We start from the raw sequence: 57,671 nt of genomic DNA, 5'->3' as shown, positions 1-57,671 counted from the left end.
AAATTAATAAAAAACAACTGGGTCATTGAAAATGGCTTTATTGTATCCGAAGTGGAGCAAGAGGTTGAAATAGAGAAGGAAATCCCAGAGACAAATTTAATTGTTAACCGAAAATATGGACAGACGAGGATACTTATATGGACAAAAACAATAAACACATAGCAATTTATCCAGGAACCTTTGATCCTTTAACCAATGGACATATTAGTATTGTGAGAAGGGCATTGGATATTTTTGATACAGTAGTTCTGGCAATTGCCATAGATACCCCAAAAACCCCTCTTTTTACCTTAGAGGAAAGGCTTGAGATGGCTCAGACAGTATTTGAAAACAAACCCAGGGTTATTGTAGAAGCGTTTAGTGGATTACTTGTTGACTATGTTGAAAAAAAGGGGGCAAAGGTAATTTTAAGGGGACTTAGGGCTATATCTGATTTTGAATACGAATTTCAGATGGCCCTTATGAATAGGCGTCTTAAAAGGGATGTACATACCCTTTTTATGATGACAGATTACAAATGGTTGTTTACCAGCTCATCCATAATTAAAGAGACAGTGAATGCTGGTGGGGATGTCCAAGGGCTGGTACCAGAGCCAGTATGGCTCAAATTAAAAGAGAGGTTCAACTTATAGCCATATGAAAATTGTATGCATTGTTGGAGCCACAGGAACTGGTAAAAATCAACTTGGTCTTGAGCTGGCTAAAAAATTGGGAGGAGAAATAGTAAACTTTGATTCAAGGCAGATCTACAGAGGTTTTCCAATTATTACTGCACAACCAACTGAGGAAGAAAAAAGATTATGTAACCATCACTTATATGGTTTTTTAGAACCAAAAAAAAATTTAAGTGCAGGTGAATATGCCAAATTGGCAGACGAAAAAATTAAGGAAATAATAGACAGGGCAAAGGTGCCTATACTCATTGGAGGAACAGGACTATATTTAAAAGCAGTACTATTTGGTCTTGCCCCAATACCCAGTGTGCCAAAAAAAATAAGGGAACAAGTAAGCCACCAATATCTTTTAGATGGACCATATGTTTCGTACGAAAAATTAAAAAAAATAGATCCAGAATATTCAAAAAAAATTCACCCAAAGGATAAGCAGAGGGTAACCAGGGCACTGGAGGTATATATGTTTACAAAAAGGAACTTGACGTGGTTCCATAAAAACCATCCTCAAAATACACCAAGATATAACTATATAAAAATAGGTATCTCTCACCCTAAGGAAGAGCTGGTAAAAAGATTGGCGCTTAGGATAGATAAAATGCTTGAAATGGGAGTACTAAAGGAAGTATCAGATGCATGGAGGGAAAACCCTTGTATTAACGCACCAGTTTGGACTTCCATTGGTTGCATGGAACTATTAAACTTCATTCTTGGAAATTGTAGTTTAGAGGAGGCAAAATATAATTGGCTAAAAAATACCAAACAATATGCAAAACGCCAGATGACGTGGTTCAAAAAGGAGGATGACATCAATTGGTATGAATACTCCAAACTAGACAATGCTATTTTAAAGGTAGAGAGATTTTTAAATGGATAAAAAAGTGATATTTTGCGCATTATTTCTATTTTTTTTCAAATTATCAATTGGCCTTTGTGGTTCAGGTGAGTGGATAGAACCATTAGATGACAATTCCACATGGATCAACTGGACTAAATACAGTTTATATACTGAGCTCAATGGAACATCGAGTGAACTCTACCCTGATTATATTAATCTAAAAAGAGAAAAGATCCATTTAATGAACAAGCTCTACAATGCAACTTTAAATTTTGAAATAAAAAAAGGTCTTCAAATACAAAAATTAATAGATAAAAGAGGAAAAGAGCTGTTATGGGAAGAAATAAATACCACCAAAGATAATTATATGATAAAAACCTCAATAAATTCATATAAATTAACTATGGGAATTAATATATTAGGTCCTTTTTTAAAACACATATTACCACTGTCCCTTTTATTAAGGGAACCTGATGTAGATTCAAACACAATAAAAAAGGAAAATTACATTAAAGGCTATACTGGTGTAATTATAGAGGTCTCAACAGACAAGTTCAAACCTTCTCTATTAATATACTTATACTCAAAAAATGGAGAACTATTATTTAGCCCAAAATTAACAGACTATGATACTTTGATAAATAAAGGAATGGCATTATATTTGAGTGAATTAAATGGGCAAGCAAAAGATAGAATTGGAGAACATCCCCTTTTTCTGCATGCAGATTCTATTTATAATAATAATGAACATTCATTGGTTTTAGATGAGAACAGTGATTTTTACTTAAAATTTGAAAATATACTTGAACTCCTAAAAAAAGGTAAACTAGTAATCTCTAAAAAAACATACTCTACAATTAACCAGGACCAGGTCAATGAATTTAATATTGAGAATTAAATTTTTTACTCTTATTTTTTTATTTATTACATATTCAATTTCATTTGCAGAATTTATAAAGATTGAAGAACAAAACTGTACATCCACTGAATTTAATTTAAATGCAACCCTACGAAACAAAATACTCAGTAAAGCATTGGTAAACGAATCCCTAAAAATAATGTCCACTAAACTAGATGAAGAAAAAATTAAGATTTTAAATAAATTATTTGAACAATCTTCTTTAAATTATGTACTTAGTTACAAAGACCATGAAGAGAAAAGCCAAAATTCAACTTCCTTAATAGTGGAGTTAAAATTGGATATTGAATCCATAAAGAAAACACTTATGAATATTGGTGTCTATTTCAATCAAAAGGTAGTGGTTACACAAATGGAGACTGAAAATTTTGAAGGACCTGACCTTCAATCCTTAGATAATTTACTGAAACTTTCTGGAATTACTGTTGATGATAATGTATCGGAACTAAAGTTGTATATTAGAAAGGTAAATGATTCCCTCTATACAGGTACACTGAAGTACAAGGACCATTACTGGTCAGGCACAAAAAACAGTCTCATTGAATTATGGGAAACTTTATGGGGAAATTTTTTTAATCTACCTGAAATAAAAGACAAATTTTTTAAAACAATAGTCTTAATAGCTGGTCCTTGGTATACCTTAACGGGATTAAAAACCTTTGACCATATGCTAGGTGACAAAAAACAAATTTTAGATGAGGTTCATTTGATCTCAGTGACTTTTTCAAAAGGGATTTTTGGAAAGTGGGAGATAATCACCATAAAACCCGATAAAGTTACTACGTTTTTAAATGGGTATCTCGGGGCAAGGGGTATGGAATTTAAAATTCATCTCCTCTCACCCCAATTAGAACTTAATGGTCAAATCAGATAAAATTATTTTTCACTGGCCTCATTATCATTTTGTGATTTATTGTTGGATATTTTCTTGTTGGTTGAGCTTATATCTATTTCATCAGGTTCTGTTGCGGCCTTTTTAAAATTCTTTATGGCCTTACCAAGGCCAGCGCCAATCTCTGGCAACTTATTGGCTCCAAAGATCACCAATGCAATTAATAAAAGTACTAATAATTCAGGAATTCCAATACCAAACATTAAACAACCTCCTAGAGAATTAAATTTACATTTGCTTTTAGTGGGAAATGAAGATAATACTAATTTCTTTGTATTGCAAGTTAAGTTTTTTGACCATAAAACAAAAGAGTATCTAGATATGAATAAAATATTCTTTCCTACACTGCATCATGAACTAGTAGGCGACAAAATTTTAAAAGAAGTCACACTGGTAAATCCTGGGTTATTTGAGGAAGACGAACAAAGATCATGTAATTACTTTAGACCCAGGAAATTTCCCTTAAAAACCAAAGAGGCTCAAAAATACATCAAGGATTTTTTAATGTACGGGGATTTTTTTGAAAATCCCAGGGAGATTAAGCAAAGTTTTCTTTTACAATTAATAGGAAAAGATAGTGAAAAACCCAGTAGTATAAAGAGTTCCATAAAAAAAGGTATGGGCCATACTGAAAAAATTGATTATTTTTTGATTGCCCAGCTTACTCTGCTCCTCCAATGGACATTGGAAGAAAAGGTCCTGGAACTTCAAAAACTGGACAGAGAATTGGCAAGAGACTTACAGCAACTTAAACATTCTCTAGGAGAAGATGTATCTTTGGACTATCTTCAAAGCAAGACTCAAACGACTGATCCTAGGTCCCAAATTAACACTTTACTACCTTATGATAAAATACTACCATGTTTTTTTTTGATAATAGAAAAAAATCACATATTAATTACTGATGTTCAAGACCTATATGAGATGTGGATAGATTTTGGAATTGAATTCTCCATAGTTGATGATGATAGAGAATTGTTTCAGACAACAGATTTTGGATATCGATTTATATTTAAGAAAAAGCCCCATGAGGAGTTCAATTGGTTAAACAAAAAATTCAAAGTTGAATTTATAAGGAGTTAGTTAACTAATGGAATTTGATTACAAAGACTTTTTCGAAAACAAAAAAGGGATTATCTTTGATTGTGATGGTGTAATAATAAATTCAAGAGATGCTAATGTAAGATTTTATAATATTATATTAGAGAAACTTGAACTTCCTCCAATGGACAAATCTCAGGAAGATTATGTGCATTCACACACTGTATATGAATCTATAAAACATATAGTTCCACCAATTCTATTTGAAGAGGCTATAAATATTGGAAAAAAAATATCTTACTTGTCTGTAATAGACTTAATTAAATTAGAGGATGGGCTTATAGACTTTATCTCTATTCTGAAAAAAAAGAATAAAAAATTGGCTATTAATACAAATAGAACAAACACAATGCCCATCATACTAAATAATTTCCAATTAAAATCTTTCTTTGATCCAGTGGTTACAGCAGATAGTGTAAAAAATCCAAAGCCTCATCCTGAAAGTATTTACTACATTTTAAAAAGATGGAATTTAAAACCATATGAAGTTTTATTTATTGGGGATTCTAAAGTAGATGAAAAAACCGCTAAAAGTGTTCCGGTTGATTTTATATCTTATAAAAACCATGACTTGAATTCCATTGCTAATATTGAAAATTTTAACCAAATAGTTAATCTTTTAACATAATTTAAATTCTATCAGGAGGTTACTATGTTTATTATTGCAAATCTCCTTAAGGCAGTTGCATTTGTTTTAGACAGTTTACTGTCCATTTATTTCTGGATAGTGATAATCTCTGCTCTACTTTCATGGGTTAGGCCTGACCCTTATAATCCAATAGTCAGATTTTTATATTCAATAACAGAGCCTGTTTTTTACAAAGTCAGAAAATGGATACCATTTGTATATATAAGTGGTATTGATTTATCGCCAATTGTAGTCCTACTTATAATAGAGTTCTTAAAAATATTTCTTGTTCAAACACTGTATCAACTTGCATTTTACATAGCCTAAATTAACAAAGATGGAACAACAAATGGATTTTATAACTCAAATTGACCAAAAGACCTTTAAATTAGCCCTTTGGGTTCAACCAGGGGCAAAAAAAAATTCCATTGAAGGGGTCTATCAAAATTGTCTAAAGGTAAAAATATGTGCTCCACCAGTTGATAACAAGGCAAATAAAGAGGTAGTTGAATTTATGTCTAAAATTTTTAAGGTAAAAAAGAGTCAAATAAAAATTGTGGGTGGACAAAAAAACAGGAAAAAGCTATTACTAATTAGCCTGGAAAATGACATGGACCCCAAGACAGTTCTAAAAACTTTTTTGAACTAAACAGGAGGCAAGAAACAATGGAACAATATGAGTTGGAACTTATAGCCAAGTATGGAGAAAAAGATGAAGAACTCAACAAACTGTGGCAGCAACATCTAGAATATGAAAAGCAGGTTGAAAAGTTAGAGAGCAAACCATATTTAACTCCCCAGGATGATTTAGAATTAAAGAGAATAAAAAAATTAAAGCTTGCTGGTAAAACAAAAATCCAGGCAATACTGGAAAAATACAAGAAAATGGAAGAGGAGGGAGAGCAGTAATGAAAATAAAAGGGGCGAGGATTCTCCTTGAATGTTTAAAACAGGAAGGTGTTGAGGTAATATTTGGATTTCCAGGAGGGGCTGTAATTGATATATATCACGAACTACCCAACTATCCCATGAAACACATATTGGTAAGACACGAACAGGCCGCTGTACACGCTGCTGATGGATATGCAAGGGCCAGTGGAAAGGTAGGTGTTGTGCTGGTTACATCTGGACCTGGAGCCACTAATACAGTGACTGGAATTGCCACTGCATATATGGACTCTATTCCCATTGTTGTGTTCACAGGACAGGTTCCTAGACCATTAATTGGTAATGATGCATTCCAAGAAGTGGATATAGTTGGAATCACCAGGCCATGTACAAAACACAACTATCTTGTAAAGGATCCAGCAAAACTGCCCCAGATAATAAAAGAGGCATTTTACATAGCAAAATCAGGTAGGCCTGGGCCAGTCTTAGTTGACCTGCCAAAGGACATAATGGCTTCTGAAATTGAAGCAGAATACCCCAAAAGTGTATCCTTGAGGAGCTATCATCCCAATTATGAACCAAACCTAAAGCAGGTAAAAAAGGCGGTTGACTTAATTTTAGATGCAAAAAGACCCCTTATATTTGCAGGTGGAGGGGTTATTGCTTCATCAGGAAACAAAGAACTCACATGGCTCGCCAGGACCCTGAGGATACCTGTTACTGCTAGTCTCATGGGCCTTGGCTCATTCCCAGGAAACGACCCCTTATGGCTTGGAATGTTGGGGATGCACGGGACCTATGTAGCCAACATGGCAATTAACCATGCAGATGTAATTATTGCTGCTGGGGTTAGGTTCGATGATAGGGTCACAGGGAGGGTAGACAGTTTTGCCCCATCGGCAAAAATCATACATATAGATATCGATCCCACATCTATTAGAAAAAACGTTCGTGTGGATATACCAATAGTTGCAGATTGCAAAGAAGCCTTATCAGCCTTAAAAGAAGAAATATCCAAACGCATTAAAGAAGAGGATTTGTCAGAGAAGTATCAGTCATGGAGGGACAAGTTGAATGCCTGGAATGAGGCACATCCACTTACGTATAACAAATCCAATGAGGTCATAAAACCACAATTTGTCATTGAAAAACTCTATGAATTAACTGGAGGAGATGCAATAATTACTACAGAAGTTGGACAAAATCAAATGTGGGCTGCTCAACATTTTAAATACCTAAGACCCAGGACCCTACTTAGTTCTGGTGGTCTAGGCACAATGGGATATGGATTTCCTGCAGCAATTGGCGCACAGATGGCATTTCCTGATAAAACCGTTGTGGACATTGCAGGGGATGGGTCAATCCAGATGAATATTCAAGAGCTTGCCACAGCTGTTTGGTATAACCTCCCAGTCAAGATAATCATATTAAACAACTCATATCTTGGAATGGTTAGACAGTGGCAAGAGCTATTTTACAATAGAAATTACAGTGCCACCCATTTAGAATACAATCCTGATTTTGTAAAATTGGCAGAGGCCTATGGCGCAGAAGGTTTCAGGGCTACCAAACCTTCAGAGGTTGAGGATGTCCTAAAACGGGCATTAAAATCCAAAAAGACATGTGTTATTGATATGGTAGTGGAAAAAGAAGAGAATGTATATCCAATGGTACCTGCTGGTGCATCATTATCTGAAATGTTACTTGTTTAACCAAATAGGCCTTAAGGAGTATTTATTATGAAACATACCCTCTCAGTATTAGTAGAAGACGAACCAGGAGTACTCTCCAGGGTTTCAGGACTTTTCAGTGGAAGGGGGTTTAACATTATATCTCTAAATGTAGCCCCTACTTTGGAAAAAAATACATCCCTTATGACAATAGTCACAGAAGGAGATGAACAAATAGTAGAACAGATCATAAAGCAGCTTAGAAAGTTAATCACTGTAATAAAAGTTGTGGACATGAATACTGTAAAAACAGTGGAAAGGGAGATGGTACTTATAAAAGTTAACGCTCAGAATTCTTATAGAGCTGAGGTCCTTAGGATTGTAGATATATTTAGATGCAAAGTAGTGGATGTAAGTCCAGCTGAAATGACCATTGAAGCAACAGGAAACAGCGAAAAACTAAGTGCCCTTATAAATTTGCTCCAGAAATTTGGTATTAAAGAAATAGCAAGAACAGGCATAGTAGCAATGAAAAGGAGCATGCAACTTTCATAACTTTTTTGAGGAGGTAGTTTAAAATGCAGGTTTATTATGACAAAGATGCAGATTTAAAAATTCTATCTGACAAGTTAATTGCAATAGTTGGTTATGGATCCCAGGGACACGCCCATGCCCTTAATTTAAGGGATTCAGGTTTAAATGTTATAGTTGCCCAGAGACCAGGTGGTCCAAATTATGACCTTGCCAAAAAGCATGGATTTGAGCCAGTGTCTGTTAAAGAAGCTGCAGAAAAAGCGGACCTAATACAGATCCTGATTCCAGATCAACACCAACCAAAGGTTTATATTGAAGACATAAAGCCATATCTTAAAAAGGGAAAAGTGCTGGGCTTTAGTCATGGATTCAATATCCATTTTAATCAAATAGAACCCCCAAAAGACGTAGATGTTATAATGGTTGCACCAAAAGGACCAGGTCATCTGGTTAGAAGGGAATATGAAAAGGGATTTGGAGTCCCTTCCCTGGCGGCGGTATATCAGGATGCATCAGGCAGTGCTTGGGATATTGCCCTCTCCTATGCAAAGGGAATTGGTGCCACAAGAGCAGGTGTCATTAAAACAACCTTTAAAGAAGAGACAGAAACAGACCTCTTTGGTGAACAGGCAGTGCTCTGTGGTGGTGTAAGCCAACTTATTAGGTCAGGATTTGAGACCTTGGTGGAAGCAGGATATCAACCTGAGGTAGCTTATTTTGAGTGTCTTCACGAGATGAAACTCATTGTGGACCTCCTCTATGAAGGAGGATTTAAGCTCATGCACTACTCCATTAGTGATACTGCAGAATATGGGGATTATGTCAGTGGTCCTAGGGTAGTTGATGAGAAGGTTAAGGAAAACATGAAACAGATTTTAGCAGAAATCCAGGACGGTAGTTTTGCCAAAAAATGGATTCTGGAAAATCAGGCTGGTCAGGTATCCTTTAAGGCCCTTAGGAAAAAATATCACTCTCATATTATAGAAGAGGTGGGTGATAGACTAAGAGATATGATGCCATGGCTTAAAGAAAAAAAATAGACTATTACACAAATTTAGATTAAATAAGAGGACCTAAAAAATTAATTTTTTCTGGGTCCTCTTATTTTTTTAAAGGGATTGCAAAAAATGAGTTGGGAAGGATATCTTAAGTGGCTTGAATCTCAGAAAAACAAACTGGATTCCCATTTAAAAAATAACAAAATTTGGGAGGCCAAGGATATTGCAGAAACCACTTTATTATCCTTGATCAGAACCTGGGATTATGGAGAAAAAAGAGGCCACACCAAAGACCTTGCCAGGCTCAAAGAATTTTTCCAAGACGCCCTCTCTAAAATAGATGTTGAAGAAAATCCTGTTATTGCTTCTATTTTTAACAACAAAGACAAAACCTACCAAATCCCCCTGGAGCAAGTTGAATCCTTTGTAAAACAAGGAGACTATAAAAAGGCTATTGATAACTTAAATAGTCTAGTTAACCAGGGAATACTAGACTTTGACATTGTTAAATTAATGATCTTTTGTCTGGAAAAAAGGGACGAAATTGATGAACTTTCGGAATTTTTGACAAAGATATTGCTTGAAAAAGAACGTTTCACAGAAAAACAACTTGCCTATATTTATTATAAATTGGGCTCAACTTTAATTAAGCTTAACAAAATCACACAGGCCAGGGAATGTTTTTGGAAATTGAAAAAGTTAGATCCAAATTTTCCGGGAATTAAAGAAAAATTAGAAGAACTAGAAAGAAAAAGGGTACGTACAAAGAGTAGATACGAACTACTTCTAGATGCTGGATACCTAACAGAAGAACAGTTAAAAGAAGCCAAGGACATTGCCGTAAGGGAAGGGACAGATTTAGATGAAATCCTGATTACTAAATTTAATGTTCCCAAAAAGGAACTGGGTAAATCACTAAGTAGTTTTTATGGGGTACCATTTGTGGAATTTAACCCCAAAACCTTGCCTCCATATGGAATTTTTGAAAAGAGGAAATTAGATCCCAATTTTCTCAAACAATATGAGTGGGTACCTTATAGAGAGGAAGGTAAAACCATCCAGGTCATTATGACCAATCCCTTTGACCTGGGAAGATTAGATGAGATCAAATTTATATTGGGCACCAATCAAATAGAACCTTTAGTTTCCACAAAAAAAGACATTGAAGAGTTTATTGATCACTTTTTTAAACAGCTTACTGCTGAAAATGAACTCCTGGAATTTGATGAGGAGGTAGAAGACGACAGAGCTTCTGAATTTGAAGAACTTGAAGAAGAAATCTCTGAACAAGATAGCGAGGTGGTTAGACTTGTAAATGCTATTTTAGTTGAAGCATGGAGGCGAAATGCATCAGATATCCACATTGAGCCAAACACTATATCCAAGTACTGTTCAATACGGATGAGAATAGATGGGACCTGTCATGAATTTAAAAAACTTAGGCTACATTATGCAAGGCCACTTGTCTCAAGAATAAAAATAATGGCAAGGTTGGACATTGCTGAAAGGCGACTTCCCCAGGATGGGAAATTAAAGATAAAGCTTCCAAACATGAATAAAATAGTGGAATACCGGGTAGCCACCCTACCCACCATAGACAACCAGGAAGATGTGGTCTTAAGGGTACTTGCCTCTGGAAAGCCAATCCCAATTGACGGTCTGGGGCTGCTTCCCCATAATCTGGAAATATTCAAACAAGAAATAACTCAGCCATATGGCATGATACTGGTGGTTGGACCAACAGGGTCTGGTAAAACCACTACCCTCCACTCCGCCCTTGGATACATAAATAAACCAGATAAAAAAATCTGGACCGCAGAAGACCCTGTTGAAATAACCCAGGAGGGTCTCAGACAGGTACAGGTTAACCCCAAAATAGGTTTGACATTTGCTTCTGCCTTAAGGGCCTTTTTAAGGGCAGATCCAGATGTCATAATGATTGGAGAGATGAGGGATAAAGAAACTGCCCACATTGGTATAGAGGCATCCTTAACAGGACACCTGGTCTTTTCCACCCTTCATACAAATTCTGCCCCAGAGACCATTACAAGGCTACTTGACATGGAATTAGACCCATTTAATTTTTCCGACTCCATGCTCTGTATACTCGCCCAGAGACTAATAAAAACCCTTTGTAGCCAATGTAAAGAACCATACAAGCCATCAAATGAAGAGATAGATGAACTTATATCTGAGTTTGGCAGAGATGATTGGGATAGATGGATTAAAAGAAAAGAAATAACCCTATACAGGGCAAAAGGCTGCCCCAATTGTATGAATGGCTACAAAGGAAGAATGGGCGTCCACGAACTCCTAAAAAACTCAGACTCAATTAGATCCCTGATTAAAAAAAGGGCCCCCACAGAAGAAATTAGAGAAGTTGCAATATCACAAGGCATGCTCACCCTAAAACAAGATGGTATCCTCAAAGTCATAAGTGGCTACACTGATATCCATCAGGTAAGGGCAGTAGCTGGAAAAAAATAAAAGCCACATTTAAATTTAGTAAAATAAAAAAGCTTAATATTGGCTATAATTCATCATAAATAAAAAAATACCACAAAAGTATTTATATATTTTAAACTTGATTTTTTATTGGCCTATTGGTAAGTTTGCCAACAATAACTTAACAAAAAAAAGTTCTTATGAAAAATTTTTAAGAGGCAGAGCTAGTGGTATTTTTATAATAATTTATTTGTTTGTAAAAAGGATATATTAACCTAAAAAGGAGATGGGCCATGGTTTTAAAAAAGGCATGGTGTACTTTTTTGATGTTTTTACCTATCTTTTTTATAGTAGAGTTTAAATTAGGAAGATGTGCTGTATATAATAAAAGCAGTAAACTTTATGAAGAAAGAAAAAAAGACGCAATGGGTGTATGCCCCCCATTTTATCTTTTAGATGAAAATGGGAATATTATAAATCCTGTAAAGCATATAAACGATCATGTTCCATACAGTCCTGAAAAGACATGTGGCAGGTGTCATGATTATAAGAAAATAACCAAGGCATATCATTTTATGCAGGGAAAGGGGGAGAAATTATCAAAAGAATTTAAAGAAATGTATCCCTGGTGTACAAGTCCAGGACAATATGGGGGAAGGTGGTGAAGTCCTGGACCGATTTTCCCGCAGTTGGCGGAAAAGAAGAATAACTCCTCTTTAGATATAGATTTTACTTCTTTTACTTTTGCCAAAATGTGCGGAAAATGTCATCCAGGAGGAGGGTCTTTAGAATACGATAGATCTGGTCATAGATATGATAAATTTGCAAAAGATCCTAAAAATACAATCCAGCCTTTGGGAGTTAATAATTATGATGGAGATTATTATAAATCCAATTGGGCTGCTACTGGAGTATTAGAGGCTGATTGTCTTATGTGTCATTTGCCTGAATATAACAATAAAGCAAGGATAGAGCAGATAAAAAGGCTTAATTTTAAGTGGGCTGCTACTGCAGGGTCTGGTTTTGGAAAGGTGATTGGCAGTGTTGCAAAAGGAGAAAAACCTTATGTTGTATACGATCTTTCCAAGTTTGGGCCAGATGGGAAAGTAACATTAAAGGTGGTTAGAAAGCCAAGAAATGAGAATTGTCTTTTTTGCCACCATGAACCTGGCTGGAAAAAAAGAGGCGCTTCTTTTTCTCCTAGAACAGATGTGCATATAAGGGCAGGACTTTTGTGTGTGGATTGTCATGTGACTGGGAGGAGTGCAAAAGATCCAAGAATTTACGGAAGGGAGATGCATGAAATTGGGAAAGGAGATGATCCAGGAGGGTTTGTAAGGGATGATTTAGACAATACCATGAGAACATGTAAAGATTGCCATTTTAATGGACTTTATAATGCACCCATACCTAAACATAAGGGAATCCCACCATGGCATTTTGAATATATTGCTTGTCAGACATGTCATATCCCATGGAGACAGGTAAAAGCCGCCCTTGTTCAGGATGCTTCTGTTTTTAACAAAAGTCCTAGAATAGCTCCACCACCAAAAAGAATATGGTCCTTTTATGGTCCTGATATGAAAGCATGGAATTATTATGGATTTGAATTGGGATACCCAGAAGGGATGCAACCCTACATCCTATTTAGACCTGTTCTTGCTCTATATAAAGGACAGATTTATCCAGTAAATAGGGTCTATACAAGGTGGGTGGGAATAAAACGAAAAGGACATAAAGGAATTGAACAGCCCCATATGAAGGATATTTTTTTGATGTGGAAGGCCCATTACAAAGATCCAAACCATAACTATCCATTGCTTTCTAAAATCAAAGATGACAACAAAGATGGTTTTTTAGAGGTAAATCGTCCAGAAGAGATTGTTGCTCTTATATCTTCAGTTAAATCAATGCTTATTTCTAAAGGATATGATTTGACAAATAAAGAAGTTGTGTTTGTAGATGGTGATAGATACACTACAGATGGGAAAAAGTGGGTTTATATTCCTAAAAAGCCTTATGAATATTCACCCTACGGCTCTGTATTTAAATATTCTCATGATGTTTCCCCAGCAAAGAATGCATTAGGTGCAAAAGGATGTATAGATTGCCACAGTAATAAATCCCATTTCTTCTTTGGAAAGGTGATGAAGATTCCATTTGATAAAAATGCAAATCCAGTGTTTGAGCCTCAATATAAGCTCATTGGATATAATGGTAATCCAAGGCAACATAAAGGAATTGTTGGAATATTTTCTGTATCATTTAAATGGTTTACAATAATTGTCCTATTGGGACTTTTTATACATATAATTCTGGATTTTACTGCAAGAATAAGAGAAAAGAACAAATTAGATAGAGAAATAGAAGGAGAATATCAGAGATTTAATTCAAATTTCCTTGCACAACATCTTTTGCTTGTTATAAGTGTGGTGCTTTTAACTATTTCTGGAATATTTTTATGGTGTACTAGATATCCTGGGTCTTATACTGCTACACACATCAGCGCACTTTGTGGTGGGCTGGATTTTTGGAGAGTTGTTCATAGAATCGGTGGTATAATTTTGATTATTGCAGCTATATATCATATCATATACTCAATCGTATGTGCGGATGGAAGAAAAGACTTTATTGAGATGCTTCCAAAGAAAAAGGATTTTAAGGACTTTGGTAAAAATCTCATGTGGTTTTTGGGGATTTCAAAAGAGCGTCCCAGATTTGGCAGGTTTAGTTATTTTGAGAAATTTGATTACTGGGCAGTATATTGGGGATGTGTAATAATGATTGGAACAGGTGTTTTTATGTGGTTTCCAGATATCCTTAAAAGGATCTTCCCAGATATTACTTATAAAGTGTTTGATGTATTGAAAGAGATACATGCGCACGAAGCCTATCTTGCTATTTTGGCAATATTTATATGGCATATATACAATGTGCATTTTAGACCTGGTAGATTTCCAGGTGTAAAGACATGGATAACTGGTAGATTGTCTTTAAAAGAAAAAGAACTGGAGCATCCATTAGAATAAACAGAGGCAAAATGATGTGATTAAAGGCATATTTTTTCTTTTTCCAGGTATTTTAACCCCTTTTCCCCTAGTTTGACAGTTGAAGGGGTTAAAATTCTTTTAAATTAGTATGTTACAAAATTAAAAAACGAGGGAATTTACCCTCCAGGTATTCGAGATGGGATACTAACCCAAGTTTATCAAAATTTTTGATAATATATTGTAATAACTGAAATTTAATTTTTATTTGCCACTACAAATTTTCTGGTTGACATCTCAAAAAAAATGGAATAGCAATTAAATTCATGAACACAAAACTCGGGCTGAATTCCACCTCATTTAATTTTTATTTTAGCTTTTTTTATTTTTGGTATTTTAGGGGTGGAGTCTGTGGCCCGGGTGGTTTAATTTAGGAAAATACCCAGGAAAAATCCCAAAGGGCCGCAGGCTAAATAAGCCAGCGGCCCTTTTTTTATGGTCGTTGGCTTAAAAATAATAACAGTCATGGGGCCCAGGTAACAAAAACAAACAGGAGGTTAGTAAAATGCATCTGGGCAAATCAATTAGACTTGAGAGGATCTTCAATAGAAATACTGGCAGGACAATAATAGTACCTTTAGACCATGGAGTCACAGTTGGACCAATCTTTGGACTTGTGGATCTAAAAAACACTGTAGACCAAGTGGCTGAAGGTGGAGCCAATGCAGTGGTAATGCACAAGGGCCTTGTTAGATGTGGACATAGAGAAAAGGGAAAGGACATTGGACTTATAATTCACCTCTCAGGAAGCACCCAGCTCTCCCCATATCCCAATGCCAAGACATTGGTTGGCAGGGTTGAAGATGCCATAAAACTTGGAGCCGACGCAGTTTCTGTACATGTTAATCTGGGAGATGAAACAGAAAGATACATGTTAGCTGATTTGGGTAAAATAACAAGCGAAGCAAATGAATGGGGCATGCCAGTTCTGGCAATGGTTTATGGAAGAGGACCAAAGATTAAAAATGGATATGATCCTGAAATTGTTGCTCACTGTGCAAGGGTTGGTGAAGAATTAGGCGCTGATGTTGTAAAAGTACCCTATACTGGAGACGTTGAATCATTTAGTAAAGTTGTGGAGGCGTGTTGTATCCCTGTGGTTATTGCAGGTGGCCCCAAAATGGATAATAAAAAGGACCTCCTTAAAATGGTCTATGAATCTATCCAGGCAGGTGGAGCTGGACTCTCAGTTGGGAGAAATATATTTCAGGACGAGGACCCCAGGACACTTGTTCGCGCACTTCATGGTATCGTACATGACGATTTGAGCATTGAAGAAGCACTTGAAATTGTAAACAACAAATAGGGAGAATTGAACATTTATGAAAGAAATAATAGTTAAGGCAATACCCTTTGATAAAAAGCTGGTTACCCTATCCCTGGAATCTGGTGTAGATGGAATTTTGGCAGAAAAGGATAAGATAAAAGAAGTCAGCGCCCTTGGCAGGATTAAGACCTTTGTTCCAGAAGATTTTGAGGCTATTTCCCTGAATTCCAAGGAAGATGAATTGCTGGCAGAAGAATATCTAAAAAAGGGGAAAAGGGTTTTAATCTCCCATGGATGGGAAATAATCCCCATAGAAAACCTCCTTGCTGTACAGGATGGAAAATTGGGAGTGGAGGTGAAAAATTTAGAAGAAGCAAAATTGGCATCTGGGATCCTGGAAAAAGGAGTAGATTTTCTAGTTATCTTACCAGAAGGCAGACAATTTATAAAACAAATAGTAAAAGATCTAAAGCTGACAGGAGACAAGGTGGATCTTGAGGTTGCAAAGATTACATCCATAAAGCCAATTGGATTGGGACATAGGGTATGCGTGGACACCTGTTCCATTTTAAATACTGGCCAGGGAATGCTTGTTGGCAATTCCTCTGGCTTTACCTTTTTAATACATGCAGAAACAGAAAAAAATCCTTATGTTGCATCTAGACCTTTTAGGGTAAATGCAGGTGCAGTACACTCATATGTATTAAGGCCAAATGATAAAACATCCTATTTAGAAGAATTAAAAGCAGGAGATGAGGTCCTTGTAGTTGATAGTGAAGGGAATACTATGCTCAGCTCTGTTGGCCGGGTCAAAATAGAGATAAGGCCATTACTTTTAATAAGTGCTGAGACCTCAGGGAAGAAAGGAGATGTGATCTTACAAAATGCAGAGACAATAAGGCTTGTTGGAAAAGATGGAGCCCCCATATCTGTTGTGAGCCTGAAACAAGGAGATGAAGTACTGGTAAGAGTAGATGATGCTGGAAGACACTTTGGGATGCGCATAAAAGAGGAGATAAAGGAAAAATAAACCGGGGTAGGAGAAAAGAATGTCTGTAGATACAAATTCAAGACTTAAAGAGATTAGAAGAGAGATAAATAAAATAGACAGCCAGATACTCGCTCTCTTAAATGAGAGGGCTAGATACAGTCTGGAAGTTGGTAAATTAAAAAAAGAAAGTAAAGACAGTATATTTAAACCATTCAGGGAAAAAGATATCCTAGAGGAATTGGAAAAGGCTAATCCAGGGCCCCTTCCCAGGGAACACTTAATTGCCATTTATAGGGAGATATTGTCCTCTTCCAGGAGTCTTCAGCGTCCTCAAAAAATAGTCTATCTTGGCCCAGAAGGGACGTTCTCATATTTTGCTGCCCTTCACTATTTTGGAAATTCAGCAAATTATTTTCCAAAGTTTGTATTAGAAGATGTATTTAAGGCAGTGAGAAATAGAGAGGCTGAGCTTGGAGTGATCCCCCTTGAAAATTCGCTACAGGGTACTGTTGGCCAGAGCCTGGATATGTTTTTGAAATATCAAGTATTTATCCAGGCAGAAATTTTTTGTAAAATAAGCCACAGCCTACTTTCCATGTGCGAAAATCTAAGCAATATTGAAGTGGTCTATTCACACCCTCAGGCACTGCAACAATGTTCCATGTGGCTCAAAACCAGGCTCCCTGGAGTGAAAATCGTACCAGTGGACAGTACTGCTGCAGGGGCAAAATTGGCAAGCCAGAATATAAAGGCAGCGGCAATAGCCCACCCTGCCCTGGCTTGTAGTCTTGGTCTAAATATTATTGAAACAGGAATAGAGGACCTACCTGAAAACTGGACCAGATTTTTGATAATAGGCTCAGATGAACCACCAGCAGGAAATAGAGACAAAACATCACTACTCTTTACATTGCCTGACAAGCCAGGTTCCCTGGCCAGGGTCTTAAATCTACTTGCCATGGAAAATGTAAACATGAAAAAGTTAGAATCCAGGCCAATGAGGGGAGAGAAGTGGCAGTATGTGTTTTTCTGTGACGTTGAATGTGACCTCAGCAAAGAGCAATACAAGGCCCTTTTGGCAGATTTAAAACATTCATGTCACACCCTGAGGATTTTGGGAAGTTATCCAAATGGTCCTTACATAGATATACCAGGGGAAATAAGCCCTAAAGCATAGGAGAACACCTTTATGAAAGACATCTATGCTCCACCAAGTAAATCCATAACCCATAGGGCCATTATATGTGCATCCTTATGTGATGGTACATCAAAAATAAAAAATCCACTTTTATCTGATGATACCAAAAGGACCCTACAGTGTTGTATAGCCCTGGGAGCAAGGTGTGTTCTATCAAATAATCAGCTTGAAATAAAGGGAATAGAAAAAAAATGCCATTTAAACAAAAAGGTTGAGTTAAATGTAGGTGAGTCTGGAACAACCTGCAGACTAATCACTCCTATTGTTTCCGCCCTTAGGGGTATAGAGGCAAGAATATATGGGGAAGGTCGAATGCATGAAAGACCCATTGGCGAGCTTTTAGATGTCCTATCCTCACTTGGCACAGAAGTGTTTTATGAAGACAAACAGGGGTTTCCTCCCTTTAGATTAAGAGCAAATGGTCTAAAAGTAGGAACAGTAGGTATTAGTCTGGAAAAATCTTCCCAATACTTATCAGGTTTGCTTTTGGCATCTCCCCTAGCATGCGGAATTATAAAGATCAATATAATAGGCAAAAAAGCTGTGTCCTGGCCATATGTGGGACTTACAATTGAGGCCATGAAAAAATTTGGAGTAGATGTATCCATATATGAAAAACAGGGAAGGGACTGGTTTAAAAGGGACATTACTGAAATCGCAAAGGTGGAGCCTGGACATATAAAATTTATAGTAAAACCTGGCCAATACAGACCATGTGAATTTTTCATTGAAGGAGATTGGAGCAATGCATCCTACCTTGTGGCTGCTGGACTTCTTATGGAAGGAGGTTTAAAGATACACGGCCTTTTAAAAAATTCCCTCCAGGGGGATAAAAAGATTCTGGATATTTTAAAAAAAATGGGAGCCAGGATGTCATGGGAAAAAGATGCGTTGGTAGTTTATCCATCCAGACTCCATGGTATAGATATCAACATGAAAGACTGCCCAGATCTTGTCCCAACAGTTGCTGTTTTGGCATCCATGGCAGAATCAAAGACAACAATTTCTGGGGTTGAACATTTAAGGCTAAAAGAAAGTGACAGGTTAAATGGGGTTGCAACAGAGGTAAAAAAAGTTGGAGCAAAGGTAGAACTATTTAAAGATGGTCTTGGCATTGATCCCAGAGAGCTACCTGTTGGAAGAGAAATTTTATTTACCACATATGGGGATCACAGGATGGCAATGAGCCTCTCCCTTTATGAATTTAAGGGAATTAAGGTTAAACTGGACAACAAGAGATGTGTAGCAAAATCTTTTCCAGATTTTTTTGATGTCTTTGAAAAATTAAAAAATTAATATCTTATGGACAAAGAAATTAAAAATATACTCATTGTGGGCAACAAAGGGGCCATGGGAACCTTTTTTGAGAAAAGATTAAAATCTCAAGGTGAATTCACAGTATATGGTATAGATAGGCCTTTTAATTATTCATATATGGATTCAATATTTAAAGACCTGGACATGGTGCTTTTATGCATCCCAGCCTATGCAATAAAAGATGTAGTCCTGGGATTATCAAGTAAGCTAAATAAAAATACAATTTTAGTTGACATATGTTCAGTAAAAGTACTTCCCATGGAAGCCATGTTAAAAAGCCACTGTGGACCTGTTGTTGGAACACATCCCTTATTTGGGCCAGATCCAGGGCCAGATATTCCTTTAAAAATAGCCATTGTAAGGGGAAGGGGGGATTATGAGGTGGAACTTGTGAAACAGATATTTAAATCCATTGGGTGCAATGTTTTTGAGTGTAGTGCAAAGGAGCACGACCAGGCCATGGCTTTTATCCAGGGACTCAACTTTGTAACCACCCTCTCCTATTTTGCTGCCTTCTCAGACGATGAGTCCCTTTTAAAATTTATTACTCCATCCTTTAAAAGACGCATTGAGTCTGCGAAAAAAATGCTAACAGAAGATTCATCTCTATTTCAGACCCTTTTTGAGTCAAATCCATACTCCCATGAAGCAGTGAAAAAATTCAGGTCCTTTTTAAACCTGGCATCTGCCGGTGATTTAGACCTTTTAGTCCAAAAGGCATGGTGGTGGTGGAAAGTGTATCCAGATAGGGGGGATGTGCCTTAAATAAAAGGCTATTTTTAATGTTTTCAAGGCCGCATCCCCCAAAGGGATGCGGCCTTTATTTTTTAATAATTTTTTTAGGAGAAGTCTTATGATTGAACTTTATCAAACAATAAAAACTTATCCCGCTGATGTGCATACCCCAATTGGTCTTTATTTAAAATTTATAGGTAAAGACAAAGGGATACTTTTAGAGAGTGCTGAAGTAGACGGAAGGCTGGGAAGATACAGCCTCCTTGCATGGGACTTCAGACTCTGCATTAAATTAAAAAATGGGAAAATGAAGATTATTATATATGACCCTGAATTTTCTTATTTAGAAAAATTTCAAGGAGCAGAATTTATAACTTCAATAAAAAAAATACTTAAAACAATTAAAATAAAAACCTCAGGTCCAGATCTCCCACCTATCACAAGGTCTATCATAGGATATATTGGATATGAATGTATGGGATTTTTTGAACCAGTATTACAAAAACACCTAGATATTAAAAATGCAGAATCCATTTTTGTACTTCCTGGGAAACAAATCTTATACGACCACCTGCACCTTAGATGCTACTTTATATCCATTGACAATGAAAGATTAGAAGAATCCAAGGAGCAAATCTCTTTAAATACCCAGCCCAAGATAAGTGAAATTCACTCTTCATTCACAGAGGAAGGTTTTATCAACGCTGTTAAACAAACAAAGGAATTAATATATCAGGGTGAGGCCATACAGGTTGTTCTATCCAATAGATTTTCATCAAGTTTTTCAGGGGAACCATTTAGTATTTACAGGGGACTTAGACAGAAGAACCCCTCTCCCTACATGTTCTTCATGAACTTGGATGACATAACATTAATTGGGTCTTCTCCTGAACTCATGGTGCGCAGCCAGAATGGAAATGTTGAAGTAAGGCCAATAGCCGGGACAAGAAAAAGGGGGAAAGACAATAGAGAAGACGAGCTACAGGCAAAAGACCTGTTAAATGATCCAAAGGAGAAGGCAGAACACGTAATGCTGGTTGATCTTGGGAGAAACGACCTTGGCCGCATAGCTGAACCTGGCTCTGTAGAAGTAAACAAATTCATGGAAATAGAAAAATTTTCCCACGTCATGCACTTGACCTCATATATGAGCGCCAAATTAAGGGAAGGATTAGACGCAATTGACATAATTTCAGCGACCTTTCCAGCAGGCACTGTATCTGGCGCACCAAAAATAAGGGCAATGGAAATTATTTCTCAAATGGAGAAGATCCCGCGTGGTCCATATGCAGGTGCTGTGGGATGGATGGGATTATCCCATGAGTGTCATAATTTGGATACAGGGATAATTATACGGTCTCTATGGATCAGGGATGGGAAAATACACTGGCAGGCAGGGGCAGGGATTGTGGCAGACTCTGATCCTGAAAAAGAGTGGCTTGAGTGCCACAACAAGGCCAGGGTCATATTGGATGTACTCACACAAAATGGAGGTAATGATGTTCTTGCTAATAGATAACTACGATTCCTTTACATACAACCTGGTTCAGATATTTCAAAAATTACAGGTAAATCTGCATGTACTTAGAAACGATGATAAAAAAATTTTTTCTTACTTAAAAACTCCAGGCCTAAAGGGAATTGTGCTCTCCCCTGGTCCAGGAAGTCCTGCTTCCAGTGGCCTGTGTCGGGAGGTTTTGGATAGGCTGGATAAATCAATCCCGGTTTTTGGAGTGTGTCTTGGACATCAGGTACTTGGATATTTTGCTGGATACAGTGTATCCAGGGCAAAAAAAATAATGCATGGGAAGACCTCCCATGTAACCTATAAAAAAAGTCCCCTTTTTGATGGAGTGGAAAATCCCTTTATTGCAACAAGATACCATTCTCTGGTGATATCAAATCCAAGAATAAAGAACCCCCTTGAGGTGGATGTAATAGCAAGGAGCGAGGATGGCGAGATTATGGCCATAGCCTTTAAAGACAGGCCATGGTTTGGGGTACAATTCCACCCAGAATCTGTTTTAAGTAAATCAGGGCCAAAAATAATAGAAAACTTCTTAAAAATAGCACTACAAGGAGGTAAAAATGAAAATTAGAAAGGCACTACTTACCCTGTCCCAGAAACAAACACTACCTGAACATTTATTAACGGAATGTTTTGATGCACTATTTCAGGGAAAACTCTCCCATTCCCAGTCAGGGGCATTTTTATTTGGACTTAAATTTAAGGGAGAAACAACTTCAGACCTATTCTCTGCAGTTACAACTGCCTTAAAATACGCCATAAAAATAAATACTAGAGATATAGCAGATAAGACCATAGACACATGCGGCACAGGTGGAGATGGAAAGATGAGCTTTAACTGCTCCACTGCTGTGGCCCTGTTTCTCGCTGATTCAGGTTATAAGGTTGTAAAACATGGGAATAAGGGCGTATCCAGCAATTGTGGAAGCGCCGATATTTTGGACGCCCTAAATATTCCATTTTTAAAGGAGAAAAATGAAATCAAAAAATATTTAACAGAGAAAAATTTTGTTTTTTTATTTGCACCATACTTTCATCCTGCATTTAAACATGTAGCACCTATTAGAATGGAACTTGGAATACCTACTATATTTAATGTAATGGGACCTCTTTTAAATCCAGCCCAGCCCACTCATCAATTGGTTGGAGTTGGAGATAAAAAATATATGGATGTGGTAGCAGAGGTGCTTAAACTTAAGGGAATAAAAAGGGCAGCAGTTGTGCATGGAGATGGATTTGATGAAATAACTCCAACTGGAGAGACAGAAATTATATTAATAGAGGGGCAAAATATTGAACGACTGACCATATATCCTGAGGAATTTGGTATAAAAAGATGTAGGGAAGATGATTTAAAAATTAGAGACAGGGAACACTCCTTAAGTATAATGAAGATGCTTTTATCGGGAAAAGGCCCAGAAACCATAAAGGATATGGTCGCCATGAACCTTGGTATGGCACTTTATCTTTTAGAAGAAGATATAACATTAAAAGATGCAGTGAGTTTGGCAAGGGAAAAAATAGATAAAGGAACTAGTTCCATAAATGTAAATTAATCTGCTTATTTCTTTAACTCCGTTATGGATTAAGTGATTAGTTTTTAGTTGTTAGTCTTTAGTTGTTAGTTTTTAGTTGTTAGTTTTTAGTGATTAGTAGAAGGTAGAAGGAGAGAGAAAGGGCGAAGGGAGAAGGGTCCCTTCAACCTTCATCCTTCATCCTTAAACCACATACACATACACAGATAACATACACATACACAACAATGGGATGAGAAGATGTTAAATAAATTTGTTCAGGCAAAATCTGAAGAAATAAAAAGAATAAAAGAAATGGAACGTAGTGGTATATTTCCACTTACATATAAATACAAAAAAATTAAATTGTCTAACATACTAAAAAAGAAAAATGGGATTATTGCAGAATATAAGGTTGCTTCTCCGTCTCTTGGAATCATAAATAAAAATTTATCACCATTGGATGTTATTAGTGGATATGTAAAAAATGGTGCAGTTGGAATATCAGTCATTACAGAAAAAAAATACTTTCATGGAGACCTTAACTTTTTAAATGAATTAAGGGAGGTAAATTTACCAATCCTTAGAAAAGATTTTATAATAGATCCAATTCAAATAAAATATACTGCTACTACACCTGCTTCTGCTGTGTTGATAATTGTTAAACTTTTTAAAGATAATTACGAAAACTTATTAAAATTAATAGATTACTGTTATCTGCTTAATTTAGATCCAGTAGTGGAGATAAATGATATTAATGAGCTGGATGTGGCAAAAAAAAGTGGAGCAAAAGTACTTCTTGTAAATAATAGAAACCTAGATACCCTTAAAGTGGATGTAAATACATCTAAAAAGCTCATTGAAAAGAAACAAAATAGCGAGATATGGATTTCAGCAAGTGGCCTGTGTTCACCAAAAGATGCAATAGAGATGCTTTCTATAGGTTATGATGCATGTTTAATTGGCACCTATTTTATGAAACAAAATGACCCTGCAAAAACACTTGGAGAGTTTGTAAAAAAAATCCAGGAGATAAGAAAATGTTACTGAAAATTTGCGGATTAAAAAAACCACAGGACGTAGAGTTTTGTGATTTTTTGGGAGTGGACCTCGTGGGCTTTGTGTTTTTTAAAAAAAGTCCAAGATATATATCCCCTGGGGAAGTAAAAAGTATTTCAACTAAAAACGCCAAAAAGGTTGGAGTCTTTGTTGATGAAAAAGTAGATAACATTTTATCTATAATGGATTATGCAAAACTTGATTTTGTCCAGATTCATGGACCATACAACGAATCCCAACTAAAGGGATTAAAAAAAGAAAAGGTGATTTTGACCAGATGGCCTGATACATACAGGGATCAAAATGATTTTTTAAATGATATAGAGAACTCAGCTAACAGATGTAATTATTTTTTGTTTGACTCGGGCATAAAAGGAGGTGGACATGGAAAATCCATAGAAAAAATATCTTATTTAAAGGCTATCCCGGAAAATATAAAGTGGTTAATTGCAGGAGGAATAACAGAACATAATATAGACACTATTTTGAAAGAGGTAACACCATTTGGGATAGATATAAGTTCTGGGGTAGAAATAAAAAAGGGTGTAAAAGACAGAAAAAAAATCTTAAATATATTCAACAAAATAAAGGAGCTAAAATGAAAAGGTCATACTTTGGTGAATTTGGGGGTCAATTTGTCCCGGAACTTTTAATGCCGCCTTTAATAGAGTTAGAGGAGGCTTATGATGAAATTGTTAAGTCAAAGGATTTTGAGCAGGAGTTTAAGGCCATACTAAAAGATTATGTGGGCAGACCAACTCCCATTACTTTTTGCAAAAATTTAAGCAAAGAACTTGGATTTAATCTATGGCTCAAAAGGGAAGATTTGGCCCACAGCGGTGCCCACAAGATAAATAACACCATTGGTCAGGCCCTTTTGACAAAATACATGGGGAAAAAGAGGCTGGTTGCTGAAACTGGAGCAGGGCAACATGGAGTTGCAACAGCAACTGCTGCAGCTCTCCTTGGACTTGAGTGTATTGTATTTATGGGGGCAAAAGACGTGGAAAGACAGGCACCTAATGTAAAAAGGATGAAGCTTCTAGGTGCAGAGGTAAGGTCTGTATATTCTTCCACCCAGACCTTAAAAGACGCAATAAATGAGGCCCTCAGGTATTGGATAGCCAATCAAAGGGATACCCACTACTGCCTTGGCTCTGTTGTAGGTCCACATCCATTTCCGACATTGGTCAGGGATTTTCAATCAGTAATAGGGAAGGAGGTAAAAAAACAATTTTTAGAAAAACAAAATAGACTCCCAGACCATATAGTTGCCTGTGTTGGAGGAGGCTCAAATGCCATGGGGATTTTCTATGAATTTATAGAGAACAGGGAGGTAAAACTAACAGGTGTTGAAGCCGCTGGAAAAGGAACCCCTGGATGTTATCACTCTGCCACTTTAAACAAAGGAACCCTGGGGATCCTCCACGGCACAAAAACCTATTTATTACAGACAGAAGATGGTCAGATCCTCCCATCCCACTCTGTGGCACCAGGCCTTGATTATCCAGGGGTTGGACCAGAGCACGCGTATTTAAAGGAGATAAAAAGGGCTGAATATGTGAGTGTAAACGACAGCCAGGCCCTATCAGCCTTTAAACTACTCTCTAAAAAAGAAGGAATAATACCAGCACTTGAAAGCTCCCATGCTGTTTTCTGGGCTACCACATTAAAAGATAAAGTTGATAGGGACTACCATGTTGTTGTGAATCTATCTGGCAGGGGAGATAAGGACCTGGATATTGTATTTGAGCATATAAAATAAATTGTGGAGGACACATATGTCAAAAAACATTCTTGAAAACATTTTCCATAAGAAAAATAAACAGGGCAAAAAAACAATAATGCCCTTTTTGCCCGCAGGATATCCCAATAAAAAGAAATTCTGGGACTATATAAAAGAAATGGATGAATGTGGTGCAGATATAATTGAAATAGGAGTCCCATTTTCAGACCCAGTGGCAGATGGTCCGGTAGTTGAGAAGGCTTCTAACATTGCGCTTGAAAACGGAGTCAATTTAGAATGGATACTGGAAGGTTTAAACAAGAACAAAAAAGACCTCTCATGTGAAGTAGTTCTCATGGGTTATTGCAATCCATTTTTTAAATATGGATTTGAGAAACTGGCAAAAGGTCTAAAAGAGAGCGGGGCGTCCGGGATAATTATAGCTGACCTACCGTTGGAGGAAAGTATTCCCATAAAACCAATCTTTGATTCCCACAACATATCTCTCATTTATCTGGTTGGTCTAAATACATATAGCATAAGACTTGAAAAATACAGTAAACTCACATCTGGATTTGTCTATTTTGTATCAGTACTGGGAACAACTGGCGCCAGGGACCGACTTCCAGAGGAGCTTAAACAAAAATTAAAGTCAGCAAGGGAGATATTCGACCTTCCCCTTGCCATTGGATTTGGTATAAAGTCTCCTTCTCAATTAATAGAAATAAATCCTTACATAGACGGCATTGTATTTGGTAGCTCAATAATTGAACACATAACTAATGGAAAGGATATAAAAGAATTTTTTAAGGTGTGGATATAAGTTAAGGGGGCAATTTTGCCCCCTAGATTACTTAAAAAGCTTATGGAGCTTATCCCAGTCAAATTTCTTGGCAAATTCAAGGGCATCTTTCCAGTGCATGTTTGAGAAACTAAAAACCAATACAGCATTAACCATTCCTGGATTTTTCTTTGAATTAAAGGCAATGGTTATTCCTCCACTTTTGTCCCCCTTTTCATAAGAGATGGCAACATTGTGACCTTTGATATTGGTAACTTTTACAAATTGATCAGAGGTATCTATCTGCATATTGTTTTGATAAGGTGCCCACATGCCCATGGCATTCATACCAGACAGTACCATTACCTCCACTTTTTTATTTCCCTTTAAGTATTCTTTTTGCGCACTAACCATGTCTCCCATTGGAGTGGCTTTAGCATTCATGCCATCACACTTACCCGAGCTCCATCCTGAAACACTCCTCAATTGGGCACAGATTTCAGTATAGGATGGCATTGAAAAACCATAAGAAGAACAACATATAAAAATAAAAGTAACCAGCAAGACCCTAAAAATTTTTACCATAACCCCTCCCACTGTAATTTAAAGTTCAACCATTTGTTTAAAGCCAACCATTAATTTTTTATACCATATTAATAATTTTTTAAAGAAAAAAATTTATGATTGAATGAAAACTTTTTTCATTACCTCTCCAACTTGACATATGCAAATAATTGGATGCATTATATTTCATAGTGACAATAAAAATATCGAATAACTTCAATTAATAAAACTAATCATATAATATTTAAATCAAACTTACAGGAGATTTCCGTGAAACACTTACTTCCCAAGATAAAGAAAAAAACTTATAATGTAAAAAAGAAATATTTATCAAGGATAAAAAGAAGCGAATGTATAATAGCCCATATTGATGTATGTAATTTTTCATTTCTTGGATTTAAATATGGATTTAAAACTACAAATAAAATTTTGGAAATTTTGTGTGAAAGAATTATAAAATATTTAAGAACAAATGATTACCTAGAAAATATATATGCAGATGACTTCATTTTAATTTTATATGGAAATATTGACCAATGTAAATTAAAATTAAAAAGAATTGAAAATGAATTAAAAAAGCCAATATCTATTGACATCTCAGATTCTATTATCAGATTAGATTATAGAATTGCAGTAATTTGTTATCCATATGATTTTCAAGACATTGAAATTGCTGTTAATTATTTAATATTATTTGCAAAATATATAAAGAATCAAAATTTAATTGGAACCTACTATTTAGACAAAATGACTTTTCCAATATTTAACAAACTAATTAAATTTACTGATTTTATATCAAGTAAAGACTTCTCAAAATATATAGTTCCATCACTTCAAGGTATATGGGATTTAAACACTAATAAATTATTTGGGTATGAAGTATTAAGCAGAATATTATATGAAGGGAAAACTTACAATGCATCACAATTTATTGACGTATTAGAATACTTTAAAATGAACTTAAAAAGTGATGAAATTATAATTAATAAAGCCTTACAACATAAATTGGAAACAAAAGATTCTCATGTCTATTTTTTTAATATTATCCCAAAATATTTTTATCAATATATGGAAATGTTAACTAATATTTTTGAAAACTTTAAAAATCTTTCCATGAATCTAGAACAAATCTGTATAGAGCTCATAGAAATCTCAGAATTTTCAGAATTTGAAGATATAAATATTACTATTTTAAAATTAAAGGAAAAATACGGAGTCAAATTTGCCATTGATGATTTTGGATCTGGATTCTCAAATCTAAATGTGTTTACTTCACTTCATGTGGATTTTCTAAAGATCGACAAGGAATTGATTAATAAAACTGCCACCCAACCAATAACTGGCTATCTTTTAAAATCAATCTCAGAGTTATCTTTGTTTAGGAACATAGCCCTTGTGGGAGAGGGAATAGACTCCCCCCAAAAACTGAGGTTAATCAACAAACTAGGATTTGACTATGCCCAAGGATTTTATTTATCTAGACCAGAGATACCACAAAATTTTCTAAAAATGGAGGTTTAAATGAAACTAAAAAAAATTATTCTCCTCACCTTGGCATTAACATACTTACTGACCGCAAAGTTATATGCCACCACGTTAAAAGAACAGGTCTTCTTTAAAGGGACATGCCCTGTTGGTTATTCATTGATCCCGGCATCAGTAGTTCCTTCACCTGACTTAAAACACATTGGATTTGTTTGCATATCAAAGGACAAAGAGAAAATGATCGCTGTGGTGGATGGCAAAAAAACAATTGAGTTTTCCAGAATTGCCAAGGGATACCCCCGATTTTCTCCAGATGGGAAAAATTTTTTGGTTATGGGAAAGATCAAAGACAGGGCCTATGTCTTATATAATAACCAATTGTCTGAGGGATTTGATGAGGTGTACAATGCCCAATTTACCCCTGATGGGAAAAAGATAATATTCATTGCCACCGCAGATCAGAGGGAATTTTTAGTGGTAAATGGAAATCCCTGGAAAGGCTATAAGGCCGTAGCTGAAAAAATATCACCTGTAATTAGCCCTGATTCAAAAAAAATTGCCATTGTGGCTTTAAAAGACAATGGCAAATCAACCATTTGTCTAAACAACCAGGAACTTAAAGAATATGACCTTGTTTTAAAGCCCCATTTCAGCCCAGATTCCAGACACATTGCCTATGCTGTTAAAATAAAAGACAAATACAGTGTTGTCATGGACGGAAAAATAGTTGGAGGTTCTTCTTATGATGAAGTAAAAGACATAGTGTTTAGTGCTGATTCAAAACACATTGCCTTTGTTGGAAGGATTAATAGGGATTTTTTTGCAGTTATAGACGGAAAAGAATCTAAAGCCTATCAATTTGTTGGGACCCCCATATTTTCATATAATGGTAAAAACATTGCCTTCATGGGTTATGAAGACAAAAAAATGTTTATTGTGTTAGATGGAAAACAAGGACCTAAATTGGATCAAATTGGAGTTTACTTCTTTTCAAAGGGAAGTGAGCTTTTTTATATGGGGGTTAGAGAAAAAAAAGGAGCTGTTTTTATAAATAATAAACCTCAAAAATTTTATGACTCAGTAGGCCTACCAGTGGTATCCAGTGATGGAAAACATGTAGCCTATAGGGCCAGAAAGGGAAAAAGGTGGTTTATTGTACTGGATGGAAAAGAAGGTAAAGGCTACGACTTTGTAAGGCGTCCTAAATTCTCTAATGATGGGAAACACCTGGCATACATTGCTGTGAAAAATAAGAAGTATTTTATAGTACTAGATGGTGTGGAGGGCAAAACATATACATGGACTGATTTTCCCTATTTTTCTAAAGATGGAAAGCACATAACCTATGTGGCAAGCAATGGTAAAAGTACGTTTATGGTAGTGGATGGAGTAGAGGCAAAAGAAAAATTTCTTGGATTTCTCAAGGGACTACCATTATTTTTTGAAAAAAACTGCGTAATTGGACAGGCAATCAGAATACCAGGACCCAAATTCTATGTAACGGAAGCATGTTTCTAAAGAATAGAGGGGAGTAAAATCTCCCCTCTATTCTTTAATCTAAATCAATCCCATTATCTTTTGCTGCTTGCCTTACATGTTCTACAATTATTTTTACTATCTCGGGATTCTCGCCCAGGCCTTTTATTACTGGATAGACTTTAATCCCTTTGGATTTAATCACAGATTTCCAGGAATCTTTATCATTTCCTGCCATGTCATTATTTGCATGGTCACCTGCCACCATCATAAGTGGCTTTAGCACCACCCTCTTTACCTTGCAGTGGACCAGTCCAGATACCACATCCTCTAAAGTAGGAAATCCTTCAACTGTACCAATGAATATCTTTACCCCAGGATACATCTGTCTCATCTTTTTTTGAAGCTGAGCATAGATACCTGTTGAGAAAAATTCATTTCCATGTCCCATATATACCAGGGCCGCGTGTTTTTTCTTCGCATACATAACATCATCCTTAAGGGCCTTTGCTGTCTTTTCAATATCTTCAATATAGTCGTGTTTTGGACCCCACATACCTGTTATTGGACGTCCAATAACCAATTTTTCAAAGGGCATATATTTTTTCTTTAGTGTCTTAATGGAATTTAGTCCATTTATATATGAACTTAGGTCCATAAACTCTTCACCTGCGTAGAAATGAGTTGGCTGAACAATAATTGTCCTATATCCCTCATCTTGCAAATCAGCAATGGTTGCAAGGGGACCCTTTACATGGAGTATATCACTTGGGATATCCTTTCTATTTTTCCATTTAGGATCGTTCTGCCTTTTATGCCAGATTTTTCTTATAATATTTGAAGTAAATGCCATTTTCACCTCAACAGAGGGAAAGTCCTTCTCTATTGCCTCCTTTACATTGATAAGAGACTTTAGCGCTTTGGGATACGTGGTACCAAATGCTGCAACCACGATTGCAGTTTTTGATTTTTGATTTTGCATAGCCATTCCCCTGCCCAGGATCAATGTTGATAAAATAATTGCTACAAATAAAACCCTTAAAAACCTCATGCCAGCTACCTCCTTTTAAAAGATAATTAAAAATAAAAAAACCCTTTAACTGGACACAAATCCAGTTAAAGGGTTGCACCCGAGTTTTCTTCACCCTTAAAGGCTAATCTGTCCCTGGCAGATTATGAAAAAAAATTATTGTGGCAGGTCTTCTGACTCCAGGATCATCCTACTCACTGCTCCTTCCCACCCCGCCACCTTTTCAAGTGAAGGACCTGCTATTTGCTAGTAGCAGTGTGTGAAGGTCAAAAACTTTTGTCTTCACCTACGTCCTTGCTTAAAAAGGTGGCGGGGAAGTGGCCATCTGCAGCTTTCGTCCCCTGTCACAGCGGCCGGGACCGTGCCAGATTTTCACTGGCTTCCCTTTTAAGCCCATAATTTGGGCACCACAAAATGGCTAATAATTTTTCATTTTCAAATAGTCAATAGTTTTATTTAAATATTATGATTTGACAATATTCTTAATTGGATTTTAGAATTCCCCATCAACTATAATGGAGGGATGAGATGATAGTTGCAATTGACTCCCATATGCATGGGGATATCTTGATAAAAAGAGACAGAGATTTCCCCCAAAAGTACTATTCCAACAATATTGGAGGTATTGTTTGGGCGTATAATGATAAAATCAAAGATATATCCCAATATGCCCAATACTGGGACTATTTAGCAAAAATCACAAGGAATATATCTAAAGTCAATTCTCCTTTTTTTTATAAAGTGGGAATACATCCCAGGACTATTTGCAGGGAATTGAAGGACAAACAGAATCTACCCACTGAAATAAAAAAGGCCCTAGAAAATAGCATGAAAGATCCTAAATGTCTTGGTATAGGAGAAATAGGTCTAGATGGATACGACCAAGACCAAGAAAAGATATTTATTGAACAACTAGATTGGTGCATAAACTATTTGCCAGAGAATAAAAGAATTGGGATTCATACACCGAGAAACAACAAATACGAGATTACCAAAAAAACTTTGGAAATCTTAAGTAATTATAATGCGCTTCACAAGCAAATAGTAATTGATCATGTTGAACTAAGTACCATTGAATTATTAAAAAATATCCATGTCCATATAGGAATTACCTTACAACAAGGAAAATCTAGTAAAGAAGATGTAGAATCCATAGTAAATATGAATCTCTACGACATAAACAAAATACTATTAAATAGTGATGGGGGACAAAAAATCTCCAAAGAATACATACAATTCGTCAAAGAAAATGGTCTAAAGCCTCGGCAGAAATCTCAACTCTTAAAAGATAATGTTATATCCTTTTACAACCTGAATAAACAACTAAACTAAAAGTAGGTCAACACAACATATGTAAAAGCGAGCATCTACCCTTGCAAAAATGCAGACTAGAGTATAAAATCTACTAAGTTAATCATCCAATTTTGGATTGGTTTTTTGGCTCTTTTTTGTCTCACCTTTAACAAGAGAGTGGATAGTGATGAAAGAATTTGTTGAAAAGCTTGTAAAGGAAATTGTGGACAGGCCAGAAGAGGTAGTAATAGAGGAAAATTTAGAGAATGTACGCATGCCTCTTCTAGAACTAAAAGTGGCCAAGGAGGACATGGGTAAGGTTATAGGCAAAAGGGGGAAGATGATAGAAGCACTAAGGGTCTTAGTTGCTGCTGCATCTAAAAAACACAAAAAAGAATATCAACTGATAGTTGTGGATCAAGACTAAATGGGCCAAAAAAAACTGGTGGTACTGGGAACAGCTTCACAGGTTCCCAGTACCTTTAGGAATCATGTGGGACTTTTTCTAAGATGGGATAAAGAGGACTTTTTATTTGATCCTGGAGAAGGAACGCAACGTCAGATAATTAAATTTAAGGTTCCAATAAATAGAATAAAAAAAATCTTTATATCCCACTTCCACGGGGATCACTGCCTTGGTTTACCTGGAATAATCCAGAGGCTTTCACTCAATCAAATAAAACATCCTGTGGAAATAATATACCCAAAAGAGGGAGAGATTTTTTTAAGAAATCTCATAAATGCAGCTATATTTCACAACAATCTCAATATTATTCCAAGGCCAGTGAAAAGTGAGGGACCAGTGGAAATCTCAGGGGAAATTTTGGTGTATGCATACAAACTGGACCATGGAATTGATTGTTATGGATACCGTATATGTGATCCACCTAGATGGAACGTAATCCCATCCAAGTTACCAAAAGATTTCCCACCACAGGCAATTGGAGATTTAAAGGACAAAGGTACAGTTGAATTTAAAGGGAAAAGGATCTTTTTACAAGAAGTGGCAGTACCCAAAAAGACCCAGATCTTTTCCTATATTATGGACACAAAGATGTGTGATACCACATACAAAATAGCAAAAAATGCCGATATTTTGGTGTGTGAATCCACTTATCTTTCAACAGAAAAGGACCTTGCTGAAAATTACAATCACCTAACTGCCTCACAAGCAGCTGAAATTGCAAAAAAAAGTGAGGTAGATAAACTCATTCTCACTCATTTCTCACAGAGATATAGTAGCAATGAGCCCTTTGAAGAAGAAGCAAAAAAGATCTTTAAAAATACCATTGCAGCTATTGACGGGATGGAAATTAAGTTTTCTGCTGTAAAGAGAGACTATAAAGTTAAGCAACAATAAAGAAGGGTTATTCTGAAATTTTTCCTAAATATATAACCCAAGTTTATCAAAACGATAAACTTGGGTTATATAAAAGATAACACCCTTTAGTTTTTATTCCCACCTTCTTTTGTCATTTATTGGTCTGATTTCTGGAGGCAAAGTGCCTGGAGGTACTATCTTCAAATTTGGCCTGATTTTAATTTTTTCTCTAAAAGTATGTAATAATTCATCTTTTCTCTTAAACTCCGTAGCTTCAACATATAAGGTAACCTCATCTATTCCACCTTCATTTGTAACTTCAAGCTGCCATCTCTTAATCTCGTCAAATCTAGTTATTACCTGTTCGATTTGATGTGGATACACAAATAATCCTTTTATCCTGGCTGTTGTATCCACACGTCCAATTATCCCTCCTAGCCTTGGAGAAGTCCTACCACAAGGACATGTCCCTCGTTCAATATATGATAAGTCTCCAGTGGCCAGACGGATTAAAGGGTATGTCTTGTTAAGACCTGTTACAACAACTTCCCCTACTTCACCTTCTTTTAATGGAATCCCTGTATCAGGGTGACATATTTCCACATAAACCTTTGATGAAATATGAAGTCCATTTTTGTGGTAGCATTCGTATCCAATACACCCCACATCTGCAGTTCCATATCCCTGTCTCATTATAAGGTCGAATTTTTTTTCAAGGGTACTCCTCACTTTTTCAGACAACTTCTCAGCAGTTACAAATGCCACTTCCAAAGACAGATCCTTTCTTAAATTAATTCCCATATCTTCACCCTTTTGTGCAATATGGGAAAGGTAGCTGGCGGTACCCACATATCCAGTAACCTTTAGCTTTTTCATGATCTCCAACTGGGTATTGGTATTTCCAGGACCTGCTGGAATAACTGCACACTCTAAATTCCTGAGAGGTTCTTCAAACATGAGTCCCGCTGGATTTAAATGATAGTTAAAACAATTCTGGACAATATCACCAGTCCTAAAACCAGCAGCATAAAATCCTTCTGTCCACCCCCAATAATCTGGCTTGCGGTCTTCAGGATCAAATATTGGACCTGGAGACATGAATATACGTCTCATCTTACCCAAATCCTTTGTAAGTAGCCCACCAAGTCGTGGTCCCATTGATTGGAGAAAAATAAGCTCTTTTTTCTTTAAGATTGGTATGTGTTTGATGTCTGATAGATCTTTGAACTTATTTACATCAAATTGTGCCCTGTCAAAACGTTTTTTTACTTCCTCTGAATACCTGTATGCATATTGCAAAAGTTCCTTTAGGTGTATCCTGTAAAACTGCTTTCTCTCTGACTCGTCTAACACCTCAAGACGACTGTAGATTCCCTCTGTCCTGTCTTTTCTGGTCATACCAAGACATACCTCCAACTATAATAAATTTGATGGATAAGTAGTGTTAAGGACTTTCCTGTAGATGTCAAGGCAATTGCTTGTGAATAAAAATATACATGCGAAAACAACTATTCCTATAATTTTTTATTAATCAAACTCTGGACGAGTATTTGCGATAACCACCAGCTTGTCTCTTTCATTTAGGACAAAATCATGGGATGGATTGGCTAGATATGTACTATTTGAATGATCAAAAATTCCCAGACAGAGTATATTGTGTTCTTTTTTAAGTAACATAAGGGCGTCTAAAAAATTTTTTCCAACAAGATTAGAAGGAACCTTAGTCAAATAAAATTCATTTCCATACCTATTTGAAATGAGCTCACTTACAATCTCTGTCACCCCATGATCCAATGCTGCCTGTACCAGTAGCTTGGAACTAATCTCCCCCCCCACTATAATCTCATCTGCCTTTGCATTTTTTAGATGCTCTAAATTCTTACTATCCAGCAACTCAACGCATACATAACAATCTGGATACAAAGATTTTATGGTCAATGTATTCAATATGGCCTTGGCATCCTGGGAATATGGGTCTAATTTATCGTCTAAAAGTACAATCACAGTGTCTGCATGTTTACAATTGGCCTTTTTTAAGGTGTCTTTATCTGGCTCTCCCTTCACAAAATAAAATAGATTGTCATCTGGTTTAGGAGACTGGTCAAGATCAGCAATTAATACTATTGGTTTATTTTGAGTCTTTATATCTGCTCTAAATTCTTCATAAATCTCCTCTCCCCTTATATTCCATCCGCAGATAATAAAATGCATTGTTTCTCTTATATCCTTTAGACCTTTTTTTGCCATATCCCTCTCCTCAATAAAAAAACCTGCCAATGTGGCTGTGAGGATGCCTGTTAGACCTATTCCAAAAAACATGATCACTACCCCGATGATCTTACCTCCCAGGGTAGACGGGGTGATATCTCCATATCCCACAGTGGTAACAGTAACAACTGCCCACCATAGGGCTCCCAATATGCTCATATTCTTTTCAACAAATGCAAAGGCAAAACTCCCCAAAAAGATAACTGCAATTACAAGTATAAATAGTCTATGGAGTTTTTCGCGTACAATGTATTCAAAAAATCTTCGAATAATCACTATAACTGTGGGCATTTGTGATCACCTGATTGTGTCTTATAAAAAAAGGGGAGTTTCCTCCCCCAATCCTTTTTTAAAGTTGAAGGGCCTTGTAATAGGCAATCTCAGAAATCTTTGCCCATGAAGTGACATTCTTTTTAAAGTTAAGGAAATTCTCATAAACCTTCTTACTGGCCTTGTCCTTTGAAACAATTTCATCAATAGTTTCATTGGCGTATTTTTTGAGTGTAATTAAAACATCATCTGGAAACTGAATCAACTTTACACCATGTTCATTTATCATTTTTTGCAAATACATGTTGTTTTTGGCCTCAAATACTGAGAGCATCCATATATTAGACCTGGCAGCTGCACTCTTAATTATTGCCTGAAGATCTTTTGGCAGTTTTTCATATGCCTTTTTATTTACAAAGCACTCAAGCATTGTACCTGGCTCATGCCACCCAGGATAATAGTAGTATTTTGCCACCTTATAAAAACCCATTAAATAGTCATGGTATGGGCCAACCCATTCTGTTGCATCTATAACTCCCCTTTCCAGATTGGTATAAATTTCACCACCAGCACACAAAATTGCACTTGCCCCAGCCTTGGCTATAACCTTCCCACCAAGACCAGGAATCCTCATCTTAAGTCCTTTAAAATCATGTATGGAATTGATCTTTTTATTAAACCATCCTCCCATCTGTACTCCTGTATTCCCTGCTGGAAATGGCCTTAAATTGAACTGCGCATACAATTCATTGTAGAGCTTCATTCCATCGCCGCCATATAACCAGGCATGCATCTGTTGGGCATTCATTCCAAAAGGTACTGCTGCAAAAAACTGGGTCGCTGGGGACTTCCCTGCCCAATAGTAAGAAGCTCCATGCCCCATTTCCACCATACCTTGAGATACAGCATCAAATGCCTGGAGAGGAGGTACCAACTCGCCACCACCATAAACATGAATCCTCAGTCTGCCCCCAGACATTTCCTCTATCCACTTTGCCATTAAATCAGCACCTTCCCCCAAAACAGGAAAATGGGGAGGCCAGGTGGTGACCATTCTCCACGAATATGTCTTTTTTGCATGAACAAAAGGACCTGTGGATGCCACAACTGTTGCAGTTGCTGCTGAAGTTACAAGAGCCTTTTTTAAAAAAGACCTCCTGGACTGTTTTTTCTTGTCCGCCATAATCTCCTCCTTTACTGTTAATAAGATTGAAAAACACTTTTACAATTAAACATTGTTTAAAAAATAAAAACAAAAAATATTAGCCATAATACCTTTTTCATGATTGAGTACATCCTTTTTTATTTGTGAGCTTTATCAGATACAAGATTAATAGTACTAAAAAAAATGAACATATAGAAAAAAAGTAAAATACATAGTGGAGGGGGAAAAACTCTTTTATATACTTAACAATATATACTGCAAATGATCCAACACCAAAGGTCAAAATAAACTTTGCACCATAACCTTTGTGTCTCATTTTCTCTGGTGTAAACCTAGCCACCAGAGTATTCTCCATTGGCTGTATCCCAAGCAGGAAGAAAAAGTAACTAATGGCAGCTATAACAAGGGAAATATTAGTAATATGAGCCATTAAGATGGCAATAAATATCAAGATAAAATGAAACAATAGATAACCGTGTTTGGGGTCATGTCGTTCAGCAAATATCCCTCCCACAAGTTGTCCTAACATTCCAAACAAAAATACAATAGCTGTTGTAGTGGTAGCTACTACGTTAGAAGTCAAGAATGGAAAATTTAGTTTATCCAGCATTGACAATAGATATTTATTCTTGAGTTCAAAATATGTGGGGAGAATGACTGTATTTCCCCTATATATAACCCCTGCTATCATCATACATATACATAAAATGGCAAAAGGATACAACATGGAGTTCCCATCATGACCATTTGGTGTGTCTTCTCCGCTGGTTTCATAGTGATCTTCAAATGGAAGAAAGACCATAAAACAAAAACCCAATAAATTTAAAACACCCAGTGCGAAAAAACTGGCTTTTACCCCATATAGATAGTTCACAATTCCTGCCAAAATAGGGGCAAAGGCAAGTCCAATATTTCCAAACATACCATTTATTCCAAGGGCCAGGCTCATTCTCGAGATGCCCTTTGATATGATCCCAAGTCCAATTGGGTGGTAAATCCCTGAAAAAAATCCAACACCCCCTAAAAACAAAGAAAACAACATAGTATTTTCAAGAAAAATACTTGCAAAAATAGCACAAAGACCTGCTCCAAGATAAAAAAAGTACATGAGTTTTTTTGCCCTTATTTTATCTCCCAAAATCCCCCAGGGAAGGGCACTCAGGCCAAATAAAAGATACATGTAAAAAGATAGGGGCAAGATATCCTTGATGTCCATTTTCAAATAAATAGAGAGTGGTATTACCAGTCCAGGGAAGACCAGCATATTAAAATGGCTCAAAAAATGACCAAAATTCATATTTATCAATATACATTTTTCATTCTTGTTCATTTTATCCACCATGTTAATATATCAATAATACTTTTTTTTCCCTCCCTTGTAAACCAATCAAATCATATGCTTACCACTTTGACAACAAAATAAATTTTTTTTAAGTATTTATTTTTATTTGTAGATGCCACCTTTATCCCTTCCAATAATATCATCAAAATGGAGATTAAAATGAAAAAAAAATTAGGGGTTCTAATATCAGGCAGTGGTACAAACTTACAGTCTATAATTGATTCAATAAAAAGGGGGGTACTAAAGGCTGAAATAGCTGTTGTGGTATCCAATGTAAAAGATGCCTATGGACTGGTTAGGGCAAAAAAAGAGAACATTCCAGCTTTTTTTATTGACCACCAACTCTACAAAACGAGAAAAGATCACGAACAAGAATTACTTGAAATATTGAAGAGATATAGAGTGGATTTCGTCATTCTGGCTGGTTATATGAGAGTTATAACAGACCATTTTATATCCAATTACAAAAACAAGATATTAAATATTCACCCAGCGCTTTTGCCCAGTTTTAAGGGAGTAGATGGACAGAGACAGGCCATTGACCATGGAGTAAAAATATCAGGAGCAACAGTACATTTTGTGGATGAGAAGGTGGATCACGGACCAATAATAATCCAGGGAGCAACAATAGTAAATAAAGATGACACTAGAGAGGATCTAGCAAATAGGATATTAAAAATAGAACACAGGATTTTCCCCCAGGCCATATCATGGCTTGTGGAGGATAGAATTAAAATCAAGGGAAACAAAACCCATATAAAAGAAATAAAAAATATAAAGCTTGCAGATATATCCACACTACCCCCGTGCATTATAAATCCACCTCTGGAGGAGGGCTTTTGATTTTGTGTATCAACTTACGAGACAATCTTAAAATTAGATATTGACCATGGTTGTAAATACCGTTAAAGTTCTTCAAAATTTATATAAAAAAATGGACCTAAGGAGTTTTATCATGAGTAAAAAAATGCAAACCATTGACGGTAATACTGCAGCGGCCCACGTGGCCTATGCTTTAAGTGATGTTGCAGCAATTTATCCAATTACACCTTCTTCGCCAATTGGCGAAATATGCGATGAATGGGCTGCCCAGGGCAGAACAAATATCTTTGGACAGAAAGTGCTAATCAGGGAAATGCAGTCAGAGGCAGGTGCTGCTGGTGCTGTCCACGGATCCCTTGCAGCAGGTGCATTAACATCCACATTCACAGCATCCCAGGGACTTCTATTAATGATTCCCAATATGTATAAAATAGCTGGAGAGCTTCTGCCAGGGGTATTTCACGTAACTGCACGTTCAATAGCTTCCCACGCCCTTTCCATTTTTGGAGATCATTCAGATGTTATGGCTGTGAGGCAAACAGGTTTTGCCCTCCTTTGTTCTTCTTCTGTTCAAGAAGTTATGGATTTAGGCCTTGTTGCACATCTTGCCGCCATTGAGTCAAGTATCCCATTCCTTCATTTTTTTGATGGTTTTAGGACTTCTCATGAGATCCAAAAGGTACATGTAATTGATTACGAAGACATAGCATCAATTGTTAACTACAAGGCAATTGATGATTTCAGAGAAAGGGCAATGAACCCTGAGCACCCAAATTTGAGGGGAACAAACCAAAACCCTGACATCTTTTTCCAGAATAGAGAAGCCTGTAATTTTTTCTATATGGAACTTCCTGGAATGGTTGAAGACAATATGAAAAAAGTGGCAGAGTTAACTGGCAGAAGATACAACCTTTTTGACTATGTTGGACATCCTGAGGCAGATAGGGTTGTTGTGGCAATGGGATCTGCATGTGAAACACTGGAAGAAATTATTTATCACTTACTGGATAGAGGTGAGAGGGTTGGTCTTATTAAAGTGAGACTGTACAGGCCATTTGTAAAGGAGGCCTTTTTGAGGGCCCTGCCAAATAGTGTTGAAACAATTACTGTTTTAGATAGGACAAAGGAGCCTGGTTCCCTTGGAGAACCTTTATATGAAGATGTATGTACAGTATTTATGGAAAAGGGCGAGATGCCCCTTATCCTTGGTGGAAGGTATGGCCTGGGCTCTAAAGATTTTACCCCTGCAATGGCCAAGGCAGTCTTTGACAACATGAAAAAGGCTGGTCCTAAAAATCACTTCACAATAGGTATTGTTGACGACGTTACCAGATTATCCCTGGAATATGAGGAGGATATTGGAGATACCACACCACCTGGAACTGTACAGTGTAAATTCTGGGGACTTGGTTCTGATGGAACAGTGGGGGCAAACAAAAGCGCCATTAAAATCATTGGCGATAACACTCCCCTGTATGCCCAGGGATACTTTGCATATGACGCCAAAAAGTCAGGTGGATACACAGTGTCCCACCTGAGATTTGGAAAAGAACCCATAAAATCCACCTATTTGATCACAAATGCAGACTATGTTGCCTGTCATCAACCATCATATGTACATCTATATGACGTATTAGAAGGCATAAAAGAAGGTGGTACCTTTCTTTTGAACTCTCCATGGAATAGTGTTGAAGACATGGAAAAAAATCTGCCCAATTCCCTGAAAAAGACAATAGCGCAGAAGAAAATCAAATTCTACAACATAGATGCAGTCAAGATTGCAAATGAAGTTGGACTTGGGAACAGGATAAATATGATAATGCAGACTGCTTTTTTCAAACTCTCAAATGTGCTTCCAATTGATGAGGCTATAGATCTTTTAAAGGATTCCATTAAGAAAACATATGGGAAAAAAGGCGAAAAAATTGTAAATATGAACATAGAGGCAGTGGATAGGGCCATTGATAAGATAGTTGAAATCAAATATCCAGAATCATGGGCTGAACTTTTGGACGAAGCTGCAGAATATAGGGATGAACCAGAATTTGTTGAAAATGTATTGAGGCCCATTGCTGCATTAAAAGGAGATACTCTTCCAGTTAGCAGATTTGAACCAGACGGAACCTTCCCATTGGGTACTTCTAAATATGAAAAGAGGGGGGTTGCAATTAATGTCCCTGAATGGATACCTGAGAATTGTATCCAGTGTAATCAGTGCTCATTTGTATGTCCCCATGCAGCAATCCGTCCATTTCTTTTAACAGATGAGGAAAAGCAAGTTGCACCTGATGGATTTGTGACTACCCCAGCCAAGGGCAAAGAACTAAAAGGATATCATTTCCGCATACAGGTAAGTCCTTTAGATTGTCTGGGATGTGGTAGTTGCGTAGAAGTCTGCCCTGCCAAAGAAAAGGCCCTGGTCATGAAGCCCATTTTTACACAAAAGGACAAAGAAGCACCAAATTGGGAATTTGCTGTATCCCTGGAACCTAAGGACTATCTGCTACCAAAGACAAGTGTTAAGGGTTCACAACTTAGGCAGCCACTTTTAGAATTCTCAGGCGCATGTGCTGGTTGTGGGGAAACACCATATGCAAAGCTCATTACCCAGCTATTTGGGGACAGGATGTACATTGCAAATGCAACAGGTTGTAGTTCTATCTGGGGTGGTACTGCTCCATCTATTCCCTATTGCACCAATAAAAACGGTCACGGCCCAGCATGGGGCAATTCCCTATTTGAAGATGCAGCAGAATATGGCTTTGGAATGCTCCTTGGGGTAAAACAGAGGAGGGACTACTTAACTGAGTTAATCAAGTCCGCACTTAATCTTGATATTACTCCTGAGCTAAAAGAGGCATTTATTGGATGGCTTGAAAACAAAGATGATGCAGAAAAATCCAGGGAATATGCAGAACAAATAAAAGAAGAACTCCCAATGCAAATGGACCATCCCATATTAAACACAATATGGGATATGGAAGACTTACTTGTGAAAAAGTCGTTCTGGATCTTTGGTGGTGATGGTTGGGCATATGATATTGGTTACGGAGGCGTTGATCACGTCCTTGCTTCTGGTGAAGACATAAATATCTTTGTCTTTGATACAGAAGTCTATTCAAATACTGGTGGTCAATCATCCAAGTCTACACCACTTGGATCCATTGCAAAATTTGCAGCTGCTGGTAAAACCACGCCTAAAAAAGACCTTGGAAGGATGGCAATGACCTATGGCTATGTATATGTTGCATCTGTGTCCATGGGAGCCAACAAAAACCAGTTACTCAAGGCCCTAACTGAGGCTGAAGCATATAATGGTCCTTCACTTATCCTGGCTTATGCCCCATGTATTAACCATGGTATTTTCAAAGGCATGGGCAAATCCCAGGAAGAAGAAAAGCTCGCTGTACAGTCTGGATACTGGCCCCTTTACAGATACAATCCAATGCTTGCAAGGGAAGGCAAAAATCCCTTTATCCTGGATTCAAAGGAACCAGATGGTTCTTTAAAGGAATTTTTAGAGGGTGAAAATAGATATCAACTTCTAAAACGTACAAAACCAGAACTTGCTGAATACTATTGGAAAGCCATGGAAGAAATGGTAAAAAGCAGATATCAATTATTTAAGAAAATGGCTGAAGGCTAATTTTAAAAGGGCCCGTTTACGGGCCCTTTTTTATTAACTAAGTCCTACCTTTTTCTTTAGCTCTTCTAATTTTTGCAGGGATGCAGATCTATCTTCCTTTATCAAATCATCTACTTTATCTTCAAGTGAAGTTTCTTCACCTACAATATCTCCATAGGCCTGGGCTAAAGACTCTTCTTCCTCAACCTTTTGTTTCATCCTCTCTAGCATTGAAATAGTTGAACTAGAATCTACTTTTGCCATTTGTTTATTTACTTTTTTAACTGCCTTGGCAGTGGCAGCCCTGGCCTTTAGGGCCTTTAATTCCGCTTCATACTTGGATATCTGTGATTTGAGCTCCCTTACCTTTATATTCAAATTGTCTGCCATCTTTCTCTGGGCCTCTGCCTCCTGCTCAAGTCTTTTTGCATTTGCATCAAATCTCTCTGCTTTTTCAAGTAGTTCAGTAGATAGCTTTTCTGCTTCAGCCTGATCTACTTCACCTTTTGCAGTCCTGGACAATAATATCTCCGCCTTTTTTACATATTCAACCGCCCGTTTTTTTTCGTTTTCTGCTTCCCTCTGAAATCTGATCATTGATGCCTTGACCTCAGCCAAGGCAGACATTGCCTGTGATAGATTCTTTTTTAAGTCTCTTATTCCCTGCTCTGTTAATTTTACAGGATCTTCTAGCTTATCAGCTAGATGGTGGGCCTCTGCCTGACCAATCTTAAAAAAACGACTTAGTATTCCCATATATTCCCTCCTGCTAATTTTCCCTGGACATTTTTATTAATGTATCACCGTGTTCAGAAAAAAATATTTCTAAAGAGTTAATTGTTGATTCAAATTCCTCTAAGTCAAGGGTATCCAACCTAAGTGTATTTCTGAACAAAATAGTCTCAGATTCGTTGTCCAATACAAAGGCTCCAAATGGCAAGAACCTACTCTGCTCCAAAAACCACTTATAATATTTTTCAGAAAACTTTCCAATGGGCTGCTCAATAATAAGAATATCACCTTCACAATCTACTATCATGCCTTTAATTCCACGGCTCTCATCCTCTATTACTACCAGCTCTTCCTCTGGAACCTCGTCTACAATGGATAGTCCAATATCTGCCACCATTTCCTTAACCCTTAAATAGTCCATATATCACCTCCTGTTATTACTTTTTACTATCATCATTAGATACCTCATGGAAATTTAAAATATCCATATATTCCCATTCCCTATATGCCATACCAAATATTTTATGTTTGGTAAGAAGATTTAAAATATCCTCTTCCAGACGAAGGGATGCAAAAATCAGTACCAATTCTTTATCTCTATGTTCAGGAAAAAGTTCTAAAAATCTTTTAGATTTTTTATCTTTAAACTCAAATATATATTCTGGACGGGGTGTGCTCTTTACTTCAAATAAAAATACCCTGTTTTTGCATACACAAATAGCATCAAATTCATCCTTTAATCCATTTTTCTTTCTTTTGACCCTTATGGCTATTTCCTCAGGATCACAGTTAAAATATTTTTTAACAACAGGTGAAATAGCAGGAGCAACTATATCCTCCACAACTGTTCCCATTTTATTTGCCAGCTCTCCCCATTGTTTATTCATCCTTTTGACTTCTTTTTCCATTTCATTTTTAAAGGTACTCATTTCATTTTTAAATTCCTTCATTTCATTTTTAAATTCTTTCATTTCATTCTTGAATTCAAGCATCTCATCACTTAATCTGGCAAGTTTCATATCAGTAAGCCTTGATTGATAGGCCAATTGCATTAAGGCGTCTTCAAGCATACTTACCTTTTGTTTTACAGCTAACTCTTCCATATTTAGACTCCTTGGTTAAACTTTTCAGGAATCTGATCTCCTAAACTACGGTCTACCCAACTGATACAGATTACATTCTATTAGGTAAAAAGGTAACAATTTCTGGGAAAATGGCAAGTATAATCAGGGAAATTAGCTGGATTATTATAAATGGAATAACCCCTTTTACTATGTGATCTGCAAAATCCACATCCTTTGGCGCCACTCCCTTTAAATAAAACAGGGCTGGGGCCATAGGAGGGGTCAAAAAAGAGGTCTGCATTGCAACGCAAAACAAGATTCCAGCCCACAAGGGATCAAATCCAAGCTGGCTAATTATTGGGGTAAAAATAGGAACCAATATTGGGACGATTCCAACCCATTCCATAAACATACCAAAGATAAAAAAACATAAGACCATAAAAAATAAAACAACCCATGGATTTTTTGAGATTGAAAACAGCATACCTGCTACATAGTCACCTCCACCAACCAGCATAAAAGTCCCTGTAAACACAAAGGCACCCACAACTATTGTAAGGATCATGCTGGATATATAAGTTGTCTCTAAGATCGCATGTTTTAATATTTTAAGGTTAAACCTTCCATACAACACAGCCAATAATATTGATGCAAAACTTCCTATTGCAGCAGCCTCAGTTGGTGCAGCTATACCAAAAAATATTGAACCTAAAACTGCTAAGATCAAAAAAAGGGTTGGCATAAGTGAGTGAAAAAATAGATAACACTTCTTTTTAAAGCTCACCACCTCCCCTGTCTCAAAAGCAGGCCCCATCTCTGGCTTTAAGTGACAGAGTATAAGAACATATATGCTATATAAAAATGATAATAAAAGTCCAGGCATTACAGCGCCTAAAAATAGCTTACCCACAGATAGACCTGCCATAGGCCCATACACAACCAGCATAATACTTGGAGGAATAAGGATTCCCAGGGTGCCCCCAGCACAAATTGTACCACAACTAAGGCTCTTTGAATATCCCCTCTTTAACATCTCAGGAAGTGCAAATAGTCCCATTATTATCACAGGTGCACCCATAATGCCAGTTGCTGCAGCCATTATTGTTGACACAATTATAGTTGCAAAGGCCAGTCCCCCTCTAAGCCTTCCAAAGAGAACATGCATGGAAGAAAAAAGTCTCTCCCCTGCTCCTGATTTTTCAAGCATTATGCCCATAAAAATAAAAAGCACTATAGAGACAAGCACGTAGTTGTGCATTGTCTCAAACACCCTCATCATCATCATGGAGAAAAAAGGGCTACCAAATCCAATAACTCCCACAACAATGGATATACCAAGGAGTACAAATCCAACTGGTAGCCCTGAAAATAGCCCAACAAAAAGTCCTATAAATAAAATCCAGATGAGAACGTGGTTTGAAATAGCCATGAAATCCTCTAAATTCTATTTTTCTTTAGTTATAGTCTGACAAACAATTTTAAATAACTGGGAAATTGTATGTAAAAATAATAACAGACCCGTTAATGGAATAATAAATTTAAATGGATAAATAGGAGGAGACCACATGCTTGCCCCTGATGTTTCCTTTATCTTATAAGATGTATAAAAGAACTGATATCCATAGACAAGTAGTGAAAGAGAAATTGGAATATAAAGAAAAATATATCCCAAAATATCAACTAGATTTTTATACTTTTTTGAAAGTCTGTTATAAATAACTTCAATTCTAACATGTCGATTTAAATAGTCAACATGAGGTATAGCCAACATAAAAATAACACCATATAAAATATAGGATATATCAAATGACCATTCAACAGCAGTATTAAATACATATCGCATAACAGCATCATAAACAAGTTCCAGTATTAAGATTATTACTAAGTATGATACGAGATTTACAATAAACTTATTAATCCTGTCTATAATATTCATTTCTTACCTTCCTGCATAAGGATAAGGAAGTCTGATCAAATCAGCATATGGCTCTACCTTCTTTCTATATTCTATTTGAGATGTCCATACCTTTTTAAAAAAGGGATCTTTTTTAGCTATCTCTCCCATAACTTGATTTCCAATAGTCTTAATACCTTCTATCATCTTAGGAGTAAGTTTAGATACATGTAACTTTGGATTTGATAAAAAGTATCTCATTGCCTCAGCATCTTGTTTTAATGCCTTATTAATTGCAGTAAAGCAAGAGGTCATGAGTGCTACCTTTATTTTTTCCTTTATATCTTTGGGCAGTTTTTCCCATTTGTTCTTATTTATTAAGGTTTCCAGTGGTGCACAAAGCTCATGGATACCTGGGACAATAAGGTATGGGCAAATGTCCTCAAATCCTAATTTTTTGTCAATTGCAGGTGTGGCAAACTCTGCTGCATCAATAACACCCCTCTCAAGGGCAGGATACACCTCTCCACCTGCAAGGCTAATTACCTGTGCTCCCAATTTCTCCAGACATTTTCCCCAAATTCCCACTGTTCTAAATTTCAGTCCTTTAAAATCATCAAGGGATCTAATTGGCTTTTTGGACCATGCAAAATTTTCAGACCCAAGCATTCCATATGGAGGCAAAACAACTACATTGTATCCATGGGACCTATACATCTCATTCCATAGCTCAAGTCCACCACCATTAAAAATCCATCCAAGCATCTCATTAATCTGCATTCCATTGGGATAGGAATTTCCAAATAAAGGTGCAGCAGGAAACTTACCCTGCCACCAACCAGCCCAGGTAAAGCCCATATCCAAAATACCAGAATTCACTGCATCCAATACCTGTTTTGGAGGAACAATTGCACCAGAGGGATACAATTTCACCTCTACCTGCCCATCTGTTAGCTTATAGATAAGATCGCAAAAATATTTTGCTGGTTCATAAAGTTGAGGAAGTCCTGCAGGATAGCTTGACTGGGCGCGTAATATTATCTTTTTTGCAAAACTTGCCTCAGAAAAAGATAAAAGTACCAATAAGGCCAGAATAATAGAAAAAAACCTTTTCATAATGTCCCCCCTTTTTTAAGGTTAAAAGAGCATATAGAAGATAAGTTTACTTAGTTAGATATAATCTCACAATTTGTGAAATTCAACAAATTTTTTATCTCCTTAGTTAAATAAAAGCAGTTGACATATTTTAATTGAGAACATTAAATTGTTGGATATTTTTCACTGAATAAAAAAGGAGTCATTTTATGAAGATAAAATTCCTAGGTGCTGCAAGGACAGTTACTGGTTGTTGCTTTAGGATTGAATTGAATGGACACAAATTTTGTATTGACTGTGGTCTACACCAGGGCAACAAAGAGATAGAAGAAAGAAATTACAACACTGACTTATATGGTATTAAAGACATTGAATTTATCTTGCTTTCCCACTGCCATATTGACCATTCAGGACTTATACCAAAATTTGTAAAAGATGGATTTAATGGAGACATATACACAACCCACCCAACCATGGATCTTTTAACTATAATGTTAAAGGATAGTGCACATGTACAGGCAACTGAGATCGAATGGAAAAATCAAAAGAGAAAAAGACAGGGAAAGCCCCTACTTGAGCCCTTGTATTCAGAAATTGATGCAGACAATTCCATACCACTTATGAAAACCACCAGCTATGATAAAGGATTCTCTCCCATAGAAGGGTTGGAGGTGCAGTTTCACGATGCAGGACACATACTCGGTTCATCCATAATTGAGTTGGATGTTAAAGAGAATAATAAAGAATTTAAAGTGGTCTTTTCTGGAGACCTTGGTCGGCCAAAACAATTTATTGTAAAAGATCCAACTAAAATAGAATATGCTGATTTTTTATTTGTGGAATCCACGTACGGCAGCAGACTCCATAAAAATGAAGAAGCAAGTTTAGATGAATTGGCTGAAGCAATTAACTATAGTATAAGCAACAATGAAAAGACAATTATCCCAGCCTTTGCTGTGGAAAGGACCCAGGAAATTTTATATTCTCTTTACTTTCTCATAAAACAGGGGAAAATTCCAGATTCAATACCTGTATATATGGACAGTCCCCTTGCAATTAATGCAACAAAAATCTTTGATAAATACCACAGTTATTTTGACGAAGAATCCAAAGAGCTATTTAAAAAAGGAGAAAATCCCCTAAAACTCCCAAATATAAAATTTGCCCTGAGTACTGAAGATTCCATTCAACTAAACTCATTAAAAGGCCCTGCAATTATTATTTCTGCAAGTGGGATGGCAAATGCAGGAAGGATTAAACACCATCTAAAACACAATATATGGAAGCCTGGTGTAAGCATAGTATTTGTGGGATTTCAGGCCCAGGGCACTTTGGGCAGAAGGATAGTTGATGGCGCAAAGTCAGTAAAAATCTTTGGCGAAGAGACTCAGGTAAAGGCCAGGGTATTCACCATAAACGGCTTTTCAGCCCATGCTGACCAAAAACAGATATTAGAATGGATAAAAAACTTCAAAAATCCCAAAATGAAGGTATTTTTGGTACATGGAGAATATGAATCCCAGAAGGTACTTGCAGAAAAAATAAAGGAACAATTTGGTTTTGATGTCTACATCCCCGACTATCTTGAAGAATACGAATTAGTTCCAGAGGCAGTTACATCTTCAATAAGAGAAGAAGATAAAAAGATGCGTACCATATCCGTTGATTGGGATTTCTTAATAGAGGATTTAAAGCAAAAAATTATGCATCTTGAAAAGCGCAAACAAAATCTCTCGTCCCTTGACTTAATAACACAAAGTGAGCTCAGGGACGAAATATTAGAAGCAAGCTACTTTTTGTCAAAGCTTATATCATCTACAACTTCTTCTTAAGGACATTTGCTGCTGTAAGTGTTGGATCCCATACAGGTGAAAAAGGTGGAGCATATGCAAGGTCGCAGTTAAAGTATTCATCAACTGTCATGTGGGCGTGAAGTGCCACTGCAATGGAATTAATCCTGTGGGCAACACCCTCTTCGCCCACCATCTGTGCACCTAAAAGACGACCTGATTTTTTGTCAGCCACCATGTGTACAGAAATCGTCTTTGAACCGGGATGTCCGTGTGCCCTGGACCGGGAATCAATGGTAATGGAAACTGGATCAAAACCAGCGTCTTTTGCCTGTTTCTCATTGAGTCCAGTTGCGGCCACCTGTAGCTCAAACACCTTAAAAACAGAAGTTCCCACAATTCCACTAAACTCCCTGGAATTTCCCAACACATTGTCTGCAACCATCCACCCTCCCCTGTTGGCCAGCAGGGCCAATGGATGATATATCTTTTTACCTGTGATCACATTGTATGTGTCAGCACAATCTCCAGCAGAATAGATATCTTTATCAGATGTCCTAAAATATCTATCAACAGATATTGCTCCTTTAACACCAAGCTCAAGCCCAACATCCTGTGCAAGCTCGCTATTTGGCACCACTCCAACTGCAATTAAAACCATATCTGTATCTAAGGAAAAGTCATCACTTAACACCAAAAGTCCATCCTGCTTTTTTTCAATTCCCTTAACACCTGCTCCAGGATATAGTTTCACCCCATGGGACAAAACAGTCTCTTTTATCCTCTCAGCGAGCTTCTCATCCATCTTTGGAAGAAATCTTGGATTGGGCTTTATCATTGAGACTTCAATTTCCCTTGCTCGTAGGGCCTCACACATCTCAAGGGCAATGTACCCCATTCCCACTATAACAACTTTTTTGACATTCTTCTCTTTTATGTAGTTTTTGATCTGTCTTCCATGCTCAAGGCTCTTTAATACAAATACCCCTTCCAAATCTGTTCCTTTGATATCTGGGACAACTGCCCTTGCACCTGTTGCAATTAGCAGTTTATCATATGACTGTTCAAACTCTCCCTCCACGGAGTGTCCATACACTTTCTTACTCTTTGGATCTATCTTAGTTACCTCATGTCCAACCCTTAAATCTATTTCCTGTTTCTCCCTAAAGACTTCAGCCCGTCTAACAATCAGATCATCTATCTCCCTCTCAGGATCAGCAATATTGTATGGCATACCGCATGCACTGTATGATACATCAAAGGTCCTTTCAAATACAATTACATTTAAATCTTTGTTTTTTCTTTTGGCACGGGAAGCAGCACTCATACCTGCTGCATCTCCTCCAATTATTACAAAATTCATAATATGCTCCTGGATTTTTAAAGGTATTCTAAATCCTAAAGGTAACCCTATCTATATATTCTGATTGTTTTCCCTTATTCCACATGGAAACAGGTCTATAATAACCCACAACCCTTGTATACACCTCAGCCTCCTGTCCACATTTTGGACACCTGAAATGCTCTCCTTTTAAATACCCATGTTCTTTACATACTGAAAAGGTAGGAGTGATGGAAATATAGGGTAGCCTGGTATTACTCATTGCCTTTATAATAAAATTCTTAAGGCTATTTAGATCTGATACTGCTTCCCCAAGATATACATGAAATACTGTACCACCAGTATATAGGGGCTGAAGTTCATTTTGATGTTCCAGTGCCTCAAATACATCCTGGGTATAATTAACAGGAAGACATGTGGAATTAGTATAATAAGGCTCTTTTTCCCCGGAAGTTATTATATCCTGATAGAGTTTTTTGTCTATCCTTGCCAACCTATAACTTGTGCCTTCTGCAGGGGTTGCCTCTAAATTATATAAATTACCTGTTTCTTCCTGAAATTTTATTGTTAGCTCCCTTAAGTGTTCCAAGGTCCTCTTCATGAGCCTGATACCTGCAGGGGTATCTATACCTTTTCCAAGGAGGTTTAAGCATGCTTCATGTCCTCCCACTATTCCGATCGTAGAAAAATGTCCCTTTAGACCATTTTTTAAATATCTTTTGGAAAAAGGGAACATTCTCTTATCCAGATTATCTGATACCCACTTCCTCTTAAATTCCAGGGATTCTTTGGCCAGGGTTGCATATTCAGAAATAAGGTCTAAAAAGTCCTCTTCTCCCTGGGCAAGATATCCCAATTTTGGAAGATTTATGGTAACAACACCAATTGAGCCTGTTAGATCGCCTGCTCCAAACAATCCACCAGTGCGTTTTCTAAGTTCCCTAAGGTCCATCTGAAGCCTGCAACACATGGAGCGCACATCTTCTGGCCTAAGATCAGAATTAATAAAGTTTTGAAAATAAGGGACCCCATATTTGGCCGTTAATTTTAAAAGAAGTTCACCAACTTCACTATCCCAGGGGAAGTCCTTGGTAACATTGTATGTGGGTATTGGAAAACTGAATATCCTGCCATGAAAGTCACCTTCTAACATGGTCTCTAAAAAGGCCTTGTTTATCATCTCCATCTCTTTTTCATACTCACCATAACAGCTATCATGTATCTGGCCATCTAAAATTACTCCTTCTTTAGCAATATGCTCTGGTGGTATGAGATCAAATGTAAGGTTAGTGAATGGGGATTGACCTCCCCACCTGGATGTGGTGTTCAAATTAAAAATAAATTTTTGTATTGCCTGTTTTACCTGCCTGTAATTTAATTTATCTTTCCTGATAAAAGGAGCCAGATATGTATCCATATTGTTAAAGGCCTGGGCACCTGCCCATTCATTCTGTAGGGTACCAAGGAAATTAACCATCTGTCCAAGGGCAGAGTCAAAGTGTTTTGCAGGACCAGAAGAACACCTGCCTTCTAAATTAAATCCCTCTAAAAGTAAGTCCCTTAGGCTCCACCCAGCACAATAACCTGCCAGGCCAAAAGATAAATCGTGAATATGTAAATAACCATGTTCATGGGCAAGCCTTATCTCCTCTGGATATTTTTCCAGTGCATACCTGGCCTGCACAGAACCAGAGAGATAGAGCATAAGCCCTTGAAAAGAATGGGCCATGTTTGCATTTTCAGAAACTCTCCAATCGTCCTTTGAGAGATAGTCATCAATGGTACGGCCTATATTTAAAAAGGTCTCTGTCTGGGACCTTAATTGTCTTCTCTGTTCACGATATAAAATGTACTTTTTTGCAACATGATAAAGTCGATTCTCCATTAATACCAACTCAACCATATCCTGGACCTGCTCCTGTTCAGGTACCTCTATACCCAAAAGCTTTTTCTCAACCTTTATGGCCAGCCTTTTGGCCAGCAGGGGATCTTTGATCCCACTGGCATTCAGTGCCTTTAAAATGGCATTCGCAATCCTATCAACGGCCCAGGTCTCAAGGCGTCCATCCCTTTTCTTTATCTGCTTGGGCTTGTCTAAGGACTTCACCTTTGAATCAAATTTTGACTCTACCCCATCTATATACATATGCTGTCCCCCTTTTTTATAAAGTTCTCTGTGTATGTGATCTGTGTCTGTAAAAGTTACAGGACACATACACAGATACCTACACAAACACATATTAAAAAGCAAGGTAGGTTTTTAAATTTATCATGTAACATCAAGATATTCTTGAAGATTTAAATTAAATCCTCCAGGCAAGTAAGTTTTTGCTATCTCTATATCCTTTTTGGTTAAAATAGGGACCTTTGTAAGCCTGAACAGAAACCTAGAGGGATTTTCCTGAGCTAATTTAAAAATCCACTCAAAATTTTCTTTGACCTTTTGGGTGGCAATTTTAGTTCCTGTAAGCTCCCCATACTTTTCAAATGGTCCTTTAACATCCACTGCAAAGAGTTCAACCAATTTACCATCCAAAAGTCTGGAGATAACTTCAGGGTGTGAGCCATTTGTATCAAGTTTAACTGAAAATCCCAATTTCCTCACTTCTTTTATAAGAATATCAAGATCTTGTGCTATAGTTGGCTCACCTCCAGATATTACCACCCCATCCAGCCAGTTTTTCTTTTTTTGCAGATAACTAAAAATACTATCTATCTCAATTGAGGGAACCTTTTCAGGATAAAAGGCAATTTTTTTATTATGGCAGGTTGGACATCTAAAATTACATCCTCCTAAAAAAATTACACAGGCAACTTTACCTGGCCAATCACACAAACTAACAGGCTGAAATCCTTTTATTTTTTCAAAAATTTCCATAATCAACTACCGTTTTAGAGAGACTATTTTTTTTTATTATAAAAGGCAAGGTCAAATTCACTAATCACTGTGTCTGTGGTCTGTGTATATGTATGTATTGACAACTACTGTTACTATCTATAACCTCAGGAAAAAAATTAAGAAATCATGGATGGAAAAAATAGCTCTTCATTTGGCGATTTCTGGAATATCTTCAAAAAAAATAGACTGGCTGTTTTTGGATTGGTGGTTTTTATTTTATTTTTTTTTGTAGCCGCCTTTGGACTATTTGCCACCTCTTCCAATCATCCCCTTTTTGATCCTGCAAAGGTAAGGCTGGAAGCAAAACTGCTTCCACCTTTTAGTCCAGCAGATCCAGCTATTTTAAAGAAAGATGAAATACCGCCTTTTGGTATCTTTATTTTTGGTACAGATCACTTAGGCAGGGACGTATTTTCCAGAATGCTTCAAGGCGCATGGGTATCCTTAACCGTTGGTTTTGTAGCGGTTTCCATTTCAGTATTTATTGGAATCATAATTGGGGGCATTGCAGGTTATTATGGAAACAAGAAAATCTCATTAGATTATTTTATTCTGTTTATTATATTTCTTGTGGGCATAACAATAAAAAATTATCACTCCATGGCAGGAATGTTTTTTATAGCTACTTTTTCTATTTTTCTATTAATAAAAATATTTTTTAAAACATCTTTTACTGGAATAAGTATTTTAGTGGACTCAATTATAATGGGCTTAATTGACATAATGCTCTGTTTTCCATCCTTTTTTTTGATCCTAACAGTTGTTGCACTGCTCCCTCCAAGTATATACAATATAATGATAGTCATTGGTCTAACAAGCTGGATGGGCACAGCGAGGTTTATAAGGGCAGAATTTTTATCTCTAAGAGAAAGGGAATTTGTTTTAGCAGCAAAGGCCTTGGGAGTCTCAGACTGGAAGATAATTTTTAAACACATGCTCCCAAATGGTATAACCCCTGTACTGGTCTCAGCTACAATAGGGATTGCCAGTGCAATCTTGACTGAGGCAGGTCTTAGTTTTCTGGGATTTGGTGTCCCACCACCCCACGCCACATGGGGAAATATTCTCTCTGAAGGAAAATATTACATCTTTGATGCACCCTGGCTCACTTTGATCCCTGGAATTGCCATTTTGGTGGTTGTGCTCGCCTTTAATCTCTTTGGTGAGGGGCTGAGGGACGCTTTAAATCCAAAGGCCAGAGAATAATGGAAACACATACACATACAATAGAGATGAAGGACATATTAAGGATAAAAGACCTTGAAGTGGAAATCTTAAAGTACCAGAAAAAAATAAATATAATAGACAAGATCAGCTTTTCTCTTAAAGAAAAGGAGACCCTTTGCATTGTAGGGGAAAGCGGTTGTGGCAAGACCTTTACTGCGCTCTCCATTATGGGACTGATGCCAAAAAATGCCAGGGCCAGGGGCTTTATATATTACAATAAAAAAAACTTACTTGATTTAGATGAAGATAATCTGAGGAATTTAAGGGGAAAAGAGATATCAATGGTTTTCCAGGATCCCCTTACTTCATTAAATCCAGTATTTACTATATTTGATCAACTGGAAGAAATTATCTCAGCCCACACTGATTTGGACAAAAGCACTGCAAAACAGATGTGTATTGATATACTAAACCAAGTTAGAATCCCTGAGCCAGAGAACAAATTGTATGCATATCCCCACCAGTTAAGCGGTGGACAGAGACAGAGGATCTTAATTGCAATGGCAATATTACTTTCCCCAAGGATAGTTATATTGGACGAGCCAACAACTGCTCTTGATGTAACCATACAGGCAGAGATACTTGAGATGCTAAGAGAGCTAAAAGTCAAAAAAAATTTATCAAGCATATACATCACCCATGACCTCTCTGTTGTCTCTGAAGTAGGTGACAGGGTAATAGTGATGTATTCAGGTATAATTGTGGAACAGGGACCAAAAAATGAGGTATTAAACACACCTCATCACCCTTATACAAAAGGCCTAATAGAGTCCATGCCTGAATTTAACAAAAGGGGGAAAAAGCTAACACCAATACCAGGATATGTACCATCACCAGAAAAAAGGCCAGAGGGCTGCCCCTTTCATCCCAGATGTAGGTACAAAAAAAAAATTTGTACAAAAAAAAGACCTATGCTTAAGGAAATATCTAAACAACACATGGCCAGGTGCCATTTGATCTAAAGTCACATATGGATATTTTGCATCTTAAAAATATAAAAAAATACTTTCCAGTTCAAAAGGGTATATTTAAAAAGACTGTTGGATATATTAAGGCAGTAGATGGAGTGGATTTAAGGGTAAAATCAAATCAAATCGTGGGGATTGTTGGGGAAAGTGGCTGCGGAAAATCCACTCTGGCCAGGACAATCTTGAGGTTTTATAGACCTGATCATGGGAAAATCCTGTTTAAAGGAAGGGATATAACACACCTATCAGAAAATCAGTTAAAGGAATTTAGAAAAAAGGTACAAATTGTGTTTCAAGATCCATATAGTTCATTAAATCCAAAGCTAACCATTAAATCTACTTTAATGGATGGCGTAAGTAAGTTATATAAATCAAAGAAACAAAGGATAAACAAGGTCTTTGAACTCCTTGAAATGGTGGGACTATACAGAGACAGTGCGTTTAAATATCCCCATGAATTCAGTGGAGGACAGAGACAAAGGATATGTATTGCAAGGGCAATTAGCCTTAATCCTGAACTCATTGTGTGTGATGAACCTGTGTCTGCCTTAGATGTGTCTGTTCAGGCACAAATTATAAACCTGTTAATAGAACTAAAAGAAAAGATGGGACTTTCCCTGATCTTTATTTCCCATGATCTAAATTTGGTGGGTTATTTTTGTGACTATACCTATGTTATGTATATGGGAAAGGTAGTGGAATGCGCCTATACAGAAGATCTTTTTAAAAATCCAATGCATCCCTACACAAAACTCCTTTTAGACTCAATACCAGGAAAGAAAAAGAGGTTTTCACCCAAAAAAATAGATGCTCCTATGGGAGGAATATCTAATGGTTGTCTATTTTCAAACCGCTGTCCCTATAAAAGGCCAGAATGTGAAAATCCTCCACAATTAAAGGAAATAGAAAAGGAGCATAAGGTAATGTGCCATATGTAACAAAATCACTTGACCTGCTTCTAAAACTAACTATAGAATTACTCAAGACTTTTGGGGACGTAGCTCAGTTGGGAGAGCGCGGGCATCGCAAGCCTGAGGTCGGGGGTTCAACTCCCCTCGTCTCCATGAATCATTGATTTCACACCGTTTAAATAAAAACAAAACCCTCCATAAATCCTCTATTTACAAGGCTTTTAAAGTATAGTATAGTTCAAGACAATTCAAGGTAAGCAGAAAAAAATGGTGGGACGCATGGTGGGACGGAAATTTTTCTTTTAGACAGGACTTTCACCTTTTTCAGGTTATTTTATCAT

At 36.9% G+C, this 57,671-nt stretch carries 55 protein-coding genes, 1 tRNA gene and 1 riboswitch (1 of these 57 running past the window's edge); of the genes, 40 read left to right on the top strand and 16 right to left on the bottom strand.

Features of this window, described 5'->3' with window-relative positions; translation table 11 throughout:
• The 5 genes in view from rsmD to ACYQ0O_RS02045 are tightly spaced (at most 4 nt apart) and all read left to right on the top strand, a layout consistent with a single transcriptional unit that may run on beyond the window.
• Nucleotides 1-162, top strand: the end of a protein-coding gene (gene rsmD / locus ACYQ0O_RS02065) for a 16S rRNA (guanine(966)-N(2))-methyltransferase RsmD (RefSeq protein WP_459890163.1). 411 nt of this gene lie to the left of the window's left edge; the window shows 162 of its 573 coding nt (coding positions 412-573); the start codon falls outside the window, past its left edge; the stop codon is at nucleotides 160-162.
• Entirely contained in the window at nucleotides 138-632 is a 495-nt protein-coding gene (gene coaD, locus ACYQ0O_RS02060; protein WP_459890161.1) for a pantetheine-phosphate adenylyltransferase, read from the top strand. The genes rsmD and coaD overlap by 25 nt, the downstream gene beginning before the upstream one ends.
• 4 nt (nucleotides 633-636) lie before the next feature.
• Nucleotides 637-1,548 carry a tRNA (adenosine(37)-N6)-dimethylallyltransferase MiaA gene (miaA, locus tag ACYQ0O_RS02055; RefSeq protein ID WP_459890159.1) on the top strand — a complete coding sequence of 304 codons (912 nt, stop codon included), beginning with the start codon at nucleotides 637-639 and terminating at the stop codon, nucleotides 1,546-1,548.
• The gene (locus ACYQ0O_RS02050; protein WP_459890158.1) at nucleotides 1,541-2,407 is read left to right on the top strand and encodes a hypothetical protein; all 867 of its coding nucleotides are present in this window, start codon (nucleotides 1,541-1,543) and stop codon (nucleotides 2,405-2,407) included. Before miaA ends, ACYQ0O_RS02050 begins: the two co-directional genes overlap by 8 nt.
• Nucleotides 2,385-3,302, top strand: coding sequence for a hypothetical protein (locus ACYQ0O_RS02045; protein ID WP_459890156.1), 918 nt, complete (start codon nucleotides 2,385-2,387; stop codon nucleotides 3,300-3,302). Before ACYQ0O_RS02050 ends, ACYQ0O_RS02045 begins: the two co-directional genes overlap by 23 nt.
• Before the next feature lie 2 nt (nucleotides 3,303-3,304).
• Here ACYQ0O_RS02045 and ACYQ0O_RS02040 read toward each other — a convergent pair whose 3' ends face one another.
• Nucleotides 3,305-3,523, bottom strand: a complete 219-nt coding sequence (locus ACYQ0O_RS02040; RefSeq protein ID WP_075068441.1) for a twin-arginine translocase TatA/TatE family subunit — start codon at nucleotides 3,521-3,523, stop codon at nucleotides 3,305-3,307.
• A 118-nt stretch (nucleotides 3,524-3,641) separates the two neighbouring features.
• Here ACYQ0O_RS02040 and ACYQ0O_RS02035 point away from each other — a divergent pair, with 118 nt between their 5' ends.
• From ACYQ0O_RS02035 to trpA, 23 genes are all read left to right on the top strand, one after another.
• Nucleotides 3,642-4,403: a hypothetical protein gene (locus tag ACYQ0O_RS02035; RefSeq protein WP_459890154.1), complete on the top strand. Its 762-nt coding sequence runs from the start codon at nucleotides 3,642-3,644 to the stop codon at nucleotides 4,401-4,403.
• Nucleotides 4,404-4,410: 7 nt separating this feature from the next.
• Nucleotides 4,411-5,049: an HAD family hydrolase gene (locus ACYQ0O_RS02030; RefSeq protein ID WP_459890152.1), complete on the top strand. Its 639-nt coding sequence runs from the start codon at nucleotides 4,411-4,413 to the stop codon at nucleotides 5,047-5,049.
• 24 nt (nucleotides 5,050-5,073) lie between these two features.
• A complete protein-coding gene (locus ACYQ0O_RS02025) occupies nucleotides 5,074-5,376 on the top strand; it encodes a YggT family protein (RefSeq protein WP_459890151.1) in 303 nt (100 codons plus the stop codon).
• 22 nt (nucleotides 5,377-5,398) lie between these two features.
• Entirely contained in the window at nucleotides 5,399-5,698 is a 300-nt protein-coding gene (locus tag ACYQ0O_RS02020) for a DUF167 domain-containing protein (RefSeq protein ID WP_459890150.1), read from the top strand.
• Between the two features lie 17 nt (nucleotides 5,699-5,715).
• Entirely contained in the window at nucleotides 5,716-5,958 is a 243-nt protein-coding gene (locus ACYQ0O_RS02015; RefSeq protein ID WP_459890149.1) for an HP1242/YdcH family protein, read from the top strand.
• Nucleotides 5,958-7,649 carry a biosynthetic-type acetolactate synthase large subunit gene (gene ilvB, locus ACYQ0O_RS02010; RefSeq protein WP_459890148.1) on the top strand — a complete coding sequence of 564 codons (1,692 nt, stop codon included), beginning with the start codon at nucleotides 5,958-5,960 and terminating at the stop codon, nucleotides 7,647-7,649. The genes ACYQ0O_RS02015 and ilvB overlap by 1 nt, the downstream gene beginning before the upstream one ends.
• Before the next feature lie 27 nt (nucleotides 7,650-7,676).
• Nucleotides 7,677-8,162 (top strand): acetolactate synthase small subunit, encoded by a 486-nt coding sequence (gene ilvN / locus ACYQ0O_RS02005; protein ID WP_459890147.1) that lies wholly within the window; start codon nucleotides 7,677-7,679, stop codon nucleotides 8,160-8,162.
• 23 nt (nucleotides 8,163-8,185) lie between these two features.
• Nucleotides 8,186-9,181, top strand: coding sequence for a ketol-acid reductoisomerase (gene ilvC / locus ACYQ0O_RS02000; protein WP_459890146.1), 996 nt, complete (start codon nucleotides 8,186-8,188; stop codon nucleotides 9,179-9,181).
• Nucleotides 9,182-9,268: 87 nt separating this feature from the next.
• Complete coding sequence (locus ACYQ0O_RS01995; RefSeq protein ID WP_459890145.1) at nucleotides 9,269-11,626, top strand: ATPase, T2SS/T4P/T4SS family; 2,358 nt, start codon at nucleotides 9,269-9,271, stop codon at nucleotides 11,624-11,626.
• 251 nt (nucleotides 11,627-11,877) lie between these two features.
• Nucleotides 11,878-12,249 carry a hypothetical protein gene (locus ACYQ0O_RS01990; protein ID WP_459890144.1) on the top strand — a complete coding sequence of 124 codons (372 nt, stop codon included), beginning with the start codon at nucleotides 11,878-11,880 and terminating at the stop codon, nucleotides 12,247-12,249.
• Nucleotides 12,250-12,336: 87 nt separating this feature from the next.
• Nucleotides 12,337-14,613: a DUF4405 domain-containing protein gene (locus ACYQ0O_RS01985; RefSeq protein WP_459890143.1), complete on the top strand. Its 2,277-nt coding sequence runs from the start codon at nucleotides 12,337-12,339 to the stop codon at nucleotides 14,611-14,613.
• Between the two features lie 523 nt (nucleotides 14,614-15,136).
• Nucleotides 15,137-15,937, top strand: a complete 801-nt coding sequence (locus ACYQ0O_RS01980; protein WP_075069214.1) for a 2-amino-3,7-dideoxy-D-threo-hept-6-ulosonate synthase — start codon at nucleotides 15,137-15,139, stop codon at nucleotides 15,935-15,937.
• Between the two features lie 16 nt (nucleotides 15,938-15,953).
• On the top strand, nucleotides 15,954-16,928 hold the full coding sequence (locus ACYQ0O_RS01975; protein WP_459890142.1) for a 3-dehydroquinate synthase II: 975 nt from the start codon (nucleotides 15,954-15,956) through the stop codon (nucleotides 16,926-16,928).
• A gap of 19 nt (nucleotides 16,929-16,947) precedes the next feature.
• Nucleotides 16,948-18,066, top strand: coding sequence for a prephenate dehydratase (gene pheA / locus ACYQ0O_RS01970; protein WP_459890141.1), 1,119 nt, complete (start codon nucleotides 16,948-16,950; stop codon nucleotides 18,064-18,066).
• Nucleotides 18,067-18,078: 12 nt separating this feature from the next.
• Nucleotides 18,079-19,383, top strand: coding sequence for a 3-phosphoshikimate 1-carboxyvinyltransferase (gene aroA, locus ACYQ0O_RS01965; protein ID WP_459890140.1), 1,305 nt, complete (start codon nucleotides 18,079-18,081; stop codon nucleotides 19,381-19,383).
• Nucleotides 19,384-19,389: 6 nt separating this feature from the next.
• Nucleotides 19,390-20,169, top strand: a complete 780-nt coding sequence (locus tag ACYQ0O_RS01960; RefSeq protein WP_459890139.1) for a prephenate dehydrogenase/arogenate dehydrogenase family protein — start codon at nucleotides 19,390-19,392, stop codon at nucleotides 20,167-20,169.
• Nucleotides 20,170-20,257: 88 nt separating this feature from the next.
• Entirely contained in the window at nucleotides 20,258-21,658 is a 1,401-nt protein-coding gene (locus ACYQ0O_RS01955; RefSeq protein WP_459890138.1) for an anthranilate synthase component I family protein, read from the top strand.
• Nucleotides 21,639-22,238: an anthranilate synthase component II gene (locus tag ACYQ0O_RS01950; protein ID WP_459890137.1), complete on the top strand. Its 600-nt coding sequence runs from the start codon at nucleotides 21,639-21,641 to the stop codon at nucleotides 22,236-22,238. The genes ACYQ0O_RS01955 and ACYQ0O_RS01950 overlap by 20 nt, the downstream gene beginning before the upstream one ends.
• On the top strand, nucleotides 22,228-23,223 hold the full coding sequence (gene trpD, locus ACYQ0O_RS01945) for an anthranilate phosphoribosyltransferase (RefSeq protein ID WP_459890136.1): 996 nt from the start codon (nucleotides 22,228-22,230) through the stop codon (nucleotides 23,221-23,223). The genes ACYQ0O_RS01950 and trpD overlap by 11 nt, the downstream gene beginning before the upstream one ends.
• Nucleotides 23,224-23,442: 219 nt before the next feature.
• Nucleotides 23,443-24,231 carry an indole-3-glycerol-phosphate synthase gene (locus tag ACYQ0O_RS01940; protein WP_459890135.1) on the top strand — a complete coding sequence of 263 codons (789 nt, stop codon included), beginning with the start codon at nucleotides 23,443-23,445 and terminating at the stop codon, nucleotides 24,229-24,231.
• On the top strand, nucleotides 24,222-24,842 hold the full coding sequence (locus tag ACYQ0O_RS01935) for a phosphoribosylanthranilate isomerase (RefSeq protein ID WP_459890134.1): 621 nt from the start codon (nucleotides 24,222-24,224) through the stop codon (nucleotides 24,840-24,842). The genes ACYQ0O_RS01940 and ACYQ0O_RS01935 overlap by 10 nt, the downstream gene beginning before the upstream one ends.
• Nucleotides 24,839-26,005: a tryptophan synthase subunit beta gene (trpB, locus tag ACYQ0O_RS01930; RefSeq protein ID WP_459890133.1), complete on the top strand. Its 1,167-nt coding sequence runs from the start codon at nucleotides 24,839-24,841 to the stop codon at nucleotides 26,003-26,005. Before ACYQ0O_RS01935 ends, trpB begins: the two co-directional genes overlap by 4 nt.
• 16 nt (nucleotides 26,006-26,021) lie before the next feature.
• Nucleotides 26,022-26,789, top strand: coding sequence for a tryptophan synthase subunit alpha (gene trpA, locus ACYQ0O_RS01925; RefSeq protein ID WP_459890132.1), 768 nt, complete (start codon nucleotides 26,022-26,024; stop codon nucleotides 26,787-26,789).
• Between the two features lie 27 nt (nucleotides 26,790-26,816).
• On the opposite strand, the gene ACYQ0O_RS01920 is transcribed toward trpA, so the two are convergent.
• The gene (locus ACYQ0O_RS01920) at nucleotides 26,817-27,332 is read right to left on the bottom strand and encodes a hypothetical protein (protein ID WP_459890131.1); all 516 of its coding nucleotides are present in this window, start codon (nucleotides 27,330-27,332) and stop codon (nucleotides 26,817-26,819) included.
• Nucleotides 27,333-27,581: 249 nt separating this feature from the next.
• Between ACYQ0O_RS01920 and ACYQ0O_RS01915 the strand changes: the two genes are divergently transcribed.
• Together ACYQ0O_RS01915 and ACYQ0O_RS01910 are read left to right on the top strand one after the other, a co-directional pair.
• Nucleotides 27,582-28,832 carry an EAL domain-containing protein gene (locus ACYQ0O_RS01915; protein WP_459890130.1) on the top strand — a complete coding sequence of 417 codons (1,251 nt, stop codon included), beginning with the start codon at nucleotides 27,582-27,584 and terminating at the stop codon, nucleotides 28,830-28,832.
• Complete coding sequence (locus ACYQ0O_RS01910) at nucleotides 28,833-30,314, top strand: TolB-like translocation protein (RefSeq protein WP_459890129.1); 1,482 nt, start codon at nucleotides 28,833-28,835, stop codon at nucleotides 30,312-30,314.
• A 34-nt stretch (nucleotides 30,315-30,348) separates the two neighbouring features.
• Here ACYQ0O_RS01910 and ACYQ0O_RS01905 read toward each other — a convergent pair whose 3' ends face one another.
• On the bottom strand, nucleotides 30,349-31,323 hold the full coding sequence (locus tag ACYQ0O_RS01905; RefSeq protein ID WP_459890128.1) for a sirohydrochlorin cobaltochelatase: 975 nt from the start codon (nucleotides 31,321-31,323) through the stop codon (nucleotides 30,349-30,351).
• Between the two features lie 125 nt (nucleotides 31,324-31,448).
• A riboswitch (cobalamin riboswitch) is annotated at nucleotides 31,449-31,729 on the bottom strand.
• Between the two features lie 101 nt (nucleotides 31,730-31,830).
• Here ACYQ0O_RS01905 and ACYQ0O_RS01900 point away from each other — a divergent pair.
• The 3 genes from ACYQ0O_RS01900 (at nucleotide 31,831) to rnz (ending at nucleotide 33,955) form a co-directional block, all read left to right on the top strand.
• Nucleotides 31,831-32,634 (top strand): TatD family hydrolase, encoded by an 804-nt coding sequence (locus ACYQ0O_RS01900; RefSeq protein WP_459890127.1) that lies wholly within the window; start codon nucleotides 31,831-31,833, stop codon nucleotides 32,632-32,634.
• 148 nt (nucleotides 32,635-32,782) lie between these two features.
• The gene (locus tag ACYQ0O_RS01895; RefSeq protein ID WP_459890126.1) at nucleotides 32,783-33,022 is read left to right on the top strand and encodes a KH domain-containing protein; all 240 of its coding nucleotides are present in this window, start codon (nucleotides 32,783-32,785) and stop codon (nucleotides 33,020-33,022) included.
• On the top strand, nucleotides 33,023-33,955 hold the full coding sequence (rnz, locus tag ACYQ0O_RS01890) for a ribonuclease Z (protein WP_459890125.1): 933 nt from the start codon (nucleotides 33,023-33,025) through the stop codon (nucleotides 33,953-33,955).
• Nucleotides 33,956-34,048: 93 nt separating this feature from the next.
• On the opposite strand, the gene ACYQ0O_RS01885 is transcribed toward rnz, so the two are convergent.
• From ACYQ0O_RS01885 to ACYQ0O_RS01870, 4 genes are all read right to left on the bottom strand, one after another.
• On the bottom strand, nucleotides 34,049-35,314 hold the full coding sequence (locus tag ACYQ0O_RS01885; RefSeq protein ID WP_459890124.1) for a phenylacetate--CoA ligase family protein: 1,266 nt from the start codon (nucleotides 35,312-35,314) through the stop codon (nucleotides 34,049-34,051).
• A 129-nt stretch (nucleotides 35,315-35,443) separates the two neighbouring features.
• Nucleotides 35,444-36,475: a potassium channel family protein gene (locus ACYQ0O_RS01880; protein WP_459890123.1), complete on the bottom strand. Its 1,032-nt coding sequence runs from the start codon at nucleotides 36,473-36,475 to the stop codon at nucleotides 35,444-35,446.
• Between the two features lie 58 nt (nucleotides 36,476-36,533).
• Entirely contained in the window at nucleotides 36,534-37,637 is a 1,104-nt protein-coding gene (locus ACYQ0O_RS01875; RefSeq protein ID WP_459890121.1) for a TRAP transporter substrate-binding protein, read from the bottom strand.
• A 97-nt stretch (nucleotides 37,638-37,734) separates the two neighbouring features.
• On the bottom strand, nucleotides 37,735-38,949 hold the full coding sequence (locus tag ACYQ0O_RS01870; RefSeq protein ID WP_459890119.1) for an MFS transporter: 1,215 nt from the start codon (nucleotides 38,947-38,949) through the stop codon (nucleotides 37,735-37,737).
• Between the two features lie 171 nt (nucleotides 38,950-39,120).
• Between ACYQ0O_RS01870 and purN the strand changes: the two genes are divergently transcribed.
• Complete coding sequence (gene purN, locus ACYQ0O_RS01865) at nucleotides 39,121-39,804, top strand: phosphoribosylglycinamide formyltransferase (protein ID WP_459890117.1); 684 nt, start codon at nucleotides 39,121-39,123, stop codon at nucleotides 39,802-39,804.
• A gap of 112 nt (nucleotides 39,805-39,916) precedes the next feature.
• A complete protein-coding gene (gene nifJ / locus ACYQ0O_RS01860; RefSeq protein ID WP_459890115.1) occupies nucleotides 39,917-43,429 on the top strand; it encodes a pyruvate:ferredoxin (flavodoxin) oxidoreductase in 3,513 nt (1,170 codons plus the stop codon).
• A gap of 33 nt (nucleotides 43,430-43,462) precedes the next feature.
• Here the strand turns inward: nifJ and ACYQ0O_RS01855 are convergent, their stop codons facing one another.
• From ACYQ0O_RS01855 to ACYQ0O_RS01830, 6 genes are all read right to left on the bottom strand, one after another.
• Nucleotides 43,463-44,164 carry a PspA/IM30 family protein gene (locus ACYQ0O_RS01855; protein WP_459890113.1) on the bottom strand — a complete coding sequence of 234 codons (702 nt, stop codon included), beginning with the start codon at nucleotides 44,162-44,164 and terminating at the stop codon, nucleotides 43,463-43,465.
• Nucleotides 44,165-44,177: 13 nt separating this feature from the next.
• The gene (locus ACYQ0O_RS01850) at nucleotides 44,178-44,561 is read right to left on the bottom strand and encodes a hypothetical protein (RefSeq protein ID WP_459890111.1); all 384 of its coding nucleotides are present in this window, start codon (nucleotides 44,559-44,561) and stop codon (nucleotides 44,178-44,180) included.
• Between the two features lie 16 nt (nucleotides 44,562-44,577).
• Complete coding sequence (locus ACYQ0O_RS01845) at nucleotides 44,578-45,243, bottom strand: hypothetical protein (protein WP_459890109.1); 666 nt, start codon at nucleotides 45,241-45,243, stop codon at nucleotides 44,578-44,580.
• A 70-nt stretch (nucleotides 45,244-45,313) separates the two neighbouring features.
• Nucleotides 45,314-46,633 carry a TRAP transporter large permease gene (locus ACYQ0O_RS01840; RefSeq protein WP_459890107.1) on the bottom strand — a complete coding sequence of 440 codons (1,320 nt, stop codon included), beginning with the start codon at nucleotides 46,631-46,633 and terminating at the stop codon, nucleotides 45,314-45,316.
• 15 nt (nucleotides 46,634-46,648) lie between these two features.
• Complete coding sequence (locus ACYQ0O_RS01835; RefSeq protein ID WP_459890105.1) at nucleotides 46,649-47,140, bottom strand: TRAP transporter small permease subunit; 492 nt, start codon at nucleotides 47,138-47,140, stop codon at nucleotides 46,649-46,651.
• A gap of 3 nt (nucleotides 47,141-47,143) precedes the next feature.
• Nucleotides 47,144-48,214: a TRAP transporter substrate-binding protein gene (locus tag ACYQ0O_RS01830; protein WP_459890103.1), complete on the bottom strand. Its 1,071-nt coding sequence runs from the start codon at nucleotides 48,212-48,214 to the stop codon at nucleotides 47,144-47,146.
• Between the two features lie 188 nt (nucleotides 48,215-48,402).
• Between ACYQ0O_RS01830 and ACYQ0O_RS01825 the strand changes: the two genes are divergently transcribed.
• On the top strand, nucleotides 48,403-50,025 hold the full coding sequence (locus ACYQ0O_RS01825; RefSeq protein ID WP_459890101.1) for an MBL fold metallo-hydrolase RNA specificity domain-containing protein: 1,623 nt from the start codon (nucleotides 48,403-48,405) through the stop codon (nucleotides 50,023-50,025).
• Here the strand turns inward: ACYQ0O_RS01825 and ACYQ0O_RS01820 are convergent.
• From ACYQ0O_RS01820 to ACYQ0O_RS01810, 3 genes are all read right to left on the bottom strand, one after another.
• A complete protein-coding gene (locus ACYQ0O_RS01820; protein WP_459890099.1) occupies nucleotides 50,009-51,346 on the bottom strand; it encodes an FAD-dependent oxidoreductase in 1,338 nt (445 codons plus the stop codon). The genes ACYQ0O_RS01825 and ACYQ0O_RS01820 overlap by 17 nt on opposite strands.
• A gap of 28 nt (nucleotides 51,347-51,374) precedes the next feature.
• Nucleotides 51,375-53,471 carry a ribonucleoside triphosphate reductase gene (locus tag ACYQ0O_RS01815; RefSeq protein ID WP_459890097.1) on the bottom strand — a complete coding sequence of 699 codons (2,097 nt, stop codon included), beginning with the start codon at nucleotides 53,469-53,471 and terminating at the stop codon, nucleotides 51,375-51,377.
• A gap of 123 nt (nucleotides 53,472-53,594) precedes the next feature.
• Nucleotides 53,595-54,203 (bottom strand): anaerobic ribonucleoside-triphosphate reductase activating protein, encoded by a 609-nt coding sequence (locus tag ACYQ0O_RS01810; RefSeq protein WP_459890095.1) that lies wholly within the window; start codon nucleotides 54,201-54,203, stop codon nucleotides 53,595-53,597.
• Between the two features lie 147 nt (nucleotides 54,204-54,350).
• On the opposite strand from ACYQ0O_RS01810, the gene ACYQ0O_RS01805 reads away from it, so the two are divergent.
• From ACYQ0O_RS01805 to ACYQ0O_RS01790, 4 genes are all read left to right on the top strand, one after another.
• Nucleotides 54,351-55,430 (top strand): ABC transporter permease, encoded by a 1,080-nt coding sequence (locus ACYQ0O_RS01805; RefSeq protein ID WP_459890093.1) that lies wholly within the window; start codon nucleotides 54,351-54,353, stop codon nucleotides 55,428-55,430.
• A 26-nt stretch (nucleotides 55,431-55,456) separates the two neighbouring features.
• A complete protein-coding gene (locus ACYQ0O_RS01800) occupies nucleotides 55,457-56,413 on the top strand; it encodes an ABC transporter ATP-binding protein (RefSeq protein WP_459890091.1) in 957 nt (318 codons plus the stop codon).
• A gap of 8 nt (nucleotides 56,414-56,421) precedes the next feature.
• Complete coding sequence (locus ACYQ0O_RS01795; RefSeq protein ID WP_459890089.1) at nucleotides 56,422-57,357, top strand: ABC transporter ATP-binding protein; 936 nt, start codon at nucleotides 56,422-56,424, stop codon at nucleotides 57,355-57,357.
• A gap of 53 nt (nucleotides 57,358-57,410) precedes the next feature.
• Nucleotides 57,411-57,483: transfer RNA gene (locus ACYQ0O_RS01790), tRNA-Ala, on the top strand.
• Nucleotides 57,484-57,671: the final 188 nt, after the last annotated feature.

The sequence above is a fragment of the Desulfothermus okinawensis JCM 13304 genome (assembly GCF_054654515.1).
This window is presented reverse-complemented; position numbering and strand designations above follow the sequence as displayed.

What these genes read in the sequence shown, in the direction of transcription:
- coaD (WP_459890161.1), top strand. Translation starts at nt 138, where the DNA reads ATGGACAAAAACAATAAACACATAGCAATTTATCCAGGAACCTTTGAT.
- miaA (WP_459890159.1), top strand. Translation starts at nt 637, where the DNA reads ATGAAAATTGTATGCATTGTTGGAGCCACAGGAACTGGTAAAAATCAA.
- ACYQ0O_RS02050 (WP_459890158.1), top strand. Translation starts at nt 1,541, where the DNA reads ATGGATAAAAAAGTGATATTTTGCGCATTATTTCTATTTTTTTTCAAA.
- ACYQ0O_RS02045 (WP_459890156.1), top strand. Translation starts at nt 2,385, where the DNA reads ATGAATTTAATATTGAGAATTAAATTTTTTACTCTTATTTTTTTATTT.
- ACYQ0O_RS02040 (WP_075068441.1), bottom strand. Translation starts at nt 3,523, where the DNA reads ATGTTTGGTATTGGAATTCCTGAATTATTAGTACTTTTATTAATTGCA.
- ACYQ0O_RS02035 (WP_459890154.1), top strand. Translation starts at nt 3,642, where the DNA reads ATGAATAAAATATTCTTTCCTACACTGCATCATGAACTAGTAGGCGAC.
- ACYQ0O_RS02030 (WP_459890152.1), top strand. Translation starts at nt 4,411, where the DNA reads ATGGAATTTGATTACAAAGACTTTTTCGAAAACAAAAAAGGGATTATC.
- ACYQ0O_RS02025 (WP_459890151.1), top strand. Translation starts at nt 5,074, where the DNA reads ATGTTTATTATTGCAAATCTCCTTAAGGCAGTTGCATTTGTTTTAGAC.
- ACYQ0O_RS02020 (WP_459890150.1), top strand. Translation starts at nt 5,399, where the DNA reads ATGGATTTTATAACTCAAATTGACCAAAAGACCTTTAAATTAGCCCTT.
- ACYQ0O_RS02015 (WP_459890149.1), top strand. Translation starts at nt 5,716, where the DNA reads ATGGAACAATATGAGTTGGAACTTATAGCCAAGTATGGAGAAAAAGAT.
- ilvB (WP_459890148.1), top strand. Translation starts at nt 5,958, where the DNA reads ATGAAAATAAAAGGGGCGAGGATTCTCCTTGAATGTTTAAAACAGGAA.
- ilvN (WP_459890147.1), top strand. Translation starts at nt 7,677, where the DNA reads ATGAAACATACCCTCTCAGTATTAGTAGAAGACGAACCAGGAGTACTC.
- ilvC (WP_459890146.1), top strand. Translation starts at nt 8,186, where the DNA reads ATGCAGGTTTATTATGACAAAGATGCAGATTTAAAAATTCTATCTGAC.
- ACYQ0O_RS01995 (WP_459890145.1), top strand. Translation starts at nt 9,269, where the DNA reads ATGAGTTGGGAAGGATATCTTAAGTGGCTTGAATCTCAGAAAAACAAA.
- ACYQ0O_RS01990 (WP_459890144.1), top strand. Translation starts at nt 11,878, where the DNA reads ATGGTTTTAAAAAAGGCATGGTGTACTTTTTTGATGTTTTTACCTATC.
- ACYQ0O_RS01985 (WP_459890143.1), top strand. Translation starts at nt 12,337, where the DNA reads ATGTGCGGAAAATGTCATCCAGGAGGAGGGTCTTTAGAATACGATAGA.
- ACYQ0O_RS01980 (WP_075069214.1), top strand. Translation starts at nt 15,137, where the DNA reads ATGCATCTGGGCAAATCAATTAGACTTGAGAGGATCTTCAATAGAAAT.
- ACYQ0O_RS01975 (WP_459890142.1), top strand. Translation starts at nt 15,954, where the DNA reads ATGAAAGAAATAATAGTTAAGGCAATACCCTTTGATAAAAAGCTGGTT.
- pheA (WP_459890141.1), top strand. Translation starts at nt 16,948, where the DNA reads ATGTCTGTAGATACAAATTCAAGACTTAAAGAGATTAGAAGAGAGATA.
- aroA (WP_459890140.1), top strand. Translation starts at nt 18,079, where the DNA reads ATGAAAGACATCTATGCTCCACCAAGTAAATCCATAACCCATAGGGCC.
- ACYQ0O_RS01960 (WP_459890139.1), top strand. Translation starts at nt 19,390, where the DNA reads ATGGACAAAGAAATTAAAAATATACTCATTGTGGGCAACAAAGGGGCC.
- ACYQ0O_RS01955 (WP_459890138.1), top strand. Translation starts at nt 20,258, where the DNA reads ATGATTGAACTTTATCAAACAATAAAAACTTATCCCGCTGATGTGCAT.
- ACYQ0O_RS01950 (WP_459890137.1), top strand. Translation starts at nt 21,639, where the DNA reads ATGTTCTTGCTAATAGATAACTACGATTCCTTTACATACAACCTGGTT.
- trpD (WP_459890136.1), top strand. Translation starts at nt 22,228, where the DNA reads ATGAAAATTAGAAAGGCACTACTTACCCTGTCCCAGAAACAAACACTA.
- ACYQ0O_RS01940 (WP_459890135.1), top strand. Translation starts at nt 23,443, where the DNA reads ATGTTAAATAAATTTGTTCAGGCAAAATCTGAAGAAATAAAAAGAATA.
- ACYQ0O_RS01935 (WP_459890134.1), top strand. Translation starts at nt 24,222, where the DNA reads ATGTTACTGAAAATTTGCGGATTAAAAAAACCACAGGACGTAGAGTTT.
- trpB (WP_459890133.1), top strand. Translation starts at nt 24,839, where the DNA reads ATGAAAAGGTCATACTTTGGTGAATTTGGGGGTCAATTTGTCCCGGAA.
- trpA (WP_459890132.1), top strand. Translation starts at nt 26,022, where the DNA reads ATGTCAAAAAACATTCTTGAAAACATTTTCCATAAGAAAAATAAACAG.
- ACYQ0O_RS01920 (WP_459890131.1), bottom strand. Translation starts at nt 27,332, where the DNA reads ATGGTAAAAATTTTTAGGGTCTTGCTGGTTACTTTTATTTTTATATGT.
- ACYQ0O_RS01910 (WP_459890129.1), top strand. Translation starts at nt 28,833, where the DNA reads ATGAAACTAAAAAAAATTATTCTCCTCACCTTGGCATTAACATACTTA.
- ACYQ0O_RS01905 (WP_459890128.1), bottom strand. Translation starts at nt 31,323, where the DNA reads ATGAGGTTTTTAAGGGTTTTATTTGTAGCAATTATTTTATCAACATTG.
- ACYQ0O_RS01900 (WP_459890127.1), top strand. Translation starts at nt 31,831, where the DNA reads ATGATAGTTGCAATTGACTCCCATATGCATGGGGATATCTTGATAAAA.
- ACYQ0O_RS01895 (WP_459890126.1), top strand. Translation starts at nt 32,783, where the DNA reads ATGAAAGAATTTGTTGAAAAGCTTGTAAAGGAAATTGTGGACAGGCCA.
- rnz (WP_459890125.1), top strand. Translation starts at nt 33,023, where the DNA reads ATGGGCCAAAAAAAACTGGTGGTACTGGGAACAGCTTCACAGGTTCCC.
- ACYQ0O_RS01885 (WP_459890124.1), bottom strand. Translation starts at nt 35,314, where the DNA reads ATGACCAGAAAAGACAGGACAGAGGGAATCTACAGTCGTCTTGAGGTG.
- ACYQ0O_RS01880 (WP_459890123.1), bottom strand. Translation starts at nt 36,475, where the DNA reads ATGCCCACAGTTATAGTGATTATTCGAAGATTTTTTGAATACATTGTA.
- ACYQ0O_RS01875 (WP_459890121.1), bottom strand. Translation starts at nt 37,637, where the DNA reads ATGGCGGACAAGAAAAAACAGTCCAGGAGGTCTTTTTTAAAAAAGGCT.
- ACYQ0O_RS01870 (WP_459890119.1), bottom strand. Translation starts at nt 38,949, where the DNA reads ATGAACAAGAATGAAAAATGTATATTGATAAATATGAATTTTGGTCAT.
- purN (WP_459890117.1), top strand. Translation starts at nt 39,121, where the DNA reads ATGAAAAAAAAATTAGGGGTTCTAATATCAGGCAGTGGTACAAACTTA.
- nifJ (WP_459890115.1), top strand. Translation starts at nt 39,917, where the DNA reads ATGAGTAAAAAAATGCAAACCATTGACGGTAATACTGCAGCGGCCCAC.
- ACYQ0O_RS01855 (WP_459890113.1), bottom strand. Translation starts at nt 44,164, where the DNA reads ATGGGAATACTAAGTCGTTTTTTTAAGATTGGTCAGGCAGAGGCCCAC.
- ACYQ0O_RS01850 (WP_459890111.1), bottom strand. Translation starts at nt 44,561, where the DNA reads ATGGACTATTTAAGGGTTAAGGAAATGGTGGCAGATATTGGACTATCC.
- ACYQ0O_RS01845 (WP_459890109.1), bottom strand. Translation starts at nt 45,243, where the DNA reads ATGGAAGAGTTAGCTGTAAAACAAAAGGTAAGTATGCTTGAAGACGCC.
- ACYQ0O_RS01840 (WP_459890107.1), bottom strand. Translation starts at nt 46,633, where the DNA reads ATGGCTATTTCAAACCACGTTCTCATCTGGATTTTATTTATAGGACTT.
- ACYQ0O_RS01835 (WP_459890105.1), bottom strand. Translation starts at nt 47,140, where the DNA reads ATGAATATTATAGACAGGATTAATAAGTTTATTGTAAATCTCGTATCA.
- ACYQ0O_RS01830 (WP_459890103.1), bottom strand. Translation starts at nt 48,214, where the DNA reads ATGAAAAGGTTTTTTTCTATTATTCTGGCCTTATTGGTACTTTTATCT.
- ACYQ0O_RS01825 (WP_459890101.1), top strand. Translation starts at nt 48,403, where the DNA reads ATGAAGATAAAATTCCTAGGTGCTGCAAGGACAGTTACTGGTTGTTGC.
- ACYQ0O_RS01820 (WP_459890099.1), bottom strand. Translation starts at nt 51,346, where the DNA reads ATGAATTTTGTAATAATTGGAGGAGATGCAGCAGGTATGAGTGCTGCT.
- ACYQ0O_RS01815 (WP_459890097.1), bottom strand. Translation starts at nt 53,471, where the DNA reads ATGTATATAGATGGGGTAGAGTCAAAATTTGATTCAAAGGTGAAGTCC.
- ACYQ0O_RS01810 (WP_459890095.1), bottom strand. Translation starts at nt 54,203, where the DNA reads ATGGAAATTTTTGAAAAAATAAAAGGATTTCAGCCTGTTAGTTTGTGT.
- ACYQ0O_RS01805 (WP_459890093.1), top strand. Translation starts at nt 54,351, where the DNA reads ATGGATGGAAAAAATAGCTCTTCATTTGGCGATTTCTGGAATATCTTC.
- ACYQ0O_RS01800 (WP_459890091.1), top strand. Translation starts at nt 55,457, where the DNA reads ATGAAGGACATATTAAGGATAAAAGACCTTGAAGTGGAAATCTTAAAG.
- ACYQ0O_RS01795 (WP_459890089.1), top strand. Translation starts at nt 56,422, where the DNA reads ATGGATATTTTGCATCTTAAAAATATAAAAAAATACTTTCCAGTTCAA.